The sequence below is a fragment of the Salinibacterium sp. NYA9b genome (genome assembly GCF_976973725.1).
In genome coordinates this window covers 512681-569747 of sequence record NZ_OZ333476.1, presented here as the reverse complement: position 1 = coordinate 569747, position 57067 = coordinate 512681, and the positions used below count along the sequence as shown (strand labels likewise).

56 protein-coding genes, 2 tRNA genes and 1 riboswitch (2 of these 59 cut by a window edge) are annotated in these 57067 nt (G+C 61.8%); of the genes, 27 read left to right on the top strand and 31 right to left on the bottom strand.

All coding sequences use genetic code 11. The features are described from left to right. The 3 genes from ACWFSR_RS02765 to ACWFSR_RS02755 form a co-directional block, all read right to left on the bottom strand. Positions 1-398 carry the start of an ABC transporter ATP-binding protein gene (locus tag ACWFSR_RS02765; protein ID WP_197107783.1) on the bottom strand. The gene continues 1117 nt to the left of window position 1, outside the view, so only the first 398 of its 1515 coding nucleotides appear in the window; the start codon lies at positions 396-398; the stop codon falls past the left edge of the window. Between the two features lie 123 nt (positions 399-521). After that, positions 522-1661 carry a BMP family lipoprotein gene (locus ACWFSR_RS02760; RefSeq protein WP_197107785.1) on the bottom strand — a complete coding sequence of 380 codons (1140 nt, stop codon included), beginning with the start codon at positions 1659-1661 and terminating at the stop codon, positions 522-524. An 88-nt stretch (positions 1662-1749) separates the two neighbouring features. Then, complete coding sequence (locus tag ACWFSR_RS02755) at positions 1750-2871, bottom strand: mannose-1-phosphate guanylyltransferase (RefSeq protein WP_197107787.1); 1122 nt, start codon at positions 2869-2871, stop codon at positions 1750-1752. A 90-nt stretch (positions 2872-2961) separates the two neighbouring features. On the opposite strand from ACWFSR_RS02755, the gene ACWFSR_RS02750 reads away from it, so the two are divergent. From ACWFSR_RS02750 to ACWFSR_RS02725, 6 genes are all read left to right on the top strand, one after another. After that, a complete protein-coding gene (locus ACWFSR_RS02750) occupies positions 2962-4092 on the top strand; it encodes a glycosyltransferase family 4 protein (protein WP_447523016.1) in 1131 nt (376 codons plus the stop codon). A 68-nt stretch (positions 4093-4160) separates the two neighbouring features. Further along, positions 4161-4595: a MerR family transcriptional regulator gene (locus ACWFSR_RS02745; protein ID WP_447523015.1), complete on the top strand. Its 435-nt coding sequence runs from the start codon at positions 4161-4163 to the stop codon at positions 4593-4595. Positions 4596-4810: 215 nt separating this feature from the next. Then, the gene (gene sdhC / locus ACWFSR_RS02740) at positions 4811-5221 is read left to right on the top strand and encodes a succinate dehydrogenase, cytochrome b556 subunit (RefSeq protein ID WP_374058855.1); all 411 of its coding nucleotides are present in this window, start codon (positions 4811-4813) and stop codon (positions 5219-5221) included. A gap of 2 nt (positions 5222-5223) precedes the next feature. Continuing rightward, a complete protein-coding gene (locus tag ACWFSR_RS02735) occupies positions 5224-5670 on the top strand; it encodes a succinate dehydrogenase hydrophobic membrane anchor subunit (protein WP_197107795.1) in 447 nt (148 codons plus the stop codon). Further along, positions 5671-7485: a succinate dehydrogenase flavoprotein subunit gene (gene sdhA / locus ACWFSR_RS02730; RefSeq protein WP_197107797.1), complete on the top strand. Its 1815-nt coding sequence runs from the start codon at positions 5671-5673 to the stop codon at positions 7483-7485. Continuing rightward, a complete protein-coding gene (locus ACWFSR_RS02725) occupies positions 7485-8243 on the top strand; it encodes a succinate dehydrogenase iron-sulfur subunit (protein WP_197107799.1) in 759 nt (252 codons plus the stop codon). Before sdhA ends, ACWFSR_RS02725 begins: the two co-directional genes overlap by 1 nt. A gap of 185 nt (positions 8244-8428) precedes the next feature. Here ACWFSR_RS02725 and ACWFSR_RS02720 read toward each other — a convergent pair whose 3' ends face one another. Together ACWFSR_RS02720 and ptsP are read right to left on the bottom strand one after the other, a co-directional pair. Continuing rightward, positions 8429-10042 carry a sigma-70 family RNA polymerase sigma factor gene (locus ACWFSR_RS02720; protein WP_447523014.1) on the bottom strand — a complete coding sequence of 538 codons (1614 nt, stop codon included), beginning with the start codon at positions 10040-10042 and terminating at the stop codon, positions 8429-8431. A 666-nt stretch (positions 10043-10708) separates the two neighbouring features. Further along, the gene (ptsP, locus tag ACWFSR_RS02715) at positions 10709-12355 is read right to left on the bottom strand and encodes a phosphoenolpyruvate--protein phosphotransferase (protein ID WP_447523013.1); all 1647 of its coding nucleotides are present in this window, start codon (positions 12353-12355) and stop codon (positions 10709-10711) included. Between the two features lie 54 nt (positions 12356-12409). On the opposite strand from ptsP, the gene ACWFSR_RS02710 reads away from it, so the two are divergent. The 15 genes from ACWFSR_RS02710 to ACWFSR_RS02640 all read left to right on the top strand — a co-directional run bounded on the left by ACWFSR_RS02710 (position 12410) and on the right by ACWFSR_RS02640 (position 25675). Further along, on the top strand, positions 12410-13522 hold the full coding sequence (locus ACWFSR_RS02710; RefSeq protein ID WP_197107805.1) for a YihY/virulence factor BrkB family protein: 1113 nt from the start codon (positions 12410-12412) through the stop codon (positions 13520-13522). Between the two features lie 44 nt (positions 13523-13566). Next, positions 13567-14427, top strand: coding sequence for an exodeoxyribonuclease III (locus tag ACWFSR_RS02705; protein ID WP_197107814.1), 861 nt, complete (start codon positions 13567-13569; stop codon positions 14425-14427). A 12-nt stretch (positions 14428-14439) separates the two neighbouring features. Next, positions 14440-15450 (top strand): tryptophan--tRNA ligase, encoded by a 1011-nt coding sequence (gene trpS, locus ACWFSR_RS02700; RefSeq protein ID WP_447523012.1) that lies wholly within the window; start codon positions 14440-14442, stop codon positions 15448-15450. Then, complete coding sequence (locus ACWFSR_RS02695) at positions 15450-16016, top strand: GNAT family N-acetyltransferase (protein WP_447523011.1); 567 nt, start codon at positions 15450-15452, stop codon at positions 16014-16016. Before trpS ends, ACWFSR_RS02695 begins: the two co-directional genes overlap by 1 nt. 19 nt (positions 16017-16035) lie before the next feature. After that, positions 16036-16791: an HAD family hydrolase gene (locus tag ACWFSR_RS02690; RefSeq protein ID WP_447523010.1), complete on the top strand. Its 756-nt coding sequence runs from the start codon at positions 16036-16038 to the stop codon at positions 16789-16791. A gap of 86 nt (positions 16792-16877) precedes the next feature. Further along, a riboswitch (FMN riboswitch) is annotated at positions 16878-17032 on the top strand. 100 nt (positions 17033-17132) lie between these two features. After that, positions 17133-18296, top strand: a complete 1164-nt coding sequence (gene ribD, locus ACWFSR_RS02685; RefSeq protein ID WP_447523009.1) for a bifunctional diaminohydroxyphosphoribosylaminopyrimidine deaminase/5-amino-6-(5-phosphoribosylamino)uracil reductase RibD — start codon at positions 17133-17135, stop codon at positions 18294-18296. Positions 18297-18298: 2 nt separating this feature from the next. Beyond that, positions 18299-18922 carry a riboflavin synthase gene (locus tag ACWFSR_RS02680; protein WP_447523008.1) on the top strand — a complete coding sequence of 208 codons (624 nt, stop codon included), beginning with the start codon at positions 18299-18301 and terminating at the stop codon, positions 18920-18922. Then, positions 18919-20211: a 3,4-dihydroxy-2-butanone-4-phosphate synthase gene (gene ribB, locus ACWFSR_RS02675; RefSeq protein ID WP_447523007.1), complete on the top strand. Its 1293-nt coding sequence runs from the start codon at positions 18919-18921 to the stop codon at positions 20209-20211. Before ACWFSR_RS02680 ends, ribB begins: the two co-directional genes overlap by 4 nt. After that, positions 20211-20684 (top strand): 6,7-dimethyl-8-ribityllumazine synthase, encoded by a 474-nt coding sequence (gene ribH, locus ACWFSR_RS02670; RefSeq protein ID WP_009774036.1) that lies wholly within the window; start codon positions 20211-20213, stop codon positions 20682-20684. Before ribB ends, ribH begins: the two co-directional genes overlap by 1 nt. Before the next feature lie 77 nt (positions 20685-20761). Next, on the top strand, positions 20762-21226 hold the full coding sequence (locus ACWFSR_RS02665; protein ID WP_447523006.1) for a hypothetical protein: 465 nt from the start codon (positions 20762-20764) through the stop codon (positions 21224-21226). Between the two features lie 145 nt (positions 21227-21371). Then, positions 21372-22361: a hypothetical protein gene (locus ACWFSR_RS02660; RefSeq protein ID WP_447523005.1), complete on the top strand. Its 990-nt coding sequence runs from the start codon at positions 21372-21374 to the stop codon at positions 22359-22361. A 102-nt stretch (positions 22362-22463) separates the two neighbouring features. Beyond that, positions 22464-22844, top strand: a complete 381-nt coding sequence (locus ACWFSR_RS02655; protein ID WP_197107834.1) for a YidH family protein — start codon at positions 22464-22466, stop codon at positions 22842-22844. Then, positions 22841-23206 carry a DUF202 domain-containing protein gene (locus ACWFSR_RS02650; RefSeq protein ID WP_447523004.1) on the top strand — a complete coding sequence of 122 codons (366 nt, stop codon included), beginning with the start codon at positions 22841-22843 and terminating at the stop codon, positions 23204-23206. The genes ACWFSR_RS02655 and ACWFSR_RS02650 overlap by 4 nt, the downstream gene beginning before the upstream one ends. Positions 23207-23228: 22 nt before the next feature. After that, complete coding sequence (locus ACWFSR_RS02645) at positions 23229-23588, top strand: hypothetical protein (protein ID WP_447523003.1); 360 nt, start codon at positions 23229-23231, stop codon at positions 23586-23588. Between the two features lie 215 nt (positions 23589-23803). Next, positions 23804-25675, top strand: coding sequence for an ABC transporter ATP-binding protein (locus ACWFSR_RS02640; protein WP_447523002.1), 1872 nt, complete (start codon positions 23804-23806; stop codon positions 25673-25675). Between the two features lie 129 nt (positions 25676-25804). Here the strand turns inward: ACWFSR_RS02640 and ACWFSR_RS02635 are convergent, their stop codons facing one another. The 18 genes from ACWFSR_RS02635 to ACWFSR_RS02550 all read right to left on the bottom strand — a co-directional run bounded on the left by ACWFSR_RS02635 (position 25805) and on the right by ACWFSR_RS02550 (position 43767). Then, complete coding sequence (locus ACWFSR_RS02635; RefSeq protein WP_197107847.1) at positions 25805-26605, bottom strand: TrmH family RNA methyltransferase; 801 nt, start codon at positions 26603-26605, stop codon at positions 25805-25807. Position 26606: 1 nt separating this feature from the next. Continuing rightward, complete coding sequence (locus tag ACWFSR_RS02630; RefSeq protein ID WP_447523001.1) at positions 26607-27155, bottom strand: hypothetical protein; 549 nt, start codon at positions 27153-27155, stop codon at positions 26607-26609. Positions 27156-27162: 7 nt separating this feature from the next. After that, complete coding sequence (locus ACWFSR_RS02625; RefSeq protein ID WP_197107850.1) at positions 27163-27747, bottom strand: isochorismatase family protein; 585 nt, start codon at positions 27745-27747, stop codon at positions 27163-27165. A gap of 47 nt (positions 27748-27794) precedes the next feature. Further along, positions 27795-29219 carry a D-alanyl-D-alanine carboxypeptidase gene (locus ACWFSR_RS02620; RefSeq protein ID WP_447523000.1) on the bottom strand — a complete coding sequence of 475 codons (1425 nt, stop codon included), beginning with the start codon at positions 29217-29219 and terminating at the stop codon, positions 27795-27797. A gap of 45 nt (positions 29220-29264) precedes the next feature. Continuing rightward, on the bottom strand, positions 29265-30119 hold the full coding sequence (locus tag ACWFSR_RS02615; protein ID WP_447522999.1) for a hypothetical protein: 855 nt from the start codon (positions 30117-30119) through the stop codon (positions 29265-29267). A gap of 215 nt (positions 30120-30334) precedes the next feature. Beyond that, the gene (locus ACWFSR_RS02610) at positions 30335-31108 is read right to left on the bottom strand and encodes a lysophospholipid acyltransferase family protein (RefSeq protein ID WP_447522998.1); all 774 of its coding nucleotides are present in this window, start codon (positions 31106-31108) and stop codon (positions 30335-30337) included. Positions 31109-31197: 89 nt separating this feature from the next. Then, a tRNA-Thr gene (locus ACWFSR_RS02605) sits at positions 31198-31270 on the bottom strand. 79 nt (positions 31271-31349) lie between these two features. After that, complete coding sequence (locus ACWFSR_RS02600; protein WP_447522997.1) at positions 31350-32918, bottom strand: alpha/beta hydrolase; 1569 nt, start codon at positions 32916-32918, stop codon at positions 31350-31352. Positions 32919-32934: 16 nt separating this feature from the next. Further along, positions 32935-34476, bottom strand: coding sequence for an alpha/beta hydrolase (locus ACWFSR_RS02595; protein WP_447522996.1), 1542 nt, complete (start codon positions 34474-34476; stop codon positions 32935-32937). Next, the gene (locus ACWFSR_RS02590) at positions 34473-35639 is read right to left on the bottom strand and encodes a DNA polymerase III subunit delta' (RefSeq protein WP_197107883.1); all 1167 of its coding nucleotides are present in this window, start codon (positions 35637-35639) and stop codon (positions 34473-34475) included. The genes ACWFSR_RS02595 and ACWFSR_RS02590 overlap by 4 nt, the downstream gene beginning before the upstream one ends. A gap of 9 nt (positions 35640-35648) precedes the next feature. Then, positions 35649-36278: a dTMP kinase gene (gene tmk / locus ACWFSR_RS02585; protein WP_197110407.1), complete on the bottom strand. Its 630-nt coding sequence runs from the start codon at positions 36276-36278 to the stop codon at positions 35649-35651. Between the two features lies 1 nt (position 36279). Then, positions 36280-39171 (bottom strand): type I DNA topoisomerase, encoded by a 2892-nt coding sequence (topA, locus tag ACWFSR_RS02580; RefSeq protein WP_447522995.1) that lies wholly within the window; start codon positions 39169-39171, stop codon positions 36280-36282. An 82-nt stretch (positions 39172-39253) separates the two neighbouring features. Further along, positions 39254-39655 carry an Rv3654c family TadE-like protein gene (locus tag ACWFSR_RS02575; protein WP_447522994.1) on the bottom strand — a complete coding sequence of 134 codons (402 nt, stop codon included), beginning with the start codon at positions 39653-39655 and terminating at the stop codon, positions 39254-39256. Beyond that, positions 39652-39987: a TadE family type IV pilus minor pilin gene (locus ACWFSR_RS02570; RefSeq protein ID WP_447522993.1), complete on the bottom strand. Its 336-nt coding sequence runs from the start codon at positions 39985-39987 to the stop codon at positions 39652-39654. Before ACWFSR_RS02570 ends, ACWFSR_RS02575 begins: the two co-directional genes overlap by 4 nt. Before the next feature lie 16 nt (positions 39988-40003). Then, positions 40004-40285: a DUF4244 domain-containing protein gene (locus ACWFSR_RS02565; RefSeq protein ID WP_447522992.1), complete on the bottom strand. Its 282-nt coding sequence runs from the start codon at positions 40283-40285 to the stop codon at positions 40004-40006. Between the two features lie 104 nt (positions 40286-40389). Then, the gene (locus ACWFSR_RS02560; RefSeq protein ID WP_447522991.1) at positions 40390-41307 is read right to left on the bottom strand and encodes a type II secretion system F family protein; all 918 of its coding nucleotides are present in this window, start codon (positions 41305-41307) and stop codon (positions 40390-40392) included. Continuing rightward, entirely contained in the window at positions 41304-42392 is a 1089-nt protein-coding gene (locus ACWFSR_RS02555) for a TadA family conjugal transfer-associated ATPase (RefSeq protein WP_447522990.1), read from the bottom strand. Before ACWFSR_RS02555 ends, ACWFSR_RS02560 begins: the two co-directional genes overlap by 4 nt. 106 nt (positions 42393-42498) lie before the next feature. After that, entirely contained in the window at positions 42499-43767 is a 1269-nt protein-coding gene (locus tag ACWFSR_RS02550) for a LuxR C-terminal-related transcriptional regulator (protein WP_447522989.1), read from the bottom strand. 93 nt (positions 43768-43860) lie between these two features. On the opposite strand from ACWFSR_RS02550, the gene hxlB reads away from it, so the two are divergent. After that, on the top strand, positions 43861-44442 hold the full coding sequence (gene hxlB / locus ACWFSR_RS02545; protein ID WP_447522988.1) for a 6-phospho-3-hexuloisomerase: 582 nt from the start codon (positions 43861-43863) through the stop codon (positions 44440-44442). Between the two features lie 115 nt (positions 44443-44557). Continuing rightward, a complete protein-coding gene (hxlA, locus tag ACWFSR_RS02540) occupies positions 44558-45181 on the top strand; it encodes a 3-hexulose-6-phosphate synthase (RefSeq protein ID WP_197107927.1) in 624 nt (207 codons plus the stop codon). Between the two features lie 98 nt (positions 45182-45279). Here the strand turns inward: hxlA and ACWFSR_RS02535 are convergent, their stop codons facing one another. Together ACWFSR_RS02535 and ACWFSR_RS02530 are read right to left on the bottom strand one after the other, a co-directional pair. Continuing rightward, positions 45280-45702, bottom strand: coding sequence for an organic hydroperoxide resistance protein (locus ACWFSR_RS02535; RefSeq protein ID WP_447522987.1), 423 nt, complete (start codon positions 45700-45702; stop codon positions 45280-45282). Continuing rightward, positions 45702-46193, bottom strand: a complete 492-nt coding sequence (locus tag ACWFSR_RS02530; RefSeq protein ID WP_197107931.1) for a MarR family winged helix-turn-helix transcriptional regulator — start codon at positions 46191-46193, stop codon at positions 45702-45704. Before ACWFSR_RS02530 ends, ACWFSR_RS02535 begins: the two co-directional genes overlap by 1 nt. A gap of 328 nt (positions 46194-46521) precedes the next feature. Here ACWFSR_RS02530 and acs point away from each other — a divergent pair, with 328 nt between their 5' ends. Continuing rightward, positions 46522-48486, top strand: coding sequence for an acetate--CoA ligase (acs, locus tag ACWFSR_RS02525; RefSeq protein WP_197110415.1), 1965 nt, complete (start codon positions 46522-46524; stop codon positions 48484-48486). 69 nt (positions 48487-48555) lie between these two features. Here acs and ACWFSR_RS02520 read toward each other — a convergent pair whose 3' ends face one another. Next, entirely contained in the window at positions 48556-50073 is a 1518-nt protein-coding gene (locus ACWFSR_RS02520) for a UDP-N-acetylmuramoyl-L-alanyl-D-glutamate--2,6-diaminopimelate ligase (protein ID WP_447522986.1), read from the bottom strand. Beyond that, a complete protein-coding gene (locus ACWFSR_RS02515; protein WP_197107937.1) occupies positions 50070-50531 on the bottom strand; it encodes a RidA family protein in 462 nt (153 codons plus the stop codon). Before ACWFSR_RS02515 ends, ACWFSR_RS02520 begins: the two co-directional genes overlap by 4 nt. Before the next feature lie 215 nt (positions 50532-50746). Between ACWFSR_RS02515 and ACWFSR_RS02510 the strand changes: the two genes are divergently transcribed. From ACWFSR_RS02510 to ACWFSR_RS02500, 3 genes are all read left to right on the top strand, one after another. After that, positions 50747-53299: a transglycosylase domain-containing protein gene (locus ACWFSR_RS02510; protein WP_447522985.1), complete on the top strand. Its 2553-nt coding sequence runs from the start codon at positions 50747-50749 to the stop codon at positions 53297-53299. Beyond that, a complete protein-coding gene (locus tag ACWFSR_RS02505; RefSeq protein WP_447522984.1) occupies positions 53296-54261 on the top strand; it encodes a metallophosphoesterase in 966 nt (321 codons plus the stop codon). The genes ACWFSR_RS02510 and ACWFSR_RS02505 overlap by 4 nt, the downstream gene beginning before the upstream one ends. 28 nt (positions 54262-54289) lie before the next feature. After that, a tRNA-Pro gene (locus tag ACWFSR_RS02500) sits at positions 54290-54363 on the top strand. Between the two features lie 92 nt (positions 54364-54455). On the opposite strand, the gene ACWFSR_RS02495 is transcribed toward ACWFSR_RS02500, so the two are convergent. The 4 genes from ACWFSR_RS02495 to ACWFSR_RS02480 all read right to left on the bottom strand — a co-directional run. Further along, entirely contained in the window at positions 54456-55121 is a 666-nt protein-coding gene (locus ACWFSR_RS02495) for a thymidine kinase (protein WP_197107950.1), read from the bottom strand. Further along, complete coding sequence (locus tag ACWFSR_RS02490; protein WP_197107952.1) at positions 55121-55804, bottom strand: response regulator transcription factor; 684 nt, start codon at positions 55802-55804, stop codon at positions 55121-55123. Before ACWFSR_RS02490 ends, ACWFSR_RS02495 begins: the two co-directional genes overlap by 1 nt. Beyond that, positions 55791-56876, bottom strand: coding sequence for a hypothetical protein (locus ACWFSR_RS02485; protein ID WP_307784149.1), 1086 nt, complete (start codon positions 56874-56876; stop codon positions 55791-55793). Before ACWFSR_RS02485 ends, ACWFSR_RS02490 begins: the two co-directional genes overlap by 14 nt. Positions 56877-56941: 65 nt before the next feature. After that, positions 56942-57067: the end of a sensor histidine kinase gene (locus ACWFSR_RS02480; RefSeq protein WP_197107957.1), read on the bottom strand. It continues 1095 nt past the right edge of the window; 126 of the gene's 1221 nt are visible here — the last part of the coding sequence; its start codon lies off the right edge, out of view — the gene reads right to left on this strand; it ends in the stop codon at positions 56942-56944.

The window sequence follows — 57067 nt, the reverse complement described above, 5'->3', positions numbered from 1 at the left end:
GGATCGATGTCGAAACCGAAGCGAGCGGAAATGTCACGCACGAGCGTGCGGGCGGCTTCGAGGTTGAGGAGCCCGGGACCGTAGACCTCTTCGTGGCCTAGAGCCACGTTTTCTGCGACGGTGAACACGGGGATCAGCATGAAGTGTTGGTGGACCATGCCGATACCGGAGCGCATCGCGTCTCCTGGTCCAGCGAAGTGGCGCACCTCGTCATCGATGAGAATTTCGCCCTCCTCAGCCTGATACAGGCCGTAGAGCACATTCATCAACGTTGACTTACCCGCGCCATTCTCGCCGAGGAGGCAGTGAATCTCGCCCTCTTCGACCGTGAGATCAATATGGTCATTCGCGATTAGGTCACCGAAGCGCTTGGTAATACCTCGCAGCTCAAGCTTCACAATCTCTCCTCAGTACTGTGACGGGCATCATCGCCGTCGTCGGGTTTCACAAGAATAGCCTCAGAGGACTAGTCCAAAACGAAGGGGGCTGACCCTCAGGCCAGCCCCCTCAGTTCTATCTAATTAGTTCAGGTACGACGTTACGGCGATGTCGCCGGAAATGATGCCGTCCTTGACGGTGACGAGCTCAGCTTCGAGCCCTCCGTCAACCATCGACTCGAAGTCGTGGAACGGCGAGATGCCAACTCCACCGTTTTCGAGGGTTCCGATGTACGGCGTGGTGTCGAGCGAACCGGTCGAAGCCTCGTTGACGACGTCTTCAACTGCAACGCCGATCTGCTTGAGGATCGAGGTGAGGAACAAGTCCGCAGCTGCGGTCTCGGTCTCGGTCAGGTCAGCGTCTACACCGATCATGGCGATGTCCTTGCCGGAGTCGCGGATTGCCTCAACCGCGCTCTGGAAGATGGGTCCACCAGCAGGAAGCAGAACGTCTGCACCCTGGTCGATCAGGTTCTGAGCTGCTGCACGCGAGTCGGTTCCCGGAGCGAAGGTACCGATGAAGGTTCCGTCCTGTGCTGCGATGTCCCAACCACGAACGGTGACGTCGGTGCCCTTTTCGGAGTTGTAGTACTCAACACCCTGAGCGGTTCCGTCGAGGAAGATCGAAACGGTGGGGAAGTTCATTCCGCCGTACATTCCGATAACACCGGTCTTGGAGTAGCTAGCGGCAGCGTAACCCGCGAGGAATGCAGCACCAGCGGTGTCGAAGAGGATCGGCTTGATGTTCGGAGCGTCGATGGTGCCATCGAAGTCGTTGTCTGCCGCGTCATCGACAATTGCGAAGTCGATGTCGGGGTTCGCGAGAGCGAACTCAACGGTGGCTGCGGAGAGGTTGAATCCGACGGTGACGATCAGGTCGCAACCCTCAGCTACGAGGCTTTCGATGTTGGGTGCGTAGTCTGCATCGCTGGTCGATTCGACAGCGTTGAATTCAACACCGAGTTCGTTGGCTGCCTTTTCGATACCTTCGTAACCGAGCTGGTTGAACGACTTGTCGTCGAATCCGCCAGAGTCAGAAACCATGCAGGGAAGGTAGTCAAGCGCTTCGCCCGATCCGGCGTCGGTCTCTTCGGGTGCTGATGCGCAACCGGCGAGTACGAGTGCGCTGGTGGCAACGAGCGCCATGCCGCTGAGTGCGCGGCCGTGAGTGCTGATTCTCAAGGTGTCCTCCAAGATGCTGTCCGACAGAAATTGTCGAAACATAGTGAACCTACGCTACCGAAGAATCAAGGAATGCATTGTGCGAATATGAGCGCCGAAGCCGAATGGTTACAAACGCGAAATACGGTTGTCACAACACATCATTACGTCCGGAGACTTTTAGAGCATCCACTACAGATTTTACTCTCTGAGCGTTCGCAGTTGTAGTAACCAGCAAAGCATCGGGGGTATCGACCACGACAATGTCGTTTACCCCAATTAGGGAAATAAGCCGGTCAGTCTGACTAATCACCACACCCGTGGACTTATCGGCTAGAACGCGAGCATTTTCGCCGAGGATCGCGAGGTCTGATTTGCGCCCACCCGAGTGCAACTTGGCGATCGAAGCGAAGTCGCCAACGTCATCCCAATCGAAGTCTCCGGGGATCACGACGAGGCGCCCTTCTTCGGCAGCAGGTTCGGCCACCGTGTAGTCAATGGCGATCTTGGCGAGGTGCGGCCAGACGGCGTCGACGACGGCGCCGCGTTCTGGGGTGTCCCACACTTCAGCGAGCTCGGTGAGGCCAGCCAATAGTTCGGGTTCGGCTTTGCCCAGTTGTTCGAGAAGCACGTCGGCACGCGAAATAAACATGCCGCCGTTCCAGAGGTAGTCGCCGCTGGCCACGTAGGCCTGGGCTGTCTCGAAATCAGGCTTTTCAACGAACGACTTCGCCATGACAGCGCTGGGAGCGTCGTCGATCTCAAGCGGATCGCCGCAGTGGATGTAGCCGAACCCAATAGCGGGCTCGGTGGGCGTGATTCCAATGGCAGCGATGTAGCCAGCATTGGCCACGGCGATCGACTCGCGCACGCTGCGCCTGAATCCGCGGATGTCGCGAATCACATGGTCAGCAGCAAACGATCCAATGATGACGTTGGGGTCGCGTTTGAGCAGGATCGCGGCCGCAAGCCCGATCGCTGCAGAGGAGTCTTTTGGCTCGCTCTCGAGCACAACGTTGGGGTCGCTGAGTTCGGGCAGCTGCTTTTCTACGGCGGCACGGTGCGCGCGCCCGGTCACGACCATAATGCGGTCGGTGCCAGAGATCGGCGCAAGGCGATCCCAGGTGTCCCGCAGCAAGGTCTGGCCTGATCCGGTGAGGTCGTGCAAGAACTTGGGGGCGTCGGCCCGCGACAGCGGCCATAGCCGTGACCCGATACCGCCGGCGGGGATCACGCTATAGAAGTTGTCGAACGGGGCCTGATGTTGGCTCATGCCTCCACCTTAGACTTCAGCACCCGTTAACTCGCCGGTTGTCTGCACCTTCTACTGTCAGGGTCACGACAACCGATTGAGGTGCTGATTGTGCGAGTCGCCATTGTGAGCGAAAGCTTCCTCCCCACTGTCAACGGCGTCACCAACAGCGTGCTGAAGGTGCTCGACTATTTGAGCGCCGAAGGCCACGAGGCGATTGTGATTTGTCCATCGGCTGGCGCCCCCAAGACCTACGCGGGATTCACAGTGCACGCGGTGCCCGCACTGGCTTATCGGCAGTTTCCTGTTGGCCTGCCCAACCCGCAAGTTCACAAGTTGATCGCCGACTTTCGCCCCGATGTGGTTCACGCCGCTGCTCCCTTTCTTCTCGGCGCTCAAGCCATTTCGTCGGCGAATCGCCTCGGCATCCCCGCAGTAGCGATTTTTCAGACGGATGTCGCAGGCTACGCTCGCCGTCACCACCTCGGTCAGGCGACCAAGCTGGCCTGGCGCATCGTGCGCTGGATCCACGATGGTGCTGAGCTCACGCTTGCCCCGTCGAGCACCGCAATGACGGATCTGCGGGCCATCGGCCTCACGAAGCTTGAACGCTGGGGTCGCGGCGTCGACCTCGCGATGTATCACCCCGCCAAGAAGCTCTCGCCGGCGACGGCGAAGCTGCGCAAGCGCCTCTCCCCCAATGGCGAAATCGTGGTCGGGTATGTGGGACGCATCGCTCCCGAGAAACAGGTGGAGCGGCTGCGAGCGCTTCGGGGCCTCACCGGGGTGCGCGTTGCGATCGTCGGAGACGGTTCATCGGTACCTCTGGTCAAGAAGGAGCTCGCCGGCATCCCCGTGACGTGGCTGGGCAAGTTGGGTGGCGAGGATTTGGCCGCGGCCTATGCCGCCTTCGATATTTTTGCGCACACGGGAACTGAAGAGACCTTTGGCCAAACTTTGCAGGAAGCACATTCGGCAGGTTTGCCTGTAGTGGCGCCCCGCGCTGGCGGCCCCATTGATTTGATTGACCACGGAATTGACGGCTTCCTCTTTGAAGCCGACAACGAAGATCAGTTGCGTGCCTATATAGAGGCGCTCGCCATTGATCCGGCGCTTCGAGCTCGCATGGGTGAGGCCGGGCGGCGCACTGTTCTCGGAAAGTCGTGGAGCGGAGTCTGCAGCGAACTTGTTCAGCACTACGAAGCGACGATTGCTGCTGCATCCGCACCGGTTCCTCGGTAGGTAGCTGCACACTGTGCCCACAGTGACTTGACTTAGAGTGCGCTCTAGGAACAAACATGGGTGGCACGATGACAACAACGAACGAACGAGTACTCACCATCGGCGAGGTCGCAGAGGCGACCGGCGTCACCGATCACACGCTTCGCTACTACGAGAAAGCAGGACTTCTTGTGGTTCCCCGCCTCGCGAACGGTCAGCGGCGTTACCGCGAAATGGATGTCAAGGCCGTCGAGTTCATCGGCCATCTTCGCCGCACCGGAATGCCCATCCGAACCATTCGGGAGTATGCCGATCTGGTGCGCAGCGGCAAAGACACCTCAGCGGAGCGGATGCGCTTGCTCGAGCAGCACCGCGAAAATGTCATTCGTGACCTAGCCGAACAACAGAAGCACCTCGACGGGATCACCCTGAAAATCGAATGGTACCGAGCGGCGATGGATCAGCGCGAAAATTCCGGGGCTCAGTTCTCAGAATCTTTGGCGTCAACGGCGATTGCGCCCTAGATTCAGCGCTTCGCTGGCAGCAAGGCTCGTTAACTTTCACAATATTCTCGAAAACATTCCGGATATCTCGCTATTTAGGGTCGACTGGGAAGCGAGGGCCTTCACGCGGGAATAGAATGAGAGAGTCCGCCTGTGCGGACACTCATCGGTCGCGGTGGACGCGACCCCACACCGCAAGGAGGGTCCTCGTGCCAGAGAAGTCGGCGAGTAACCTAGTGGCGGAGCCGCAGTCGCCGCCCAAGATTCGCTCACCCAAGAGACCTGCTGGCACCCTGTACCGGGGTAAAGAGGGCATGTGGTCGTGGGTGTTGCACCGTATTACCGGTGTTGCTATCTACTTCTTCCTCCTCGTGCACATTCTCGACACCGCCCTCGTGCGTGTGAGTCCTGAGGCCTACAACGCGGTGATCGACACCTACAAGACGCCCCTCATGGGACTTGGCGAGATAGCCCTCGTCGCGGCGATCGCATTCCACGCCTTCAACGGACTGCGCATCATCCTGATCGACTTTTGGGCGTTCGGTGCCAAGCACCAGCGCACCATGTTCTGGGTTGTCATTGGTCTCTGGGTGGTTCTGCTTGCCGCGTTCATCCCCCGCCAGCTAATGCACATCTTCGGAGGTTGAGCATGAGTCTCATCGAAGCCCCCCGCACCCCTACCCGTGGCCACCGCACCGGTGGAATCAACTGGGAAAAATGGGGATGGATCTACATGCGCGCTTCTGGCGTCGTGCTGATCGTTCTGATCTTCGGCCACCTCTTCGTCAACCTTGTTGCCGGCGAGGGTGTCAAAGCCATCGACTTCGCGTTCGTCGGCGGAAAGCTCGCTGACCCGTTCTGGATTGTGTGGGACGGCCTCATGCTGTGGCTCGCGCTCATCCACGGCGGCAACGGAATGCGCACGCTCGTGAACGACTATGCAACCAACCCCAAGGTGCGCAAGGTTCTCTTGATCGGAATTGCCGCATCCACGGTCATCCTGATCATTCTGGGAACGCTCGTGATCACTACCTTTGACCCCTGCCCAGCCGGAGCTGACCCAGCTCTGCTCCCCAGCTTCTGTGAGGCATCTTAATTGGCAACGATTAACACCGGCGACATCGCCGACGGAACCGTTATTGACGGAATCCATTACCACCAGTTCGACATCGTCATTGTGGGCGCCGGTGGCGCTGGCATGCGAGCCGCTATCGAAGCCGGCCCGCACGCCAAGACCGCTGTAATCTCCAAGCTCTACCCCACGCGTTCGCACACTGGTGCAGCGCAGGGTGGCATGGCTGCGGCCCTCGCCAACGTCGAAGAAGACAACTGGGAATGGCACACCTACGACACCGTCAAGGGTGGCGACTACCTTGTCGACCAAGACGCGGCAGAGATTCTCGCCAAAGAGGCCATCGACGCCGTTGTAGACCTCGAGAACATGGGTCTTCCGTTCAACCGCACCGAAGACGGCAAGATCGACCAGCGTCGCTTTGGTGGCCACACTCGCGAGCACGGCAAGGCTCCGGTTCGCCGCGCCTGCTACGCCGCTGACCGCACCGGTCACATGATCCTTCAGACGTTGTACCAAAACTGCGTCAAGCTCGGCATCAACTTCTTCAACGAGTTCTATGTTCTCGACCTGGTCATGACCGAGGTCGATGGCGTTGACGAACCGTCTGGCGTTGTTGCCTACGAGCTCGCTACCGGCGAGCTCCACGTGTTCCAGTCGAAGGCGATCATCTTCGCTACCGGTGGATTCGGCAAGATCTTCAAGACGACATCCAACGCTCACACCCTCACCGGTGATGGCGTCGGAATCATCTGGCGCAAGGGCCTTCCGTTGGAGGACATGGAGTTCTTCCAGTTCCACCCCACCGGGTTGGCTGGCCTCGGCATCCTCCTCTCCGAAGCTGCCCGTGGAGAGGGCGCGATTCTGCGCAACTCCGAGGGCGAGCGCTTCATGGAGCGCTACACGCCGACGCTCAAGGACCTCGCGCCGCGTGACATCGTTGCGCGCTCGATGGCCACTGAGATTCGTGAAGGCCGTGGAGCTGGTCCCGACAAGGACTACCTGTTCCTCGACATCACTCACCTCGAGCCGGCCGTCATTGACGAGAAGCTGCCTGACATCACCGAGTTCGCTCGCACCTACCTGGGCGTCGAGCCGTACACCGAGCCCGTTCCCGTGCTGCCGACCGCGCACTACGCGATGGGTGGTATTCCCACCAACGTTCAGGCCGAAGTGCTGCGCAACAACACGGATGTCGTCAAGGGGCTCTACGCCGCTGGCGAGTGTGCGTGCGTTTCCGTTCACGGTTCTAACCGTTTGGGAACCAACTCGCTGCTCGACATCAACGTCTTCGGAAAGCGTGCCGGAAAGGCAGCCGTCGAGTACGTCAAGACTGCTGAGTTCGTGCCGCTGCCCGAGAACCCTGCCGGGGGCGTCAAGAACATCCTCGACATGGTTCGTGCCGGCGATGGCACCGAGCGTATTGCCGTCATCCGCAAGGAACTGCAGGTCTCGATGGACCGCAACGCGCAGATCTTCCGCACCGATGAAAGCCTCGAAGAGGTAACCAAGCTCATCCAAACGTTGCGCGCTCGCTACAAGAACATTCGCCTCGACGACAAGGGCAAGCGGTTCAACACTGACCTGCTCGAAGCCGTAGAGCTTGGCTTCCTGCTCGACCTCGCTGAAGTACTCGTGTTCTCGGCTCGGTCTCGCAAGGAAAGCCGTGGCGGCCACATGCGTGAGGACTACCCCAACCGTGACGACGAGAACTTCCTCGTGCACACCATGGCGTACCTCACGGGCGACCCAGAATCAGAAGAGGCGGGTGACCACATCCGTCTCGACTGGAAGCCGGTAGTGATCACTAACTACCCGCCAATGGAAAGAAAGTACTAATGAGCACTGCCGTCGCTGATAACAAGCCTGCCGCAGCAGAGGTCGTTCCGACCTTCACTGCGACGCTCATGATTCGTCGTTTCGACCCCGAGGTGGATGAAGAACCGCGCTGGGAAGACTTCGACGTTGAGCTGTACGAGACCGACCGTATTCTCGATGCTCTTCACAAGATCAAGTGGGAGATGGATGGGTCGCTGACCTTCCGTCGCTCCTGCGCGCACGGTGTTTGTGGTTCGGATGCGATGCGCATCAACGGCCGCAATCGCCTGGCCTGCAAGACCCTGATCAAGGACCTCGACATTTCGAAGCCGATCTACGTGGAGGCCATCAAGGGGCTCCCCTTGGAGAAGGACTTGATCGTCGATATGGAGCCGTTCTTCGACTCGTTCAAAGAGGTCAACCCGTTCCTCATGGCTGGCCCCGTCAAGGGCGGCAAGGAGCGCAAGCAAAGCCCTGTGGAGCGCGCCCGCTTCGACGACACCACCAAGTGCATCCTGTGCGCTGCGTGCACGTCGAGCTGCCCCGTGTTCTGGACTGACGGACAGTACTTCGGTCCTGCCGCCATCGTGAACGCGCACCGCTTCATCTTTGACTCGCGCGATGAGGGTGCTGGCGTTCGCCTCGACATCCTCAACGACAAAGAGGGCGTGTGGCGTTGCCGCACCACCTTCAACTGCACCGACGCGTGCCCCCGTGGCATCCAGGTCACTCAGGCAATCGCTGAAGTGAAGCAGGCCATCATCAAGGGCAAGCCGTAACCACGCTTTCGCTTAACACAAGATCGCCCCTGGCGCTACCGAGGTAGCGCCAGGGGCGATTTGTTTGTGTGCGTCCGTCACCCACGGCGAACGCCCACTGTAGGCATTCGGGTTGCCTAATGAAAGAGACTGGTCTTCGCTCACATTATGACGAGAAGATTCGGCAAACACCCCCGAACTGGGGTTTAGCTCAGGAGGCGAACGTTGATGCCTTGGTTGTTTCCCGACGACAGCTGAAGCGGCTTGATGAGATCGTTGATGAGGCCATCGACCGTGCCGAGCAGGCCCCCGAGCAGACCGCCAGTGCCAACGAGGCCACCCAAATACCCGCGGTCAACGGTCTGAACCAAGTCAAGAGATGACAGCCCGCCGGGGATACCCGTGACGTTGAGCGCAAAGGTACCGTCGCTTGACACGGTAGTCGTCGCGTAAACGAGCCCAGCCGCCTGCAACGACAGATGCGCGCCGGGAGTGGCAGTACCGACGAGATTGAGGTTGACATCCGCCCCCACAACGCCGCCAGCGGCCGTGTGGCCTTCGGGGGCTGCTCCTCCCGTAACGGTGCCGACGACCGAGTCGACGAGTCCTCCGACAGCGTCACCAACAGAACCGACGAGACCACCAGTGCCGCTGGCGATGCCGTCGGTGTCGGTGGCAGCGTCAATAGACGGGACTGTAGGAATCGTGATGTCGCTGGGATCAGTGCGGGAGCCACCGAGATTGTCACTCACTCCCGAGTTTGTGACGTCGGCGTTGTTCTGGCCAGGGGAGGTGTCACTCGTCGTCGCGCCTTCTGCACTTGTCGAGTCTGGCGCCGTCGGGCCGAGCACAACAAGCGAACCCGTCAGAGCCACCGCCGCAGCAAGCGTGCCAGCGACCGCGACAGGAAGCGCACCCGCGCTAGCACCACCCACAGCGACCGCACTGCCGGCACCCGCAAGATGAGTGCTGGCAACGACGGCTGCTGGCATGGCCGGCGCTGCAGCTGCGGTGAGCGACGCTGCACCGCCCTGCCCGAAGGCGCTGAGGAAACCGCCACCGGCAACGCCGCCCAGCAGCATCGGGATCATCACGAGTGCTAGGCGTGAACCAACCTCATCGACCTCTTCGCACACGATCGCGCAACGAGTGCACGAGGCAAGGTGCGCTTCGATACGCGTAGTGTCTCTGCCGCTGAGGCTTTTGCGAGCATGCTCGCCAAACTTTGACATCGCCCACTGGCATTCGCCGGATGCCGTTGCATCGTTGATATGAGCCTGCAACCAGGCTTTGCGCAGGCCTTCACGCGCGCGGTACGACAGCGCAGCGACGCCGTTAGGGCTCATCCCGAGTAGTGGCGCCACCTCATGAGGGTCCATGCCTTCAACTTCGGTGTACCAGAGCACTGACTGCCAGCGTTCCGGAAGTTCACGGAAGGCTTTGGCCGTGAGGGAGTGGTCGAGTGCGACCGCAATAGGGTCGTCGAGAGTCTTGGGGTCTTCAAAGTCGGCGATCTCATCCACTTGCACTTCGCGGGAGGCTGCGCCCCACGTCGACGCGAGGTTGCGGATGGTCGTGTAGAGGTAGGGGCGGAAAGCGCCCTGTGGGCCGCCCCCCGCCAGCACACGCTGGTAAATACGCGCGAACGACTCAGACACGAGATCGTCCGCGTCTATCGACGTGTACTGACGGGCGACACATATTCCCGAGCGGTAGTGGCGACTCCAGAGCTCGGCAAAGGCGTTTTGTACCCCCGTACGCGCCTGTGCCAGTAGCTGCTCGTCCGAAGTGGTTAGCTTCGGTGCCACGATTCCGCTCATCCCCCTGATCCATTTCCCGGGCCTCTCTTTGTCCCTTGTGGGCGAAGATTTTAGAAACAAAACCTTCTTACCCAAAGAGACTGATGAACCCGTTCTCTATGACGCAGACTATCGAAAGTTCTCAGAAATTTGTGCCCCCCTTAGGGGGGAACAGCTCATTCTGTCCCGAATGATCAAGCGTTATAGCCAGTTTCAGAGTAGCGCTGACGAGTTCACCAACACCGCCGCTAGTAGACCACCTGCACTGGATGGAAGCACTCTCTCGGGCGCACGACAGTCAACGGAGAATTCGTCCCGATTGGGAGCTCCCCCGCAACCGCGCGAACCACTTTTGCTGGTCAGGCTGGCAAATCACTCGCGCTGGCAGCGCTAACCGTGGGAGAGTTTTGTACCCCGATTATTCGAGACGAGGTTTTTGAGAAGAGTTCAGCTCTAAACGTGCACGCTCCCAGTTCATGCAAGATAGACGTTTTAGCTGGACCACTTTCATGCTCGTGGAGATGCCGAAAGCCACAGGGGGCACCCCCACCGCAGTTACGTCCAGCTCGGCACATTGTCGAAAAAGTTTGTGCACACCGCACACCGAGACCTGCGACTGCCGGTTAACGACGTAGCGCCACGATTCCCGAAGGAATCGTGGCGCTACGAACGAGTTATTCGAGCGAGCTAGGCAGCGTTCGCCGCAGCTTCACGAGCGGTGGGTCCGGTGGTCGCGTTGATGGCGGCCGCGGCGCGAGCCTTGGCCTGTTCGAGCGTGACCGTCAGGAGCTCGGCGCGCACGTCGGCGAGCGCCGCGGGCGTCATCGAGAGGCTTGTTACTCCCAGACCGACAAGGACGATGGCCAGTTGCGGATCTGCGGCCGCTTCACCACAGACTCCGACAGGCTTGCCCGCTGCGGCTCCCGCGTCTCCGAGCATTTTCACCATGCGGAGCACGGCAGGGTGCCACGGGTCTTGGAACTTAGCGAGGGTGCCGAGCATCCGGTCCGCAGCCAGCGTGTACTGCGTGAGGTCGTTGGAGCCGATCGAGACGAAGTCGCTGCGTTCTGCGACCTGGTCGGCGAGCACGGCGAGCGAGGGAACCTCGGCCATGACACCGACGGTGTTAAGACCAAGCTCGCGACCAAGGGAGACGAAGTAGTCGGTCTCTTCGGCATCCGACACCATCGGCGCCATCACCCAGAGGTCGGCGTCGGTCGCGTTCTGAGCGTTGACGAGTGCGGTCAGCTGGTCACGAAGGATGTTCTCGTTGACACGAAGCGAACGAAGCCCGCGCTGGCCGAGGGCGGGATTTACTTCTTCGCCCATGTCCATAAAGCTCAGGGGCTTGTCGGCACCAGCATCGAGCGCGCGAACGACCACCTTCTTGCCCGGGAAATGCTGCAACATCTCGGTGTATTCCTTGGTTTGCTCTTCAACCGTGGGGGCCGAAGTGGCATCGAGGAACATGAGCTCGGTGCGGAAGAGACCGACACCTTCAGCGCCGAGTTCGACAGCCTGCGCGGCCTCAGACGGAGTGCCGAGGTTGGCGAGCAAAGGAACGAGAGTCCCGTCAGCGAGAGCTCCATCAGTGATGGGAGCGTTTGCTGCGGCAGCGAGCTCGGCGATGCGGGCTTCTGCTGCGGAGACTTGCTCAGCGGTGGGCTCCGTCGTGATGACGCCAGCACCGGCATCCACAATCACCAGAGTGTCGTCGGCAAGGTCGAGTGCTTCTGCGACGCCCATAATCGCGGGGATAGCCTTCGAGCGAGCAAGGATCGCGGTGTGGCTGGTGGGACCGCCCTGGCGGGTGACGAGAGCGAGAACCTTGTCGAGTTCGAGCAGAGCGGTGTCTGCCGGAGCAAGGTCGTCAGCTACGAGCACGAACGGCTCATCGCGCTGCGGTACGCCCGGGGCTTCAACACCGCGAAGACGAGCAACGACGCGCTGGCTGACATCACTGAGGTCGGTTGCGCGTTCGGCCATCATTCCACCGAGCGAGATCAACATCTCGCGGAACGAAGCGAAGGCCTCGAATACTGCGCGTTCGGCAGCTTTGCCGCCGTCGATCAGCTCGTTGACGCTATCGAGAATCGAGGGGTCTTCAGCCATGAGGGCTGTAGCGGTGAGAACCTCGTTGGCTTCGGCATCCGCCTTCTCGGCGCGTGCACGCAGGTCAGCAGCCACAAAAGTGAGTGCGGATGCTGCCGCTTCTTTCTCTGCTGCAGCATCGCCGGAATGGCGAGCATCTTTCGGTTCCGGAAGGGGGTCGGGCATTCGCACGACTTTTCCGACAGCAACCGATCGTCCGACTCCAACACCCTGAAGTTCCATGTGATCTGACCTCTCCTCTGAGTTACGCACAGACAGCCTAGCTATTCTTAATGGATGAAGCTTGCGCAACGACTGAAACCGGCCATTGAGTGGGTACTACAGCTACGCCCCGTGCGTGTGTTTATGCACTACACCGACAAGCTAGGGCCGCTTCTTGCTTTCGGCCTCTCCTATCAGGCGATCTTTGCTGTCTTCGCCGCGATCTGGGTTGGCTTCGCGGTGGCGGGATTCATCGTGCAGGGCGATCCCGTGTTGCTCGATGCGGTCTACAACTTCATTTCCACGAACATCCCTGGCCTCATCGGTGACGGGAGCGGCAACGGCGCCATTAGCCGGGAAACCCTCGCCGACACCAGCATCCTGGGCATCACCGGTGTGATTGCTGCCTTTGGTTTGGCGTTTACCGCTCTGGGCTGGATCGCCTCCGGCCGCAGTGCCGTTCGTTCCATGTTTGGCCTCGAGAGTTCAGAGACGAACTTTCTTATTTTGAAGCTGAAGGATGTCGGGCTGGCGATTGGCTTCGGCCTTGCCGTTCTGCTGTCGGCTGCGATGTCTGTCGTGAGCTCTGCCGCCCTGAACTGGGTTCTCGGCCTCGTGTCGATCGATGAAGACTCCGATGTCGCGATCATTGCCACTCGCGGCGTCGCCCTTGTGATTGTGCTGATTCTCGACACCGCCACTCTCGCCGTGTTCTATCGCATAGTTTCCGGCATCAAGATCCCCTTCCGTGTGCTCGCTCAGGGAACGATCATTGCGGCCGTAGCGCTTGGTGCGCTGAAGTTTGGTGGTGGGTTCCTGCTGGAAGGTGCCACTCGCAACCCGCTGTTGGCATCCTTCGCCGTGATTATCGGTTTGCTGATCTGGTTCAACTTGATCTGCCAAATCATTCTCATCGGTTCGGCGTGGATTGCCGTCTCCGCCGATGACGCTGACCTCGACATCAGCGGCGAGAAGCGTGACGCCGAGGCGCCGCGGGCCGTGGCAGCGACGAAGGCCGCCGATGACGCGAAAGCGAACAAGGCCGTCAAAGCCGAGCACAAGGCACAGCGTCAGGCCAGTCGCACACCGCAGGCAACTCCCGAAGAGCAGAGCGAACTCGACAAGGCCAACGAAGTGAAGTTCAAGCGCACCTTCAAACGGATGATGAAGCGCAACAGCAAGAGGTAGCTGACGGTCACCACAGGGTCAGTGGCGCTCGGTAGTCTTGAGGCATGGCAACACGTCTTCGCATCGCATCCGTCAACGTCAATGGTGTTCGCGCCGCTTACCGCAAGGGCATGGGCGATTGGCTGGATGCTCGGGAGATCGACATTCTGGCGCTGCAAGAGGTTCGCGCCGCCGACGCCGACATCGAAGGGCTGCTCGGCGATGGCTGGAACATTCTGCACGACGCTGCGACAGCTAAGGGCCGCGCGGGAGTCGCGCTGGCCTCACGCAAGGGTTCGGCGGCATCCGCCCCTCTTGCTCATCGCGTTGCACTGGGCGCCGACGATTTCGATAGCGCCGGGCGTTGGCTCGAAGCCGACTTTGACGTCAACGGCACGACCGTCACCGTCGTCAGCACCTACGTTCACTCGGGCGTTGTTGATACCCCGAAGCAAGTAGAGAAGTACAAGTTCTTAGAGGCCATGCTCGTGCGCCTGCCCGAGCTTGCCGCCCACAGCAACCACGCCCTTATCGTCGGCGACCTCAACGTCGGTCACCGCGAACTCGACATCAAGAACTGGCGCGGCAACCGCAAAAAGGCCGGCTTCCTGCTCGAAGAGCGCGCCTACTTCGACCGCTTCTTCGGCGCGTCCGGCGAGACCATCGAATGCGTTGATGGCACGACCGCGCCCGGCCTCGGTTGGGTGGATGTCGGCCGCCAGTTCGCCGGTGAAGTTGACGGCCCGTACACCTGGTGGTCGCAGCGCGGTCAAGCTTTCGACACCGACACTGGTTGGCGTATCGACTACCACGTCGCCACCCCCGCGCTTGCAGCCACCGTTGCGGATTACCGCATCGACAAGGCCGGCGCCTGGGATGAGCGTTGGAGCGACCACGCTCCCGTCGTTGTTGACTATTCGATCTGAAAGAATTAGCCCATGAGCACCACACCTCGCCTGTTTTCAGGCATGCAGCCGTCTGCCGATTCGCTCCACGTAGGCAACTACATAGGCGCGCTCCTGCAGTGGCGCGAGATGCAGCAGAACTACGACGCTGTCTTCTGCGTTGTTGACATGCACGCCATCACCGTTCCGCAAGAGCCCGAGCTGCTGCGCGCTCAGACCCGTCGCACCGCCGCGCAGTACATTGCCGGCGGTATCGACCCCGAGCACTCGGTGCTCTTCGTTCAGTCGCAGGTTCCGGCGCATGCCCAGCTTGCTTGGGTGCTGAATACCATCACCGGTTTTGGTGAGGCTTCGCGCATGACGCAGTTCAAAGACAAGTCAGCTAAGCAGGGGTCGGATGCCGCCTCCGTTGGCCTCTTCACCTACCCGGTGCTGATGGCCGCCGACATCCTGCTCTACGACACCGCCATTGTGCCAGTGGGCGAAGATCAGCGTCAGCACATCGAGCTCACCCGTGACCTTGCCACCCGCTTCAACTCGCGATTCGGCGACACCTTTGTGATGCCCGAACCGCAGATCCAGAAGGCCACGGCCAAGATTTACGACCTGCAAAACCCCGAGTCGAAGATGAGCAAGTCAGCGACGACGGATGCTGGCGTGCTGTGGTTGCTCGACGAGCCCACCAAGACGGCCAAGAAGATCAAATCGGCGGTGACGGATGCTGACCGCGAGATTCGTTTCGACCGCGGGGCAAAGCCGGGCGTCTCGAATCTGCTCACTTTGCACTCCACGTTTAGTGGAACATCCATCGCCGACCTCGAAGCGCAGTTCGAAGGCAAGGGTTATGGCGATCTCAAGAAAGAGGTTGCCGAGGTTGTGGTGTCGGAGTTCGCGCCCGTGCGCGAGCGCACGCTTGAACTGCTTGCCGACCCGGCCGAGCTTGACCGCATGCTCAGCAAAAATGCAGAACGTGCCAACGAGATGGCCCAAAAGACGCTTGACCGCGTCTACGACCGAATCGGCTTCCTGCCGCGGGTGCGCTAATGCAAACTTTTACTCTCACGAGCGAACGTCTCACTCTCGACGCCCTCACCGGTGACGATGCTGAGCTGATGACCGCGTACTGCCAAGACCCGATCTTTGAGCACACGCTCACTATCCCCTGGCCGTACGTGAAGTCGGATGCCGAATTCTTCATCAACAACCTGGTGGCACAGTGGTGGGAAGATGACGACGAATACACCTGGGCGATCCGCGAAACGGGCAAGTCGGAATTGCTCGGCGTCATCAGCTTTCGCCTCTACAACGACACCATCGGCTACTGGATGGGCGAACCCCACCGCGGCAAAGGCTTCATGAAAGAAGCCGTCGCGGAGGTCTGCCGCTGGGTCTTCTCTACTGGTCGCCCCGAAGTGCGGTGGGAAGCCCTCGTCGGCAACAAAGCCTCCGCCGCCATTGCGAAGAGCCTCGGCTTCATCTACACCGGCATCGAGCCCGCCTCGAGCGAATATCGCGGCGGCACGCATCCGCCATCGTGGTGGGCAACGCTCACCGCACCGGACGAGAACCCCACGTATGAGGTCGAATCCGGCCAGCCGTGGCCGGTCTAGCGCTGGCTTCGGTCGCTTTATGAGCATCACCGTCGCCCTCTTTGACCTTGACGACACCCTGTTTGCCCACCGGGCATCCGTCGATCTCGGCATTCGTAACCACCGTCGCTCACTCGGCGCTGCGTTCGCTGCGGGGCCGACCAGCGACGGCAGCACCGTGTGGCCCGACGACGCGGCTGAGAGTGTGCGCTGGACCGCGCTCGAAGAACACCACTACCACCGCTACCTCGGCGGCGAACTGACCTTCGAAGGGCAACGGCAAGCTCGCGCCCGCGGCTTCGTCGAGCCCTACGGCGTGACCCTCACCGATGCCGAGTCCAGCGTCTGGTTCGATACTTACTTCGAGGCCTACCGTGTCGCGTGGCATCTGCACGACGACGCCCTCGCCTGCCTCGACGCGCTGGAGGGCCGCTCCCCCGCCACCCGCCTTGGCATCATCACCAACGGCGAACTCGACTTTCAAACCCGCAAGGTTGAGACCGTGGGGCTCACCCACCGCGTCGAACACCTCGTCGCCAGCGGCGAATTCGGACACACCAAACCCGACCCGCGAATCTTTCACCACACCTGCGAACTCTTCGGCGTCGAACCCACCAACGCCGTCTACATCGGCGACCGACTAGCGACGGATGCGCTGGGAGCCGCGAACGCCGGCCTCACGGGAGTGTGGCTCGACCGCGAGCGCAGCGCAACCATCGACCAACTCGACGAAGCTCGGGCGGCCGGCATCAGCGTCATCCACTCGCTTGATGAATTGGCCGGGCTGCTCGACTAGAGCATCTTCATAGCTCCGTAACAAACTGAGAGGTTGGGGCGGGAATAGTCTGCGGCGAAACGCGTTGAGTAGACTAAGCAAAGCAAAACGTGCTCCGGGGCTCGGTGAGAATCCGAACCGGCGGTTATAGTCCGCGACCCGCGCCGAAGTGACAACTTCGAAACGGTTGACCTGGTGAAACTCCGGGACCGACGGTAATGAAGTCGCACGACTTCTCAGTCCGGATAAGAGGAAGCACGAGCTGAACCATCTAGCGTGCCCATATTCTGGGCGAACTCGATAGTTCAGTGGGTTTTTGGAACCCATTTTCCCGGAGCGCGTCCCATGAGACGAGAGCCCGGATGACCACACCAGAACAGCAGGCACAGCTGGAGAAGCTGATGCGCCATGCGCTGTCGTTGGCGAGCCACGGGCCCATCACCGGCGGCAACCCTCAAGTGGGTTGCGTGCTCGTGGATGCCACCGGCGAGATTGTTGCCGAAGGTTGGCACCATGGCGCTGGCACTCCGCACGCTGAAGTAGATGCTCTCGCCAAGCTTGGTTCCGGCGAACTTGGCACCGGCGAACTGGGCGGCAACGCTACGGGAATGGGCGCGGATGGGATTGCCGCGGGCCTCACCGCCGTCGTCACCCTCGAGCCCTGCAACCACCACGGCCGCACCGGCCCCTGCGCTCAAGCCCTGCTCGATGCTGGCGTGAGCCGCGTTGTGTACGCGGTGCCTGATCCCGGGCCGAACTCCGGCGGCGGCGCCGAACGCCTTCGCGCCGGTGGCGTCGAAGTGATCGCCGGCATCGCTCAGGCCGAGGCCGAAGAGTTTTTGCACTCGTGGCTGACCGCAGCTCGACTGCAGCGTCCCCACGTCACGGTGAAGTGGGCATCCACGCTCGACGGTCGCGCCGCGGCCGCCGATGGCACGAGCCAGTGGATCACCGGCACCGCCGCCCGCCAGCACGTGCACGAGCAGCGAGCGCGCGCCGATGCGATCGTCGTGGGCACGGGCACAGTGCTCGCCGATGACCCGAGCCTGACCGCGCGGGGCGACGCCGGCGAACTGCTTGAGTCGCAACCGCAGCCGGTGGTGCTCGGTCGGCGCGAGATTCCGGCGGATGCGCAACTGCGCCAGCACCCCGAAAAACTGCGTCAAATTGACGGCAGCGACCTCAACGCCGCACTGAGCGAACTGTTTAAGGCGGGCATCCGTCGCGTCTTCGTTGAAGGTGGACCGACTATCGCGAGCGCCTTTATCGCTGCCGGGCTTGCGGATGAACTGCTCATCTACCTGGCTCCGAAACTGTTGGGCGGCCCCAAGGTCGCGCTCGGCGAGCTCGGGGTATCGACCATGGCTGAGGCGAAAGACCTCAGCATCACTGAACTTCGCCCACTGGGCAACGACGTGCTGATTGTCGCCCGTCCGGCGGCCAGCACGAACGCAGCCGCCCAACCGGCACCACAGCACACGGCAGCAGAGCCAACGGTCGCCCCGGCGACAGAGACGGACGCGTAACCATGTTTACCGGAATCATTGAAGAGCTCGGCGACGTCGTCGAACTGGCCGCGACCGATGATGGCGCTCGCCTCACGGTTCGCGCTCCGAATGCGGTGTCGGATGCCGGCCACGGTGACTCGATTAGCGTCAGTGGCGTGTGCCTCACCGTCGTCGATCAGGGCGCCGATTGGTTCACGGCTGACGTCATGGGCGTCACCCTCGACATGAGCACGCTTGGCTCGCTCGCTGCCGGCGCCCGCGTGAATATCGAACGCGCCATGCAGGTCGGCGATCGCCTCGGCGGCCATATCGTGCAGGGTCACATCGACGGCACGAGCACGGTACTGAGCGTCACCGATGAGGGCAGCTGGAGCATCCTGCGCTTCAGCCTCACCGAAGAGCTGGCCCCGCTCGTCGCCCGCAAGGGTTCGATCGCGGTGCACGGCGTCTCGCTCACGGTGAGCACTGTGGGCCGCGACTGGTTTGAGGTCTCGCTGATTCCCGAGACCCTCACCGCAACAACGTTGGGAGCGCTCGCTGTGGGCGACTCCGTCAATATCGAAACCGACATTCTGGCACGCCATGTGGCCCGGATGGCCGAGTTCACCGACGCACCTTCGCGTCACGAAAGGACCGAGTCATGAGTCTCGCCACAATCCCCGATGCCATCGAGGCGATCCGCGCCGGGCGCCCCGTCATCGTTGCTGACGATGAGGGCCGCGAGAACGAGGGCGATGTCATCATTTCCGCCGAGCTTGCTAGCCAAGAGTGGATCGCGTGGATGGTTCGCCACTCCTCTGGCTTCATCTGCGCCCCGATGACCAACGAGATCGCCGACGCTTTGGCACTTCCGCCGATGGTTGCCGTGAACGAAGACCCTCGCGGCACGGCCTACACCGTGTCGGTGGATGCCGCTGCGCGTCTCAGCACCGGCATCAGCGCCTCTGACCGCGCCCACACTCTGCGCGTGCTGGCTGATCCGCTCTCGATGCCGTCGAGCCTGCACCGCCCCGGCCACATCATGCCGTTGCGTGCTGTCGATGGTGGCGTTCGCGAGCGCGATGGTCACACCGAAGCATCCGTCGATCTGATGAAGCTCGCGGGCCTTCGACCGGTCGCGGCAATCTCTGAAATCGTGCTCGACTCCGGCGAGATGATGCGACTGCCCGAACTGATCGAGTTTGGCGCCCGTGAAAATGTGCTCGTCATCACTATCTTGGACCTCATGCGTTGGCTCGAAGAGAACCGCTGCGACACCATTCCGGCCCCGATCGAGCCCATCCCTGAGATGAGTCGGGTGAACTTCGAGGTCGAAACCACGATCCCGACCGCTCACGGCTCGTTCACGGTTCGTGCCTACCGCGACAACTCGACCGGTGCCGATCACGTCGCTTTCATCGCGCCGGGAACCCTCGATCACACGGGCGACGGCCCCACGCTGGTGCGCGTGCACTCGGAGTGCCTCACAGGTGAAGCCTTCGGTTCGCTCAAGTGCGAGTGCGGCCCTCAGCTCGATGCTGCGCTGGAGACCATCCAGCGTGACGGCGGCGCTGTGATTTACCTGCGCGGCCACGAAGGGCGCGGCATTGGGCTCATCAACAAACTGCGCGCCTACCGCCTGCAAGAAGATGGGCTCGACACCCTCGACGCGAACCTGGCCCTCGGCCTGCCTGCTGACTCCCGCGACTATGGGGCCGCTGTCGGCATCCTCAAGGATCTCGGCATTTCGACGGTCAGCCTGCTCAGCAACAACCCCGAGAAGAAGCGTCAACTTGAAGAGCGCGGCGTGATTGTCGGCGATCTCGTGCCGCTCGTTGTTGGCGTTGGCGCCAGCAACGAGGGTTACCTCGAAACCAAGCGTGACCGCATGGGTCACCAACTCCCCTCTACCGCCGTGCTTGATGAAGCACGACTTACCGCGAAAGGCCTCTGATGAGTGGCGCAGGATCCCCCGAAATTGTTACCGATGCAACCGGCCTCAAGGTCACGATCATCGCCGGTCAATGGCATGAAGTCATCACCAACGGGCTGCTCGCCGGCGCGCACCGCGCCCTCGCCGCAGCGAATGCTGAGGTGACCGAGGTGCGGGTTCCCGGCAGCTTCGAGTTGCCCGTCGCGAGCAAAGCAGCCTTGGATGCTGGGGCGGATGCCGTTGTTGCTCTCGGCGTCATCATCCGTGGCGGAACACCCCACTTTGAATACGTCTCGGATGCTGCCACCAGCGGCCTCACGCAGGTCTCGATCTTGACCGGCAAACCGGTGGGCTTTGGCGTTCTCACGCTCGACGACGAACAGCAGGGCCTCGATCGTGCCGGGCTAGAAGGCTCAAAAGAGGACAAGGGCGAAGAAGCCGCCAACGCGGCCATTGCGACCGCGGTGTTGTTGCGTCAGCTGCGCGGGGAATAACTTCTGAACGGATGGCTAGGGTGAAACTTTTTCAGCAACCCTAGCCAGCCAGCGGAAACCCCTCCTAGGCTGGAGGCATGCGAAACTCACAGCGAATGACGCACTCTGCTCGATCCCTCGGGGCGCTAGTGATTCTCGGCCTCGCGCTTGCGGTCTCCGGATGCACGCCCGGAAGCCCCACGGACGCAGATTCCACCGCAACGCCGACGCCCTCCGCCGTCACCTCAAGCGAGCCGATCGAAAGCACGGACCCCGGCAGCGAAGTTGCCTTTCAGATGCACGACAAGTACACGAAGTACGAAGACGGCCCCGGCGTAGTCATCATCGTTGGCCAAGCGGTAACGGGAGTGTTTCGCCCGGGTGATGGACTAGAGCTACTGGGTGGCGGCCCCGATACCGGCACCGTGATTCTCGAAATAAGGCAGGGCGCGCCTAGCGTGGCCGTCGACTCCCTTCCTGCAGGCGAATTCGGCGAATTCCTCGTTACCGGCTCCCTCGACGACTTCGACTTCATCGAGGAGTTCGTGAGGCCGACGGAGTAGTTCGGGTGGCGGCCCCTCGGCGTCTCCCCCGCCCCTCACGCTTGCTACCCACTGAATTTGATGAAAGCTTTAGTACTCGAGAGCGAGGCAGACCGGGCGCACCTCCCGGATGTCTAGTTCTGCGGCATCCAACTAAGGGGATTTTTTGAAGAAGAGTGAGGCGTGGGGAATTTGTGGAATCGTAACCGGCGCGGTGTTCGTATTGGTCGCCGGCGTCCTCACGATTCAAGCGTCGGGACTTGCGGCCGGCGCGCAGTATGACCTCAACAATTCTCTTGCTTCGATCATTACTCCACGCGTTCCGTACCTCATGATGGGTGCCCTCGCGGTGCTGAGTGCCGCGGTTGTCTTTGCCCTTACCGTGGCCATGCGAAACCGTTCCGCTGTCTCGCGGATGGCATTCACGAGCGGTTTTAGCGCCGCGACACTGCTCCTCATCATTGCGTCTTTCGCCTTCGCTGCCACCGGCATGACGCCGGAAACCCCCATGATTGGCGTAGCGCCGGGATGGCAAGGCTGGCTGAATCGGGGAGGGAGCAGCTCCGCCGTTCATCTAGTACTTCTTCTGTCAGTTGGCTTGCTATGGCTGCACTCAAAAAGCCCCAAGCCCACACATCGTGACGCAACAGCGTCAATGCCGAGGCCCATTAACATCCCGCTGAGAAGTGCAGCCTGGGGCATCTACGGGATGTTGCTCGGAGTGGTGTTCGTCTTCGTCATCGGCATGCTGAGCGCTCAGGTTGTAGCCCGAAAGCTGGGCGGAATTCTCGATCTCAACAACATGGTGACGGCAGTTTCCTCAGCCACCGTGCCATTCCTGCCGATGATTGCGATCGCTGTGCTGAGCACCATTGTGACGTTCTTACTGACCGTGGCGGCGAAAAACAGGCTCAGACGATTCCGGGTGGCATTAGTGGTGGGGTTCAGCTCCGCGACAATCCTGCTGCTTTCTGCTTCGTTCCTACTTGGTCCGTTGAGGGGACCGAAGGTTGGCGCGTCGATAGGGATCGAACCAGGGTGGGTCGGCTGGTTGGCTGAGGGCAGCATTAATTCCGCTGTGCCCGTGGTCTTGCTTATCGCGGTTGGATCGCTGTGGTGGTACTCGAACTCCGCGAAGACCACTCCCAACCACTAGCCGCTTCACAGGTCTAAGTCTGACCCGCACGTCCTCCGAAAGCGTCGCAACCGGGGATGACCCGGAAGCCAGACGCTAGGATCGACGCATGAAGGATCGCTCGTGACCGAACCAGTACAGCCGCCTCCTCGCCGCTTTCCGCGCCGCGTCTACGGCGTCGGCACTGAGCCGGATGCCCGCTTCAGCCTGGCAAACGAGCGCACGTTCTTGGCGTGGATTCGCACCGCCCTCGCGCTTATCGCTGCGGGTGTCGCGCTGGAGGCATTCGTATTGCCGATCGCTCCCGGGTTCCGGCTCGGGGCATCCGTGCTGCTGATTCTGTTGGGCGTACTCGCCCCGATGCAGGCGTGGTTCGGCTGGATGAAGGCCGAGCAGTCGCTGCGACTCGGACGCCCACTGCCCTCCCCTAACCTCGCTGGCCCCATCGGCGGCGGCGTTGTCGTGGCCGGGCTGCTGCTCGCGATCGGTATCCTCCTCCAGTGACGCGCGCCTTCGACCGCCCCTTCGATGCCGGCCTGCAAGCGGAACGCACCGCCCTCGCCTGGCAACGCACCGTGCTGTCGTTTGCCATTGCCGCACTCGTCTCCGCGCGCCTCCTGCTCAACACCGTCAGCATCGGCAGCTACGCCGTTGCCGCTCTCGGCCTCATCATGACCGCTGTGCTGTTCTGGGTCGGCCACCGCAGATACCGCGCCGTGCATACAACGTTGGTTCAAGCATCCACCGACCGCGTTCGCCTCACGAGTGCTGCGCCGCTGTTCTTGTGGGCGCTTGCCGTATTTGTGCTCGCCGTCGTCGGTGCGGTCTTCGCCGCGCTCGGTATAGTCGCCACGCTGCGGTCGTGATGAGAGCTTCGGAGGACTCCGAATGAGCAGGAACTCACTTCGCATCGAGAACGGAGTTCTCACCGTCTCCCCGCGAGGCCTCGACCGCGTCTGGTGCTTCAGAAAAAGCATCGTCGTCGAACTAGCGGACATCAGTGATGCCGGGATCGAACGTCACGCCAGCAGAATCCCAACCGGATGGCGTGGCCCCGGTCTCGATTTCGGCGGCAGGCTGTGCGGAACTTTCCACACCGCCGGCGAGCGACACTTCTGGAACTACTCGGGTTCGGGAGACGTGCTTCGGATCACGATCGCGGGAAACCAGCACTTTCAGCAGTTGCACCTTTCGGTCGACGATGCGGCGAGCTCGCTGAAGATGCTTCGAAACGCCATCGCCTCCTGACTGCTCTGGCGCGCTGCTGCACAGCCGATCGGCACCCGTCGCCGCTTGCGTGCCTTCACCACCCAACGGCGTAGCAACATCCGCACAGATACACCGGATGTTGTACGCAGCGCCCAGACAGAAGGCTTAGTGTTTTAGAGGCTGATTGCTGATGCCGATGTCGCTGAACACTCGCGGCACCTCCGCCCTACATTTTTGGGACAACGAGAAACTTCATGAGCTCGACTTCACACACCTCTGCACCTCGCCGCGGACGTTCTGGATCACGCGACAATCCCGACGACGGCCCCCGCGCCAAGTTCAGCGAACTGTTCCCGTACCTGCTGGAGCACCGCAAGGTTCTGATCTTCGTGATCATCCTCAGCATCCTCGGCGCCGGCGCTTCGCTTGCCCAACCACTGCTCGTCAGCCAGGTCATCACGAGCGTCGAGGCTGACGAATCGCTCGGCACTCTCGTGTGGCTGCTCATCGGCCTCGTCGTCATCTCCGGCCTCATCAGCGGCTACCAGCACTACCTCCTCCAGCGCACCGGCGAGGGCGTCGTGCTCTCGAGCCGTCGTCGTCTGGTGAGCCGGATGCTCAACCTCCCCATCTCAGAATTTGACCGTCGCCGCACCGGTGACCTCGTCTCCCGTGTCGGCAGCGACACGACTCTGCTGCGCGCGGTGCTGACACAGGGACTCGTCGAAGCCATCGGTGGCTCGATCACCTTCATCGGCGCGCTCATCGCGATGCTCATCATCGACCCCGTGCTGCTCGGCCTCACCGTGCTCGTGATCGCCATCGCCGTGGTCACCGTCACGACGCTCTCGAAGCGCATCCGTGTCGCCAGCCAGCGCGCTCAGCGCAAGGTCGGCGACCTGGCCGCAGCCGTGGAGCGCGCGATCTCCGCCGTGCGCACGCTGCGAGCATCCAACGCCACCGAACGTGAAATCGAGGCCGTGAACGAAGACGCTCTCGGCGCCTGGAAGATGGGCATCAGCGTCGCCAAAATCTCGGCACTCGTTGTTCCGATTGCCGGAATTGCCCTGCAGGTCTCATTCCTCGTCGTGCTCGGCGTGGGCGGCTACCGCGTGGCCAGCGGCGCCATTGAGATCGCCGACCTCGTCGCGTTCATCCTGTTCCTGTTCCTCATGATCATGCCGCTTGGGCAAGCCTTCGGCGCCGTCACCGCGGTCAACCAGGCGCTCGGTGCGCTCGGCCGCATCCAAGAAATCATCAAACTGCCCAGCGAGCTCGAATCTGACGCTGACGTGGTTGCTGTCGCCAGCATCGAATCGGATGCCGCCATCACGTTCGACAACGTCGAATTCTCGTACCCCCGCGACTCGGTACTCGTGCAAGCCGAAACGGAACTGGCCTCACTCAAGCACGGAGGCACCGAAGCTGCCGCCGACGAGATCGACCTCACGGTTCTGCGCGGAGTCAGCTTCGCCGTGAAGCGCGGCGAACGCACCGCTATCGTCGGCCCCTCGGGCGCCGGCAAGAGCACCATCCTCGCCCTCGTCGAGCGCTTCTATGATCCAACGGGCGGTGTTGTGCGTCTCGGTGGCGACGACCTCCGCGCCCTCAACCGTGAAGAGTTGCGCGCGCAAATTGGCTACGTCGAACAAGATGCGCCCGTGCTCGCCGGCACCATCCGCCAAAACCTTCTCATCGGTGCGCCCAACGCGACCGACGAAGAATGCGTCAACGTCATCGCTGCGGTGAACCTCACCGGTGTGCTCGACCGCAACCCTGCTGGTTTGGATGCCGCTGTCGGCGAAGACGGAGTGATGCTTTCCGGTGGTGAGCGTCAGCGTCTCGCTATCGCCCGCACCTTGCTCGCGGCTCCCCCGATTCTGCTTCTCGACGAATCGACCTCCAGCTTGGACGGCCTCAACGAGCAAATGCTCCGCGAAGCCATCGACGCTGTCGCCGAGAACCGCACCCTCATCGTGATCGCGCACCGCCTCTCGACAGTCGTCGACTCGGATCAGATCGTCGTGCTCGACAAGGGCAAGGTTGTGGGCGTCGGAACGCACTCCGAGCTCGTCAAGTCGACCCCGCTCTACAAGGACCTCGCTAAGCACCAGTTGCTCGTCTAGCGGCTCGCGGGTGCGCTGCTTCGGCTGTGCGCCCGCCCGCTAGCGCGCGGCCCGCTCAGCTGTGGAGGCACGCGGGTGCTGCTGCTGCGCTGCTGTTGCGGCGCTGCTGTTGCGGCGCTACTGCAGCGGCTACTCGACCGCGAGCGCGAACATCGCGACCGCGGCGGTCGCCGCAACGTTGAGCGAGTCGATGCCGTGACGCATCGGAATCTGCACGATCGTATCGGCGGCATCGATGGCCTCGCGAGTGAGGCCGTGGCCCTCGGTGCCCAGCACGAGCGCGACCTTCTCGGGAGCATCCGCCGCATAGTCACGCAGCGACACCGCACCGTCCTCGAGGGCTAGCGCCGCGATCTGAAAGCCGGATGCCGTGAGCAGCGCACGGGTATCTGTCCAGTTGCCGATACGGGTCCACGGCACCTGCAGCACGGTCCCCATCGAGACGCGGATCGCGCGCCGGTAGAACGGGTCGGAGCACTGCTCGGTGACGAGTACGGCATCCGCCCCGATGCCGGCGACCGAGCGGAAGATCGCGCCGACGTTGGTGGGATCAACGACGTTTTCGAGAATGACGATGCGGCGAGCATCCGCCAGCAAAGCTTCGGGCGTCGGCAGCGGCGGGCGGTGCATCGACGCGATGACGCCGCGGTGCAGCACGTAGCCGGTCAGCTCGGCGAGCAGCGAGCCGTCGCCAGTGAAAATGGGAACGTCGTCGCCCACGAGCTCGACGATCTCGTCAACCGAGGTGCCGAGCGCAAGCACCGAGCGCACCCGGTGACCCGAGCGCAACGCGCGCTGCAACACGAGGGTGGACTCGGCAAGGTAGAGACCGTGTTCGGTGCCCTGTGCTTTGCGCAGCGCCACATCGGTCTGATGCGAGTAGTCAGCGAGCCGCGGATCGCTGAGCTCGGTGACGGGGATCACGGGCACACTAAAGCTCCCGACTCACTCGAATGAGAATCACGGTTCGCCCATCGGCACGCTGCCCGCTCGCGGCCTCGAAGCCGGGGCCAGTGACCGACTCGACACCTTGGTAGAGCAGGAGGTTATCGAGCCCAAGCGCATCCGCTTCGGCTGCCCACGACAGCGTCGGTGCGACCCGGTAATCGCCGGACCGCAGCGGGTCGGTAGCACCCTCCGGCAAGACGACAGTGGCGTAGAGCAACCCGTAAGAGCCTTCAACGGTGGCATATTGCACGCTCTCGACCTCGGCTTCTGCCGGAAGGTCGATCTGGGAGAACTCGGCGATCTGGTCAAGAGACACATCGCTGCAGGTGCCATCAGAGGCATCGCACAGCGTTGCGGTCGTGGGCCAGATGGCGGTAAACAGTGCGGCACCACCAGCCACGGCGATCCCGAGGACGAGTCCCAGCCCCACAAGCAACGCCAGCAACCGCCAGCCCAAACCTTTGCTGGGCGGGAGAACTTCAGACTCGGCGATGAAGCCGGGAAGCTGAAGCTCTTCGGGAGAATCCGTCATTCGCGCATCACGCTTCGTGAGAGACGAGCGTGATGCCCGTCTCTGCCATCGTGGCCAGAGCGGCCGTGCTCGACTCGGGGGCGACACCAGCGACTAGCCCGGTCAGCACCGATACCTCGCGGCCGCTACCCGCGGCATCCAGAGCAGAAGCAAGAACGCAGTAGTCGGTTGCGAGCCCGGCGACGTCAATAGTGTCTACGCCAAGGCGCTGCAGCAACGCCGGCAGCGTTTCATCATCGTCAGTCGTGCCCTCAAAGATCGAGTACGCCGGAACTCCCTGTCCCTTGCGCACGTGCACGTTCACGAGCGAAGTATCGAGGGCGGAGTGGTACTCCGCACCGGGGGTGCCCGCCACGCAGTGAACCGGCCACGTGTCGACGAAGTTGGGTTCGGCATCCGTCGCAAAGTGGCCACCGTTGCTGTTGTCAGCATCGTGCCAATCGCGGGAGGCGATCACGACGTCGTAGCGATCAGGATTGGCCCGCAGATAGTCGGTGATTCCGGCCGCCACAGCGGCACCGCCGTCGACGCCTAATGCGCCACCCTCGGTGAAATCGTTCTGGACATCAATGATGAAGAGTGCAGCAACCACGCTGCCAGTCTAAGTCGCGCAGGCCGCACCTGGCCGCGCAGAGCGCCCTAGTAGTTGGAGAGATTGCTTCCGCAGGTATAGACGCCGGCAACGAGGTTGTCGAGCGCGGTGCGTGCGTCGGTGGAGATGCCCTCGCCGATCGAGTAGAACGCGAAAGCCAGCTGAGTGCCGTCCTCGGCAAATAGCACGCCACCGAGGGAGTGCTCTTGGTTGGTCCACCCCGACTTAGCAGCCACGTGACCGGATGCCGCAGCGGCATCACCCTCAAAACGGTTGTAGAGGTCACCGCTTTCGCCTCCGACCGGAAGCATCGATAGCGCAGTCGCGATTGCGCCACTGCCCGATGTCCCTGCCGCCATGAACTGCGCGACAAACAGCGGCGGGACTTGGTTCTTGGGGCTCAAACCGGAGCCATCAGTGATGGTGATGCTTCCGGCATCATCGAGTCCGGCATCCGACAGCACGCTTTGGATGGCCTGGTTCAGAGTGCTTGCAGCGCCGCTGAGACCCTGCTGCTTAGAGACGAGGCGGGCAAGCGACTCAGCCAAGGAGTCATCGCCACTGATCAGCATCTGCTCGACGAGCACACTGATGGGCTGCGACTTTACTTCAGCCAGCACGGTGGAACCGACCGCGGCGCCGTTCGAGAACGTGACGGCGGGCAAACCGGCGGCTTGAGCGAATGCTTGGCCAGCAGACTGCACGGGATCGGTGCCGCGCGGGCTGATCGCAATAGTGGGGTCAGCGCGATCCCCATTCACCATGAGCGCGGTGACATACGAGTGGTACCCGCCGGTGCGTTCACGCTCGGGCCAATTGGAATCCCAGGCATCACTCGTGTTCCACAGCGTGGAGTCCAGCACGATCTCGGTGATCGGAACACCGGGATGAAGCTCTTCGTACCGTGTCATTGCCTGCGAGGCGAGATCTGAAATCTGGGGAGCGTCACGATAGTACGACGCATTGGTCGTCGCGAGGGTCGGGTCACCACCACCCACCAGCACGATCACGCCAGCTGATGAACCGTCGACAACTTTGGTACTGATACGGGTGTCAGCGCCAAGAGCCTGAAGCGCTGCAGCCGCCGTCATCGCCGTCACGATGTGCGCGGGGCTGGCCGCTTTGTCGGCAGAACGGCCCCACAGCACGTCGCCCGTAGCGGCATCCGTCACTACGCCGACAAGCGAGGGGAAGGTCGCGACCGTAGCAAGTGGGTCAACAGAACACGTGCGCACCGCGATCGCCCCGGGGGTAACATCCGGTTGGCTCCGCTGCTCTGCAGTGACTTCGTCTGGGGTGACATCAACTGCCGAGTTAGCGGAGCCAACCGAAATTCCGGCGAATACTGCTACTACTGCGAGTAGTACGAATACAACCGCCGCAACCGTCACCGTGGATGCGGTGGGGTGCTGAGTTATAAACGCGCGTATTCCTCCCGGCGCTTTTGGCTCACTACTGGCTGAATCAGTCACCCGGTTATAGTACCCGGATGTTCCAACCCAGCGCTTCGAGTGGGCCTAGCAGTACGTCCATCGTGCTGCAGCGCGGGTAAAGCTATAGGGCTCATCGATTCCGCCATGGGTCATGGCAAAGGCGATGCAGGCACCACCGGTGCTGACACCGGGGCGGTAAAGCGATGCGCGGTGAGAATATGATTCCCACCACTTGGATGCGACAGTGGCGCCGCTGTTTCCCGAACCGCCAGCAAGGTTTCCATCGCAACCACGAGCGGCAACACCGTCGGAGCGCGTGGTGCCGTTGTGGCCCCAGCCGTCGAGCGGGTTCGAGCTTGGCGATTCTGCCATCCAGAAGAGGCGCTCTTCCATGCAGGAGTCGTAGCGGAAGTTCGACAGCGCGATGGGCTGCAAGCAGTTAGCAACGCGGATCGAATTGTAGGCATAGGCGAAGGATGCAAGGTCGCCCGAAGTCGTGCCGGCGACACCCTGTGATGAGCTACGGCTTGGCGCGCCAGAGACGCCGCCACCAACATTGCCCGGGCAGGACTGGCCTGCGGAAGCGTACGCTGCACGGATCTGCTCAACGGATGCGGTCCCCGTCGATGCGACAACGATCGGCTTCGGCTTCGGCACGGCCTTCTGAGCGAGGTGCTCGGAGTCAGTGGTCAGCGACTTAGCTTCAGCCTTGATTGCTGCAGCCAGTGACTCTTCGGTGACGCGTTCGATACTGGCAATCGCGACGACATCGACCGACTCTTCGAGCGGCGCTGTGGCGGTAGATGCAAACAGCGGCGACCGTGCGGCGGCGCTAGCGGTTGCACTGTCAGTAAGACCAGGTCCGCCTCCCCCGACGAACGGTACTACTCCAACAATTACGACGGTAACTAAGGCCGTTAAGAACGGAACTCTCCCCATGAAAAATCGCCCCCCAGACGAATAGATAGGATGCAGACCCCTCTGCTTCCTGCTGCCAAAGCTAGGCGCGAACGCAGCGTTCCACAAGGGAAAAACCCCGGAAACATGGGGAAATACCCGTTAATGGGGGGTCTGGGTGACGGGTCTATCCTCTGTTTGGGGGACACCCTCGTGGCCCGAGACTGCCACTATCGGCGCTGGGGACAATGGGTGCCTTATTTGTGTTTACGTGCCGCTTCTGCGCGTCGCAGATCACGTTCGGCATCGGCCACTGCCGCCTCGTCTGGCGTCGGCGCAGTTCCGCCGAGGTGCCGCGGCTGCCACCACTGACCTGTGCCGTCGAGGGGGTAGGCCTTCTGTGCCGTTTCGAGCAGCCCCTCCATTGTTCTCTTGAGCCGCGCGGTTGCCGTAGTCGCGTCATCCGTCGTCGCAACCATCATCGGGTCCCCGACGACCATCACGATCGGGATGCCCACGCGTTCACGCAACGTGATCTTGCGGTTCTTCGTCATGAGGCGCTGCCCACCCCACAGCGCGATGGGGATCACAGGAACCCCTGCCTCTGCCGCCAAACGCACAGCACCAGTTTTGAAATCGCGGATGGTGAAGGATGCACTCACTCCGGCTTCGGGAAACACCCCAATGAGTTCCCCGGTGCGCAGCGCTGTAACCGCGGAGGCGTAGGCGTTAGCGCCAGCCTTCATATCGACGGGGATGTGCTTCATGTTCCGCATGAACGAACCGACCACGCGTTTTTCGAACACGCTCTTCTTCGCCATGAATCGAATGCGACGGTGATTGTGCAGCCATAACGCCCACTCGACGAGCGCGAATTCGAGGTAACCGAAGTGGGTCATCGCGAATACGGCCCCACCCTCGGCGGGCAAATTCTGCGATCCGATGACGGTGCGCCGCACGCGAAGCGCGCCGAACATGGCGCGGCCAGCGCCGATGGCTGCTGTGTAGATGGGTTCGTTGCGGTACTTCATACCCCCAGCTTAAGACTCCGGTATGAGAGTTTGCCGCCACCACAACGCACAACGAGGGCCAGATTTCTCTGACCCTCGTGAGTGAACGGAGCCGCCTGTCAGAATCGAACTGACGACCTTCTCATTACGAGTGAGATGCTCTACCAACTGAGCTAAGGCGGCCGGCCACATTTTCATGAGGCACAGCAAGATAGCTTAGCCGAAGTTTTCGGGCCCGAAAGCCCACAACGCCAACTGGCCGTTATGCGTCACAATTTGGATCGTCGTTAGGCACGACGCCGTTGATGAAATAGGCGTCGACAGCCCCGTCGATGCAGCCGACACCACCGTTGTAGGCAGTGTGTCCTTCACCGTTGTAGGTGATGAGTTGGGCGCTCTGCAGCTGCTCACTGAGGGCAACTCCCCACTCGTAGGGCGTCGCCGGGTCGCCCGTGGTGGAGATGATCAGTACGGGCGGTGCCCCTTCACCGGTCAGCTCGGTGATCTCGGGCCCGATGTATTTGTACGGCCAGTTCAGGCAGGTCAGATCCCCCGTTGGTGGAAACTCGCGGTACGTCGTTGGCGAGGCCTCGCGCATGAGTTCCTGCTGCTTCACGAGCACCGCCGGGTCAGTCTCCACGGGGTAATCAACGCAGTAGATCGCGATGAACGCTTCGAGTGAGTTGTCGGTGTAGCTGCCGTCAATGTCGCGGCTGTAATAGAAGTCGGCAAGGAAGAAAGCGGTATCCGTTTCGCCCCGTGCCGCCTCCGAAAAAAGATCGTTCAGGAACGGCCAGGAATCCTGAGAGTAAAGAGCTGTACTCATGGCGATATCGAGCACTCCGGCATCCATCATGCGTCCATCAGGGGCAGCAATCGGATTCGCGTCATAGCGGTCGTAGAGTTCGCGGATCGTCGCTAAGGCAGCATCCACTCCGCCGGTGAACGCGCAGTCATCGAATGACGTCGGGCAGGCCGCCAAATAGTTTTCGAGCGCGCGCTGAAAACCGGTCGTCTGAACGCGCCCGACCTCGAACACCGAAATCGACGAATCGGTGGCGCCGTCAAGCACAATGCGGCCGACATTCTGGGGGAAATTCTCGATGTAATACGAACCAATATCGCTGCCATACGAGTAACCCAAGTACTGCAGCTTCTCGTCGCCCACAATCGCGCGCAACATATCGAGGTCGTGCACTGTGCTCTGAGTGTCAATGAATTGGAGGATCTCGCCCGTGTTCTCGAGGCACGCCTGGCCGAAATCGATGGCCGCTTGCTCGCTCTCGGCAAGCCACTCGTCACTGCCAACCGCTGAATCCGGAATACCGAAAATGAAGTCATCGAGACCCGCGTCGTCGAGGCACGTCACGGGAGTCGAACGGCCAACCCCGCGAGGGTCCCAGCCGATCACATCGTAGTTCTCGCGCAGGTTCGCACTCACCGCAAAATCGACATCGTCGTGGATGAGATCAAAACCTGATGCGCCCGGCCCACCCGGGTTCACGAACAGCGAGCCCATGCTTTGCCCGGTCGCCTGATGGCGGGCCATGGCGATCTCGATATCAGTTTCCGGAGAAGGGTTTGCCCAATCCATCGGAGCAATTGCCGTCGCACACTGAGCGCCGTTATCGCAATCAACCCACGTGAGAACCTGCTCGTAGTAGGGAGCGAGTTCCTCCGACACGGTCTCCCCCGTCGGCTCCGACGTCTGCGGGAAAAGCCCCGAGAAAAGGTTCGCGCACCCGCTCAGAACGAGGGTGAGTGCGAGAGCCGGCACCACAAGGGCAAACCTGCGAGCGCGAGAGGCTGGGGCGGCGGCGATGAAGTTCACCGCATGAGCCTAGCGGTTAGCAGTTCGGATCGGCGCTCGGAACTTCACCCCTGAGGAGAAAGTCTTCTACCGCCGCGTTGACGCACTCATTCGACTTGTTATACGCCGTGTGACCTTCACCGTTGTAGGTGATTAGGTGACCCGAATCGAGGTTGTCGGCAACAGTTTGCGCCCAGATGTAGGGCGTCGCCGGGTCATTCGTCGTGCCGATCACCAACATGTCGGCCGCACCAGGGGCAGCAATGGCCACGCGGTCCCGCTTCGCCTCAACAGGCCAGTTCGCGCAACCGGGGTCACCGTACGACATCTGCGGACCAAAGACCGGCGCCGCGACGGCAAGCTCAGCCGCCCGCGCACGCATGCTGTCGTTATCGGCCGGCTCACGGGCATCCAAACAATTGATCGCTATGAACGCTTCTGTTTGATTTTCGGCATATGTGCCGTCAGCGCTGCGGCCGTTGTAGTTGTCGGCCAAATCGAAGGCGATGCTGGCGTCGCCCCTCATTACCGAGTCGAAAAGTTGGCGAAGATACGCCCAGTTATCTTGACTGTACAGCGGCAAAATGATCGCCGTGAACATGGTTGCACTGCCCAATTTGCGGCCGTCAGCATTCGTGAGCGGGCTCGCGTCGAGGCGGTCGAGCAGCGTGCGAATTGTTGTGCGCGACTGCTCCACCGAACCGGTGAACGGGCAATCGCTCGCACCAGCGCAGTCAGCCAAGAACGCGTCAAGCGCACCCTCGAAGCCTTCCGCTTGCGCCTTAGTGGCCTCGAATTCGGATGCCTCGGGGTCGACAGCACCGTCAAGCACAAGTCGCCCGGTCTTCTCCGGGAACAACTCGGCATAGACCTGGCCGAGCAACGTTCCGTAGGAGTAGCCCAAATAGTTGAGCGTCTCATCGCCCAGGGCAGCGCGCAGCATGTCGAGGTCGCGAGCAGCACTGGGGGTATCGACGAAGCCCAACAGCTCCCCCGTCTCTTCGCTACAGCGCTGAGCAAACTGAGCGGAGGCATCGGTCGCCGCGGCAATCCATTCGTCGCTGCCCTTCTCGCCCGGGGTGATCCCATAAATGTACTCATCGAGCTCAGCCGGGTCAGAATAACACGACACCGGCGTCGAACGATTCACACCCCGAGGGTCAAAACCGACCACATCGAACTGGGACTGAAGCGCCTCGCTGGTGGCGTAATCCACACTGTCGGCAACGAAATCGAAGCCGGAACCGCCCGGACCGCCGGGGTTCACCAGCAGCGACCCAATGCGGTCGTTGCCGCGTGCGGTCTGACGCACAAGGGCTAACTCGATCGTGTCTCCCTCGGGGCTTTCCCAATCCACCGGCGCGATAGCGGTAGCGCACTGCAGATCGTCTCCGCAGCTCGCCCACTCGAGCACCTGGTGGTAGAACTTCGTCAGGTTCGGCGCGACAGCCTCTTCCGTCGGCGTCGACGTTGTGCCGGATGCCGGTGGCATGAACCAAGAAACACAGCCGCTCAAGACGAGCGATACAGCCAGCGCGACCGCAGTCACCCCGAAGACCCGGGAGGTGCGACCGGTCATGCGCCGCGCCCCGATACAGCAACCTTCACGAGCATCGCCTCAAGGGCGAGCGCCGGAGCAACGTTGCTTTCGATACGACGGCGCGCTTCAGCAATGCCATCCATGATGGCGAGCGTCGCTGGCGCTGTCGTGCGGTTCGCTACGGCCGTGATGTTGTTGATGATGCTGAGGTTAATGAGTTCTCCCGGGGCACCGATTTGGGTCAACAGAATGTCGCGATAGAGCGACAGCAGGTCAACCATGATGCGGTCAATGCCGTCACGGAGGCTCCGAGTCGCCCGGCGCTTCTGGTCTTCTTCGAGATTCTTGAGCTGCACCCGCAGCGCCGGCGGGATAGTGCCGCCGGGGGCAACACCGAGCGAGCGAAGCGCTGACTCGCGTTCGTGGGCGTCCTTTTCCTCGGTGAGGGCCGTGGCATCCGCCTTCGACAGCTCCAGCAAGAGGGCGGCGGCGATCACAGCGTCTGAGACGGTGCGGATGTTGAGCACCGTTGTCAGCGCCTGTTCGCGTCGTTCGCGGGCCTCTGAATTGGTTGCGAGACGGTGGGCCATGCCAATGTGGCTTTGGGCTTCCCGCGCCGCGCGAAGGGCGATGTCGGGTGCGACGCCATCGCGGTCTTGCAGCAGCTGGGCGACGTCTTCGATCGCGGGGGTGCGGAGGCGAACGCTGCGCACGCGCGAACGGATGGTGGGGATGAGGTCTGCTTCGCTGGGCGCGCACAGAATCCACACGGTGCGCGGTGGCGGCTCTTCGAGTGCTTTGAGCAGAACGTTGGAGGTGCGCTCGACCATGCGGTCGGCATCCTCAATAATCATGACGCGGTAGTGACCGACCGACGGCGAAAACTGTGATGACGCGACAAGTTTGCGCACTTCATCAATCGAGATGATGACGCGTTCAGTGCTGAGCACACCGAGGTCAGGATGCGTGCGCGCGACAACCTGCTTGTAGACCGACTCTTCGGTTTCATCACCGCGTGTGCCAAGCAGCGCAGCAGCGAAGGCATAGGCAATATTGGAGCGGCCAGATCCGGGCGGCCCCGTGATCAACCAGGAGTGCGTCATCGACGACTGACCTGCACTGCCTAACGCCGATGATGAGGCAGCGGCCTCAAGAACGGCGATCGCTTCAGCTTGGCCCGTCAGGCCTTCCCACAACGACATGCGCTCAGTCTAGGCGGGTTGCGGGAGGTGGTTCTGAATGCGCTCACGGATCGTCGTGGCGATGTCGTCCACGCTGCGGGCGGCATCCACCACAAGAATGCGGTCAGGCTCTTTCGCGGCACGCTCGAGGAACGCTTCGCGCACCCGGGTGTGAAATTCTTGCTTCTCTGCTTCGAGGCGGTCATAGCGAGTGCGAGCGCTGTCAAGGCGTTTGCGGCTATCGGCAGAATCAAGATCGAGCAGCACTGTCACGTCGGGAAGCAAGTTCTGCGTAGCCCACAGCGAGAGGTCACGCACTTCGTCAGAACCGAGAACTCGACCCGCACCCTGGTAGGCCTCAGAGGAGTCGATGTAGCGATCCTGAACGACAATCTCGCCACGTTCGAGTGCTGGCCGCACGAGCGTCGCGATGTGGTGAGCGCGGTCAGCGGCATAGATGAGCGCTTCGGCGCGCGGATCCATGTCGCCACGGCGGTGCAGCACGATTTCGCGCAGCTCAAGTCCAAGATCAGTGCCACCGGGTTCGCGGGTCACGATAACGGTGTGACCGGCTTCTTCAAGCCACTTCACGAGAAGCTGCGATTGCGTCGTCTTACCGACGCCATCGCCGCCCTCGAGAGTGATAAACAATCCGGGCACGCTACTCCGCTTCAGTAGCGGCGGCGGCCTTGGGCGCAGCAGGCTTTTTCGCTGCAGGCTTCTTGGCGGCAGCGGTTTTAGCGGCCGTCGTCTTCGCTGCAGTTGTTTTAGCCGCAGTTGTCTTCGCTGCTGGTTTCTTCGCTGCCGGCTTTTTGGCGGCTGGCTTCTTGGCGGCTGGCTTCTTGGCCGCTGGCTTCTTCGCGGCAGGCTTCTTCGCAGCCGGCTTCTTCGCAGCCGTCTTGCGCTTGACCGGCCCCTTCGCGCGCTTGTCGGCGAGCAGCTGAACGGCACGCTCGAAGTCGACGTCTTCGACGGTTTCGCCGCGCGGGATAGTGGCGTTGGTGGTTCCGTCGGTTACATACGCACCAAAACGGCCATCCTTGATCTTGATCGGCTTCTCGCTGACCGGGTCAGCATCGAACTCTTTGAGAGCACTGGATGCTGCGCGGTTGCCGTACTTGGGCTGGGCGTAGAGCTCTACGGCACCGGCAACGTCGATGTCGAAGATGAGGTCTTCGCTCGTGAGCGATCGGGTTTCGACACCCTTCTTGAGATAAGGGCCGTAGCGTCCATTTTGCGCGGTGATTTCGACGCCTGTTTCAGGGTCGAGGCCGACGACGCGAGGCAGGCTGAGCAACTTGAGCGCGGTGTCGAGGTCGATCGCGTCGAGCTCCATGGTCTTGAAAATGGATGCCGTGCGCGGCTTCACAACAGCAGCCTTTTTAGGCTTCTTGGCCTTCTTCACTTCGCCGGTCTTGGGATCGATCTCTTCGACGGGCTCGGGAACAGGTTCGGGCTCTGGCTCGAGCTCGGTGACGTAGGGGCCGAACCGGCCATCTTTCGCCACGATCTCTTTGCCGTTCTCCGGGTTGACACCGATAACACGGTCGCCGACGACGGGAGCTTCGATCAGTTCGATCGCCTTGGCAAGGGTGAGCTCGTCGGGCGCGAGCGCTTCGGGGATGTTGACCCGACGCGGCTTCTCCGGGTCGTCGCTGGGGGTCTCCAGGTAGGGGCCGTACTTTCCGATGCGCAGCGTCACGTCATCCGAGAGCTTCATCGAGTTGATTTCCTTGGCATCGATTTCGCCAAGGTTGTCGATGACAGTGCGAAGGCCACGGTACTTCTCGTCACCGAAGTAGAACGACTGCAACCATTCAACGCGGTTCTGAGTTCCGCCAGCGATGCGGTCGAGGTCGTCTTCCATGCCCGCAGTGAAGTCGTACTGCACGAGGTCGCCGAAGTACTCTTCGAGCAAACGGATCACGGAGAACGCAATCCAGTTGGGCACGAGTGCCTGGCCGCGCGGCGTGATGTAGCCGCGGTCGATGATCGTGGAGATGATCGACGCGTAGGTCGACGGGCGACCGATGCCGAGTTCTTCAAGCTTCTTGACGAGGCTTGCTTCGGTGTAACGCGGGGGCGGGCTGGTCTCGTGACCCTTCGCTTCGATGTCGAGAAGCGTGAGGGTCTGGCCTTCCTTGAGCGGAGGCAGTTTCGCTTCCTTGGGCTCAGCGGTGGCGTTGCGCTCTTCGTCTTGGCCTTCTTCGTAGGCCTGCATGAAGCCGCGGAAGGTGATGATGGTTCCGCTGGCCGAGAATTCGGCAACGGGAGCTTCGCCGGCAGCGATCGTGATGGATGCCGTTGAACCCTTGGCGTCAGCCATCTGCGAGGCGACGGTGCGCTTCCAGATCAGTTCGTAGAGCTTGAAGTCGTTTCCGCGCAGCGTCGACTGAAGTTCGCTTGGCGTGCGGAAGGTATCTCCCGAGGGGCGAATAGCTTCGTGGGCCTCTTGAGCGTTCTTGCTCTTGCTGGCGTAGACGCGGGGCTTGTCGGGCACAGCGTCTGCACCGTAGAGCGCAACGGCTTGGGTACGGGCTGCGGTGATGGCCTGCTGCGAGAGCGACGAGGAGTCGGTTCGCATATAGGTGATGTAACCGTTTTCGTACAGCGACTGGGCAACGCTCATGGTCTGGCGGGCGGAGTAGCGCAGCTTGCGGCCGGCCTCCTGCTGCAGCGTTGAGGTGGTGAAGGGCGCTGCAGGGCGACGCGTATACGGCTTAGTCTCGACCGTTTTTACGGTGATGGTGGTGCTCGGCATCCGCAGTGCGTCTGCGAGAGTTTGGGCAGCCTTCTCGTCGAGCGCTACTGCTTCGCCCTTGAGGTTTCCGCGGTCATCGAAGTCCCGGCCGGCAGCAACGCGCTTGCCGTCGAGGCGCACGAGCTTGGATTCGAAGCCGTTGGTTTCGCTGTCGGGCGAGAGCTGGGCGATGAGATCCCAGTAGTTGGCGGTGATGAAGGCGAGGCGTTCGCGTTCACGCTCGACAACAAGGCGGGTCGCGGCGGACTGCACGCGGCCAGCGGAAAGGCCGGGGCCGACTTTGCGCCAGAGCACAGGCGAGATTTCGTAGCCGTAGAGGCGGTCGAGGATGCGGCGGGTTTCTTGAGCGTCAACGAGGGCGGTGTCGACGTCGCGGGTGTTGTTAATGGCCGCTTCGATGGCGTCTTCGGTGATTTCGTGGAACACCATGCGCTTCACAGGAACTTTGGGCTTCAGCACCTGCAGGAGGTGCCACGCGATGGCCTCACCCTCGCGGTCCTCATCAGTTGCGAGGAAGAGTTCGTTCGCTCCGCTGAGCGCCTTCTTGAGTTCGGCGACGGTTTTCTTCTTGGCGTCGGAGACCACGTAGTAGGGCTCGAAGCCGTTGTCGACGTCGACAGAGAACTTGCCGAGGGAGCCCTTTTTGAGTTCGGGTGGCAGGTTGCGGGGTTCGACAAGGTCACGAATGTGACCGACGGACGAGAGCACGTCATAGTCGTCACCGAGATACTTGGCTATCGTCTTGGCCTTGGTGGGCGACTCGACAATGACAAGCTTTTTGGTGCCAGACACGGGACTCCTTGGGTGATGACGCACTTGACCGGTGGCAGCGCCACTATCAGCGACACAATACACACACCGACCGCTCAGTTGCCTAATCCGCCCTGGTTGGGGGTGGCCCTGCTGTGGCGCTCGTTGTGACCAGTATGCCGAGGATGCGGCGACTAGCGGTAACTGTCACGATACGCCCATCAACCACACAGTCCTCTATAAGGGAGTCATTAGCACTCGCGAGCCGCGTCGCATTGTCGCAGGGGTAGCCAGCGATGAGCCCGCTCGCGGTGTCGGCTGCGGCGAGCGCGGCAGCGTCGGTCGCCCCGGCAAGCGCGTGCCTCACACTGAGCGCCCAATAGAGAGGGATGACGAGGGCAGTGACGGCGATAACGGTGGCGATGAGACCGACCATGAGGATGGTGCCCGAACCGTGTTCGTCGTTCAGCCGGCGACGCGCAGCGCACACCGTCGCCCCAGCGCCTGCCTGCAATGTGGCCATCATTGGCCTCCCGCGAGAGCGCAGCTGGTGGCACTGAGCGTGATCGGAAGCAGCCCGAGCAGTGCGTTGCGCGCGGGGGCGCTCACCGTGGCGCACACGAGGCCGTCGCGCTGATGGGAACTGAGCCGTGCTGACGTGACCAGAGCGGATGCGGTAGCCGCGACAGTGCCGGAGCTTTCGTCGCGAGCGAGGCTGCGTGCTGACACAGCTGCCGCATCCTGCAACCGGATTTGCAGCCCGGCGAGTTGCACCCCGCTGAGACAGCACACGAGGACGAGGGCGACAGCGGGCAACGCCAACGCAAACTCTGCGGTGACGCTGCCACGCTCGTTCATCGCTGCTCGTGCTCGATCACGCCGGGATCGAGAGCGCATTGCGCACAAGGTCAGTGAGCATGCCGCGCACCTCTCCGGAACGGAGAATCACGACGAGCAGTCCGGCGAAACCGACGGCGGCCAGAGTGGTGATGGCGTACTCGGCGGTTGCTGCGCCGCGCTCGGAGCGCAGGCGGGTGCGCACGCGGGCACGGAACTGGCGCGCACGTTGCGACATCCCCGCGTCGCCACCGAACCGGTGGCGGCGGGCACGGCCCGGTTCGAGAGTGGGCAAGGGAACAAGGTGCGGATCATTCATGAGGTACTCCTTCGTGCGCTGTCGCGCAGTCTGCGGCCGAGTGATTCCAGCCTGCCGAGCGTGGGAGTCTCGCGACCCAGCGCGGCCCGATGTGTGGAACATCGCTAGAATCCGGCAACGGTGGATGAGATGACCGCAACCATGAGCGGCAGCACTCCGAGCACCATGAAGGCCGGGAGCACGCACAGCCCGAGCGGGAGCATGAGCCGCACCGAGAGCGCTGCGGCACCAGCACGAGCATCCGCGTCGGCCGTCAGCCGCACCTCATCGGCTTCGGCCCGCAAGAGTTCAGCGGCAGGCACCCCGGCCTCCTGAGAGAGTTGCAGCACCTCGTCGAGGTGGGCGCCGTCCCCGGGCAACCCGAAGCGTTCCAGGGCCTGCGTCACAACAACTCGCGCCTGCACGAGTGAGCCACCACCTGAGACCGCAACGGCCATCAGTTCGCACTCGAGACCGGGCGCTGCGTGTGTGGGCGTCGCCGACCGCACGAGCCTGTTGTTCCACCTCACAGCGATCACGATGAGCCCACCGCCGACCGCTAGGCACCCCCACCCGATCGGTGTCGTGAAGAGCACTCCCAGGGTGTCGAAACCCAGTAGCGCTCCAAAGATGAGCCCGACGGCGGGCAACGCCAAGACCATGCGCGCTGTGGCGACGGGGGCAGCGAGGGCCGTGGCTACTTCGCGCTGGATGTGCACGAGCATCCGCAACGCCCGCGCGTGGGTTCGGAGCGCACCGGCCAGCGGGGCCCCGACTTGACCGGCGACAAACCAGGCGGCGGCAAGCGAGTTCCACGCTTGCCGATCCAACGCTGGCAGACCAGCGGATGCCCGGGAAATACGTTCTGGCGCCCCTCCCGGATCGCTGCCTTCCACCGCTACCGCCGCCGCCACGCTTGACGCGGCGCGGCCGCGCGCGACGTGCTGCCACGCCGAAGTGGGAGTCAGCCCGGCGTGCAGCAGTACGGCCAGCCGTTGGGTGATGCTGGCGACGTCGGGCAGTTGCGATGGCGGGCGTTTCATTCGATTTCGGCGATCGCGAGGCGGTCGTTGTCGTCGAGCACGAGCCGGCCAAGGTGGGTGAGGCGTCGACGGCCATTGATGCGATCGACGTGCAGCACCGCACCGATGGCGCTGACGGCTTGGCGGGCGATGGCGGTCGCGTCTAATCCGGCGAGCGCCCCTAACGCTTCGAGCCTGCTTGGTACGTCTTTCAGTGAGTTGGCGTGCAGCGTGCCGGCACCGCCATCGTGGCCGGTGTTGAGCGCGCTCAGGAGTTCGCGGATTTCAGCGCCCCGACATTCGCCGACGACGAGCCGATCGGGGCGCATTCGCAGAGCTTCGCGCACCAGCGCGGGCAGCCCGTAGCCGCCGGCGCCTTCGAGGTTGGCTTGACGCGCCTCGAGCGATACAAAGTGTGGGTGTTCGACGCGCAGCTCCGCGACATCTTCGATAGCGACGATGCGCTCGGTGTCGGATGCCGCCGCCAACAGTGCGCCAAGAAACGTGGTTTTTCCGGCTCCCGATGCGCCCGAGATGAGCACATTCTCCCTCCCGTCGATGAGGGCTTTCACTCGCTGCAGCGGCACCTCGTTAAAGAAGCCTGCGAAGTCGAGTTCTGCTAGCCCCAACGGTTCTCGGCTGGGCACACGGATTGAGAGCAGGGTGCCGGTGGCGGAGATGGGAGGGAGAACAGCGTGTACGCGCACGCCACCGGCGAGCCGAACATCCACACACGGAGTCGCTTCGTCGACGTGGCGCCCACCGAGATTAATGAGGCGGATGGCGAGCGCACGGAGATCTGCTTCGGTCATGCCGACATCGCCGACGAGCTCGAGCCCGCCGCCACGGTCGATCCAGACATTCTGGGCGCCGTTGACGAACACGTCGGTGGTGTTCGGGCGCCCAACGTAGGGGGCTAATGGGCCGAACTCGTGGAGTGCCCGCGTCATTGCATCCCCGGTTGCCACCCCAGAGCCGAGGCCAGCGCCGCCACCCGCTCCAGAAACGCCCCGCGCCTGTGCACTGGCTGTAGGGGTGGCCTCAGCCGTAAACCGTCGCCGAGCAACGAAAGGAACAATGTCGGGGTGCGAAGGAGTCGTAGTCACAGGGCAACGCTAAGGAGACTCCGACTGCAGTTTCAGCGGCACAACCGCACTCGTGTCGAACGGCGACTCCCTGACTTTGTTGGGGAGAAGTGCGCAGGAAAACGAGTCAGCGATAGGCCGAAACGAGCTCAGCCCGGTTCGAGACCCCCGCCTTGCGCAGCAGGTTCGCCACATGAAACTTCACCGTGTTCTCGCTGATGGATAGCGAGAGCGCGATGGCTTTATTACGGGCACCCGAGGCAACCAGCTCCAGCACCTCGGCTTCCCGTTGAGTGATCTGCCACTGCACGCTGGGCGAGCGATCGAGTCCTTCAGCGCTCAAGGGCAAAACCACCGAAATTTCGGAGCCCCATCCTGCAGTGCCGTTCACACTCAGCCGACCACGAAGAGCATCCGCCCTTTCAACAAGTTGCCGCACCGCGGGGTCTTCCACTGCCAGCTCGCCAGGCCCGTCATCGCGAATCCCAATCAGCAGATTCTCACCGTCGCAATCCCACTCCACTCGCAACCGAGCGACTCCCGGTTGGTCGACGAGCGCAAGCACAGCGCCCCGAACGATCGCTCGGCCAGCGTGGGCGACTTCGCCCGGCAATGCGCGACCGTTGGCGGGTGGTTCCACAAATTGCACGTCAAGGCCTCCGAACCGGGCCAAGGGCCGCAAGTCTGCTTTGAGGCGTTCGAAAGCGCGCGCAACCGGCTCCTCAGCCAAACTGCGATCCCGATCAGACACCGCCCGCAGATTGACCATCGCCGTAGCGGCCAGCTCGGTAGCTTCCTGGCGCGCCGTCTCATCCGACGCACTACGAGAGCGCAACGTCGCAAGAATTTGTTCCAGAGTCGTGGAGTGCGCATCGGTGAGATCGGCAATGACCTGGGCACGGTCCTGCGATGCCATCCGCGAATCCCGAAGATAGTCGGGGCTTGCAACGGCAACCTGCTGCTGGATGCTCACCGCCACCAATCGCCACAGAGACGCGATCGTCGCCAACGCCTGTTCCTGCGATTGCCCACCAGACACGAGCACAGGATCGGTGAGGACGAGCAGCGAACCGGTCGGCGCAATCCACACCGCTGCGGGGCGCTCGTGGCGGGCAACTACCGCCGTGATTCCCCACACCGGATGCCCGACGCTCGACACTGTCTCACGCACGGCGTCGAGTTCGGCGATGCTCACGTGATTGGTGATCGAAGGATCACCCGCTTTCTTCTGGGGGCGCCCGGTGCAGTCTTCCGTGAATATCAATAGAGAGCTGTGCCCCACCATGGGCGCGAGCACAGCAGAAAATGCGCTCGCAATCTGAAGTAGCGAACGTGACACCACCGAATGGGCGGCATCGAGGAGGTCAAGGGAACTGGCGGTACTGAGAGCAGTCACTCCCCCATCTTAGGCATGACCTACCCGTTCGGATAGGGAATACCGGCCAAAAGGTGGGCTGTCTGCTGCCCAAACGGGTGGCACAGTGAAGTAATGGCCAGCAACGACACCACTACGGTTTCCTCCGCAATCGAACTTGTTCTCGCGGAAAATACCCGCACCAGCACCGCAATCGCCCGCGACGACTCCGAGGCAGTGCGATCAACAATCGACCTCCTCAGCGCCGCATCCCGAGTGTTCGTGCTCGGCTCTGGCCGCTCCGGACTGGCCCTGCGGATGCTCGCGATGCGCCTCATGCATGGGGGCCTCACCGTGCACGTCGTTGGCGAGGTAACGACTCCCGCGATTGCTGCTGGGGATGTGCTTCTCGCAGCAAGCGGCTCGGGAACGACCGCCGGCATCATCCGCTCAGCAACGACTGCGAAGGAGGTTGGCGCTCAGGTCATCGCCATCACCACGGCAGCGGACTCGCCTCTGGCGCAGCTCGCACAGGTCGCCGTGATTATCCCCGCCGCACAAAAACAAGATCACGGGCACACTCGTTCGGCTCAATACTCCGGCGGATTGTTCGAGCAGTCGTTGCTGCTGCTTGGCGACGCACTTTTCCACGTGCTGTGGCAAGAGTCCGGCGCGACCGCCGAAGAGCTGTGGCCGCGGCACGCCAACCTCGAGTAGCAGCAGCAGCGGCTGCACCCCTTTACCGACTTCCCCGTCGGCCGATTCCCCTCGTCCGATTCCCCCCGTCGGCCGATTCCCCTCGACCAACTCCCCCATAAAGAAAGAGAACTCAATGAAGCTTCAAGTAGCAATGGATGTACTCACCACAGAAGCCGCCCTCACTCTGGCCGGCCAGGTTGCTGAGTATGTCGACATCATCGAATTGGGCACACCGCTCATCAAGCACGAGGGTCTCAGTGCCGTGCGCGCCATCAAGGATGCGCACCCCGACAAGATGGTCTTCGCCGACCTGAAGACGATGGATGCCGGAGAGCTCGAAGCCGACATCGCATTTTCTGCAGGCGCCGACTACGTCACCGTCTTGGGCACCGCCGGAGATAGCACCATCATCGGTGCCGTGAAGGCGGCGAAAGCCCACAAGAAGGGCATCGTTGTTGACCTCATCGGCGTAGCTGACAAGGTCACTCGCGCGAAGGAGGTCACCGCTCTTGGTGCCGTTTTCGTCGAGATGCATGCAGGGCTCGATGAGCAGGCGGAACCCGGATTCACCTTCGAGACGCTGCTCAACGACGGTGAGACCGCGAAGGTTCCGTTCTCGGTCGCTGGAGGCATCAACGCCTCCACGATCGCAGCAGTGCAGCGTGCCGGCGCGACCGTTGCCGTTGCCGGGAGCTCGATCTATAGCGCAGCTGACCCAGCGGCAGCAGCCGCCGCACTGAAGGCCGCAATCCTTTAGTAAGCACACTATGTAGAGAGCAGAAACGAGGGGGCGCCTACCGGCACCCCCTCGTTGTGGTTAAGCGCACGAACGCGTTACGACGCGCCCGCTGACGATTAGTCCTGAGTAACGGTGACAGTTACCTCGATGTTGCCGCGAGTGGCGTTGGAGTAAGGGCAAATCTGGTGGGCGGCATCCGCAAGCGCTTGCGCTTTCTCGTGCTCGAGTTCGGGGATAACCACCTCGAGGTCAACAGCGAGTTTGAATCCACCGCCGTCGATCGGGAGAAGGTGCACAGCACTACCCACGGAGGAGTGCTCGATGGCGACTTTCTCGTTGCGCGCCACCAACTGCAGCGCGGAGTGGAAGCACGCGGCGTAACCGGCGGCAAAGAGTTCTTCGGGGTTGCCACCGTCGCCAGATCCACCCATCGATTTCGGCACAGCCAAGTCGAGGTCAACGGAGCCGGATGTCGTAGCAACGTGGCCGTTGCGCCCGGCGCCAGTCGCGAGAGCTTGAGCGGTGTAGAGAGCTTCCATTAGTTCTGCCTTTCAATGACATGAGCTCCAGCAGCAGGTGCTGTGGAGAGGTTGGTGGTGACCTGATGAAGCGTCGACAGTGTTGACGTGAATTCGGGGAGCGTAATGCCGGTGGCCTCGGCGATGCAGCCGGGAATGTGAGCGAGTTCCTCGCGCAACGCACGACCAGCAGCAGTCAGCGACACTATGACGCGACGTTCGTCAGATTCTGATCGCTCGCGCGTGACGAAGCCGCGGTCTTCTAACCGCCGGATCAGCGGCGAGGTGGTGCCGAGGTCGAGCATGAGGCTTTCCGCGAGGCCGCTCACCGTCGACGACCGACGTTCCCACAGGAGAATCAGGACCAAATATTGCGGGTAGGTCAGCCCCCACGGCGCCAAAAGCGCGGTGTAGCGACGATTCGTCGCCCGAGCAGCGGCATAAAGACCGAAGCACAGCATGGTGTCGAGGGCGGATGAAGCCGATTCTGTCTCGTTCTGTTCGTCATCCATTGAAGAAGCTTTGCACACAAATTAATCGTGTACAAAGCACTACAAGGAACTGCCAGCATGGGCCGGGCTCCAGCCTGCAACGTGCCTGCGAAACGTGCCAACACAACTGGCCGCTAAAGAGAGAGGGGCGGCGCCCATTGGGGGGAAAGGGCGCCGCCACAGCGGCCGACGATTGGGGGGAATCGTATTGGCCACTTGCTGAACTTACGCTCAGCGACTTTCAGTGTAACGCAACGGTATGGGGGTGCAACGGAGGTTCTAGAATCGGTGGAATACTTTCAGAAAGCACGTGGTCGAGAAATGCAATCACACGATCGAAGAGGATCAAATGCCTAGTAATTCCATTGACAGTCTTCTGCACGAATCACGCCGTTTTGCCCCGTCAGAGGCCTTTTCTGCGGCTTCCGAGGCAAGCGCTGATCTCTACACTTCAGCTAAAGAAGACCGGGTTGAGTTCTGGGCCGATAAAGCGCGTGAATATGTGCACTGGCACAAGCCGTTCACAGAAACACTCGATTGGTCTACCCCACCCTTCGCCAAGTGGTTCGCCGACGGCGAGCTCAACGTCGCCTACAACTGTCTCGACCGTCACGTGCTCGCCGGCAACGGTGACCGCGTCGCCATCCACTGGGAGGGTGAGCCCGGCGATAGCCGCAGCATCACCTACGCCGAACTGACCGCAGAGGTCAAGCGCGCGGCCAACGCCATGGCTGCCCTCGGCGTGGGCCAGGGCGACGTTGTCGCCATCTATATGCCCCTCGTTCCCGAGGCCGTTATCGCGATGCTCGCGACGGTTCGCCTCGGCGCAGCGCACTCTGTCGTTTTCGGTGGCTTCAGCGCCGAGAGCCTGCGCAGCCGCATCGACGACGCGAGCGCCACACTTGTTGTCACTGCCGATGGCGGCTGGCGCAAAGGTAAGGTCTTTCCCCTCAAAGCGGCAGTGGATGCCGCACTCGCCAACGGGGAATCCAGCGTCACCAATGTGTTGGTCGTCAAGCGCGGCGACAACGAGGTGGAGTGGACCGAGGGTCGCGACCTGTGGTGGCACGATCAGATTGAGGCAGCGGAGCCCGAGCACGAGGCGCAGGGGTTCCCTGCCGAGAACCCTCTCTTTGTGCTCTACACCTCAGGCACAACAGGTAAGCCGAAGGGCATCCTGCACACGAGTGGGGGGTACCTCACGCAGGCTGCGTTCACCCACAAGAATGTCTTCGACCTGAAGCCAGAGACCGATGTCTATTGGTGCACGGCTGACGTCGGTTGGATCACCGGCCACACGTACGTCACCTACGGTCCGCTCGCGAACGGTGCGACTCAGGTGCTCTACGAGGGAACCCCTGACGCCCCCAACCCGGGCCGCTGGTGGGAGATCATTCAGAAGTTTGGGGTGAGCATTTTCTACACGGCGCCCACCGCCATCCGTTCGTTCATGAAGGCCGGGCGTCAGATCCCCGAGCAGTTCGACCTGAGCTCGATTCGCGTGCTTGGTTCGGTGGGCGAGCCCATCAACCCTGAAGCCTGGATTTGGTACCGCGACGTGATCGGTGCGGGCACCGCCCCCATCGTTGACACCTGGTGGCAGACCGAAACCGGCGCCATCATGATCGCCGCTCTGCCGGGGCTCACGACGTTGAAGCCGGGTTCAGCCCAGGTGCCCATTCCGGGCATCAAAATCGACATTCTGGGTGAAGATGGCACTCGCGTCGATCCGCCCAACGGTGGGTTGCTCGTAGTTTCCGAACCGTGGCCCGCCATGCTGCGCGGCATCTGGGGTGACCCTGAGCGTTTCAAGGAAACCTACTGGTCGAAGTTCGCGCAGCTCGAAGGCGAACAGTACTTCGCCGGCGATGGCGCCCACGTCGACGAAGATGGCGACATTTGGCTGCTCGGCCGCGTGGATGACGTCATGAACGTCTCCGGCCACCGTCTGTCGACGACCGAAATCGAGTCCGCTCTCGTCTCGAACCCGATCGTGGCAGAAGCCGCTGTCGTCGGCGCCGCTGACGAAGCGACCGGTCAGGCAGTCGTCGCGTTCGTAATTCTCAAGTCGAATCAGGAGCACGCACAGACCGCCGCCGAGGCGAGCGCCCTCTTGCGTCAGCACGTTGCGAAGGAGATTGGGGCGATTGCTCGCCCCCGCGAAATCTTCATCGTCGCCGAGCTGCCCAAGACCCGCTCGGGCAAGATCATGCGCCGCCTGCTGCAGGATGTCGCGGAGGGCCGTGAGATCGGCGACACCACCACCCTCGCCGACACCACCGTGATGCAGATCATCTCCGACAAGCTCAACTAGCTCTCGAAGCAACAACAAAGGCCGGGCCCCACGGGACCCGGCCTGCGTTGCGTTACAACTGAATTCTCGCTACTTCGCGCGCTCCTTGAGCAAGCGAATAGCGGTGTCGATGTCGCTGAACGGTACGCGCTCATTGCCGACAATTTGGTACGGTTCGTGACCCTTGCCCTGCAAGAGCACCACGTCATCCGGATTCGCTGCATCAATCGCGTAGGCGATAGCGGTCGCCCGGTCGCGAATTTCCACTACGCGCTCTGGGTGTTCGAATCCGGCGCGAATGTGATCCACAATCTGGTCGCCATCTTCGTTGTGCACATCGTCGTCGGTGACCACGATTACGTCAGAGGCCTCTTCAACGATGCGAGCCATCACCGGGCGCTTGCCCGGATCACGGTCGCCTGTGGCACCAAAGACGGTCACGATGCGGGTGTGGCCCGAGTCACGCAGAGCCGTGACTGCCTGACGCACCGCATCGGGGGTGTGGCCGGCATCCACTACAACCAACGGCAGTTGGTCGTTTTCGCGGATGCGGGTCATGCGCCCCAGCACCGGCTCGAGCGGCGCCAATACCTCAGCGATCGCTCGCGGCTCGATGCCTTGGGCCCACAACACCGTCGCGCAGGTAAGCAAGTTGTCCACGTTGAAGCGCCCGATGAGGCCGCTAGAGACGTGGTGGCTTTCGCCCTCGATCACGAGATCGAACTCGAGACCCTCGGTGGTGAGCTGCACGCCGTCGGCACACACGCTCGCTTCGGCATGGCCGTGCGACGTCATGCCAATGGCCCGCACTCCCGCCGGAACGGAGTGGTGAAAATGGTTCTCGGCGGCCGCGTCATCAAGATTCAGCAGAGCCGTCTGGATGCCGGGCAGCGTGAAGATCTTCGCCTTCTGCGCCGCGTACTCCTCCATCGACCCGTGATAGTCGAGGTGATCGCGAGTGAAGTTCGTGAACGCCACAATGTCGAACGCGACACCGTCTACTCGGCGTTGCTCAAGCGCGTGAGAACTGACCTCCATGGCGACGTTCGTGACGCCGGCACGGTGGAAGTCATCCAAGAAATGGTGCACCGCCGTCACTTGCGGGGTCGTCATCCCCATGTTGATGCGGCGTTCGCCCGTGATGCCAGCGCCCAACGTTCCGATGGTCGCCGACGTCATCCCGAGCCGCTGCCAGGCTTGCGTGAGCAAGTGAGCGGTAGACGTTTTACCGTTCGTGCCCGTAATGCCAACCATCGCCATCGAAGCGGATGGATGCTGCACAAACGCATCTGCCATCGTGCCGATCACGTCGCGCAGGTTCGCAATCGCGAACACCCGCTCGTCGAGGTCAACGCCCTCGGCCGCCTGCGCGTCCACGAGCACCGCAACAGCGCCCTGGGCCAGAGCAGCATCGATGTACGGCAGGGCCGACGACGCACTCGTGCCGATGGCCACAAACACATCGTCCGCGCCAACCTCTCGGCTGTCTTGCACGAGTCGACGCGCCTGCAACACAACGCCGGCATGCGTCGGATCCCACGCACTCAGATCTAGCGAACGAAGCGGCGCATTCTCTCCGGCTTGGCCGGACTGCCAGACTTCGATCACGCGAACTCGAACACGAACTCGACCTCAACAGGAGAATCGAGCGGCAACACGGCGACGCCGACAGCACTGCGAGCGTGCGTGCCGATCTCGCCAAAAATCTCAACCAAGAGCTCAGACGCTCCGTTGATCACACCGGGCTGGCCGGTAAAGCTGGGGTCGGATGCGACAAAACCGACAACCTTGACCACGCGCGTGATGCGGTCGAGAGAGCCGATCGCACCCCTCGCGGCAGCAAGGCCGTTCAGTACACAAGTCTTGGCGTACTCCTGTGCAGCAGCAGCATCCACCTCGGCACCGACCTTGCCTGTCGCAGGAAGAGCACCGTCGACCATGGGAAGTTGGCCCGACGTGTACACCAGGTTTCCAGAAACCATTGCTGGCAGATAGGAGGCAAGTGGCTTTGAACTTTCTGGAACCGTGAGGCCCAGCTCTGCGAGCCGCTGATCAAGCTGTGACATTACTTATTCTCTTCCTTGATACGTTTGAAATAAGCGACCGGGCCCCCTTCAGGGCCGGTACCGACCTGCACAAGCTCCCACCCCTCAGATCCCCAGTTATTGAGGATTGCGGTGGAATTGTGCACCATCAGTGGTGTTGTCAAGTACTCCCATTTAGGCATATTTGCGGCTCCCGTTCAGCATGGCGTTATCAATGATCCCCTACTCTTGATCATATGTCTGCCCAAAAAACTCCGCGTCGCGGCATCTTCTCGGCTGTAGCCGGATTGATCAGCTTCAGTGTCCTCTCTGGCGTGCTTGTCACAGCCATGGTTGCTCCCGCGCTCGCCGTCACTGGCATCACCGCCACAAGCACCATCGGCATCTTCGATGGGCTTCCCGATTACCTCGAACTCGACCAGCAGCCTGAACGCAACACGATCTACGCCCAGTACACGGGCAAGGGCAATGTTGACGGTTACCTGCCTATCGCAACCATCTATGACCAGAACCGCCAAGAGGTCAGCTACGACGAGATTTCTGAGTTTGCCGTAGAGGCAGTTGTCGCCGGTGAAGACCGTCGTTTCTTCGATCACGGCGGAGTCGACCTCACGTCGCTCGTGCGTGCGGCTGTTGGCAACTTCGTTTCTTCGGGAATCGAGAGTGGTGCATCCACCCTCACGATGCAGCTCGTCAAGAACACCTACATTTCGGAAGCAGAATCCCTGCCAACCGAAGATGAGCGCTCGGCCGCGTATCTCGCCGCCACGAGTCAGTCTTTCGACCGCAAGCTCAAGGAAATGAAGCTGGCAATCGGTCTTGAGAAGCGGTACACGAAGAAGGAAATCCTGACCGCGTACCTCAACATCGCCAACTTCGGCAACGCGACGTACGGAATTCAGGCTGCGGCGCAGCGCTACTACAGCGTTGACGCGAAGGACCTCACTCTTGAGCAGTCCGCAAGCCTCATCGCCATTGTGCAAGAGCCCAGTATTCGGAACCTGTCGGATCCTGAGTACTACGCGGCCAACCAAGACCGTCGCGATGTCATCTTGCGGGCGATGTTCGATGTCGGCTCGATCGACCGCGAACAGTACGACGAAGCTCGTGCCATTCAGGTCGACGAAGAATCTGTCGACCTCTCGGCCCCGAACAACGGTTGCACCTCGGCCTACAAGTACGCCAAGTGGTTCTGCGACTATGTCGTCAAGAGCGTTCCCGACTTTGAGTTCCTCGGCGACACCGTCGACGAGCGCAATGAGAGCTGGAAGCAGGGCGGTTACAAGCTGTACACCACTCTCGACCTCGATGCTCAGATTCCTTCACAGAAGGCAACCTGGACCTACGCGCCCAACAACGAGACCGCCTTCAGCCTCGGAAGCGCCACCTCCACGGTTGAGTCCGGCACCGGACGAGTGCTCGTCATGGCCGAGAACAAGCTCTTCAACGACACCCTCGACGGTGGCGGCATTGAGAGCACAGCCGTGAACTACAACACCAGCTATGAGTACGGTGGATCGAGCGGCTTCCAGCCTGGATCGACCTACAAGGTCTTCACCCTGATCGAGTGGCTGAATCAGGGCAAGGGCATTAACGAGCGCCTCGAAGGTACCGCTCGCGACATCCCTGGCTCTCAGTTCCTCGACAGTTGTAATGGCCCGTACGGCGGCACCGTCGAATTCGGCAACAACGCGAACGAAGCCGGAATCTATACGGTGGCCGAAGGTACTGCCGAGTCGATTAACGGTATTTTCTTCTCGATGGCGACCCAACTCGACCTCTGCAACATCCGTAACGTCGCCGCCAGCATGGGTGTCGAGCGAGCCGATGGCGCCGAACTGGAGAGCTTCCCGTCGTCGATCATCGGTACTAACGATGTGACCCCGCTCAGCATGGCTTCCGCCTACGCCGCAATTGGCGCTGGCGGGCTCTGGTGCGAGCCGATCATCATCGACAAGGCCATCAGCGCGAGCAACGCCGACCTTGGTGGTCAGGAGCAGAACTGCCGCCAGGCAATCTCACCTGAGGTCGCTGCAACCACGGCCTACGTGCTCACTGAGGTGCTGAACCGCGGTAACGCTGCGTACTCCGACCCCAACGACGGCATCCCGATCTTCGGTAAGACGGGAACCACCGACGGCGCTGTACACACGTGGATGGCCAGCGGAACAACCCGCTACGGCACGGCAACCTGGGTCGGAAATATTTCCGGATTCCAAGACATCAGCCAGGTCTACTACGCCGATGTTCAGGGCTACCGCCTGCGCCACTACATCACGCGTGCCACCGACGGCGCCCTCAACATCAAGTACCCGGGCGGCGCGCTGCCCGAGCCTGACTCCAAGCTGCTGACCGGCTCGGGAACTGAAGTTCCTGACCTCACTCTGCAGTCGCTGGAACAGGCCAAGTCAGTGCTCGAAAGCCTCGGCTTCTCATTCAGAGATGGCGGCGAAGTCGACTCCGAGTTGCCCGCCGGACAGGTCGTCAGGACGAGCCCCGGTGCCGGCACCCAGTCCGCAGCCGGCGCCACCGTCACGGTCTACACCAGCAAGGGCAACAAGGTGAAGATTCCGGATGCGGTAGGAGACGGTGAATCGAACGACTTCGCGACCGCGCAGGGCATCCTCAGCAGCTCTGGATTCTCGAACGTGAGCCAGTCCTGTGAGGAAGTATCGCCAGGCGATCCGAGCGACGGAAAGGTCACAGCCTCTAGCCCGTCGGCGGGCACCTTCGCCAAGACGAGTACGACGATCACACTGACCGTCGCGCAAATTCTGCCCTGTCCATGAGTCGACGTCTCTCCCCCACAGCTACCGCACTCGGTGCGGTAGCTGTGGCAGGGGCCGCCGCGTTCGCGTGGGGCTCGCTAGTGGAACGCAATGCGTTCACCGTTCGACACGAGATCCTTCCGATTCTCGACCCGAGCGCGCGTGACATCACGGTGCTGCACATCTCCGATTTGCACATGGCTCCGTGGCAAACCCGCAAGCAGGACTGGGTTCGCGAGTTAGCGCTGTATGAGCCCGACCTTGTCATCAATACTGGCGACAACTTGGGCCACCGCAACGGCATCGCGGGAATCAAGCGCGCCTTTGAACCTTTCGCGGGCGTTCCCGGGGTCTTTGTGCACGGCTCGAACGACTATTACGGCCCCCAATTCAAGAACCCGTTCACCTATTTCACCGGGCCGTCCTCCGGACATCGCCCCGTCGAACACCTCGACACGGATGCCTTGAATGAGTACTTCGAAGACCAACTCGGTTGGCTCTCGCTCAATAACCACGCGCGGGCGATCGAGATGCGCGGGTCACGGCTCGAACTGTTCGGCACGGCAGATGCGCATCGCGGCTGGGAGCGCCTTGACCGACTTCCCGCCAATGTCGAAGAGATGCGCGAGAACGTGGGCTGGGCGGATGACCCGCACGGGCCCGAAACGGTCGCAATCGGTGTGACCCACGCGCCCTACCGTCGCGTGCTTGACGCTCTCGTCACTAACGGAGCTGACGCCATCTTCGCCGGGCACACCCACGGAGGCCAAGTTCGGGTCCCTGGCATGCCTGCCCTCGTGACCAATTGCGACATCCCTCGCGAGCAAGCGAGCGGCCTCAGCATCTGGCACCACTTGCGTCGTGCTGCGTTCCTCAACGTCAGCGCAGGCCTCGGAACATCGATTTATGCGCCCGTTCGCTTCGCTTGCAAACCAGAAGCGGTGATAGTGACTCTCACCGCCGGAGATATCGGCTATTCTTGATCTATCGGTCGCGCAAGTGACCGATGATCGGGGTGTGGCGCAGCTTGGTAGCGCGCTTCGTTCGGGACGAAGAGGTCGTGGGTTCAAATCCCGCTACCCCGACAAACTGCAGTATGTACAACGAAACGCCCTCCTTCGGGAGGGCGTTTCGTCGTTAACAACTTCACGGCACGGCGGCTGTGCCGTCGCCAGCCTTACGAGAAGTCGGCGTCAGGCGCGCTTCCGTAGCTGAACTCAATCTTGGGGCGCCAGCCGCTATTGAGAACGCCGCCGCTCTCTTCGAGGTAGCAGGCTCCGCACAGCGACTGGTAGCCGACATCCACCCCATCGATCGCGACTTGGTCGCCATCGAAGATGAACTGATCCCCGACCGTGCGGGCGTTGAAGACTGCTTTGCGACCGCAGCGGCAAATGGTCTTGAGTTCCTCGAGGGAGTGCGCGATTTCGAGCAAACGACGGCTGCCAGGGAACGCCACCGTCTGGAAGTCTGTGCGGATGCCGTAGGCCAGCACCGGAACCTTTTCTACGATGGCGATGCGGAGCAAATCATCGACCTGAGCCTCGGTAAAGAACTGAGCCTCGTCGACGAGCAAGCAGCTCACCGGCAGCCCAGTCTTCTCGAAGACACGGGCGCGTTCGCGGGCAAACACTTCGTACACGTCATCGGTGGGTGAAATGGTGAAGTCGACCTGACGAGTCACCCCCAAACGCGAAATGATCGCGTTGTCGCCCTTGGTGTCGATGTGCGGCTTCGCCAGCAACACTTGCTGATCGCGCTCTTCGTAGTTGAAGGCGGCCTGCAGCAACGCGGTGCTCTTGCCACTGTTCATAGCTCCGTAGCGGAAATACAGTTTGCTCATCAGCGTAGAAATCCATCCTCAGCAGCCCGACGAATCAGGTCAGCCTTTTTACTTGCCGGCCGGTTGGCCTTTGCGTACTTTTCGCGCACCCTCCGAAGATAGGTCTTTGCCGTTTCGTATTGCACATTCATACGCTCGGCGACCTGCGGTGTGCTTAGTCCAGAAGCGTACAGGGTGAGGGCGTCAGCCTCGCCAGCGCTGAGCTTCGGCTTCGACTGGTCCGCCGAGCCTGAGGGCAGCGGGCGCCAGTCGTGCTGCTGCGAACCTTCGCCCTCGACGCCCATGATCTGGCGGGCGGCATCCATCACTTCATGCATCGGCAACGACTTCGAGAGGAAAGTGGCCGCACCGGCCGCCAGAGCCCGATCACGGGCTTCACGACTATCGAGGCTGGAGAGCACAATCACTTTAGCTCCCGCCGCGCGACACGTGCGTACACGGGCTTCGATCGAGACGGGCTCTTTCAACTGGAAGTCGAGAAAGACCAGCTCGGTGGGAAAGCGATCGCTGTGCACGAGTTCAAGCCACGTGCTCGCGGTGAGTACCACATCAAAGTCTGGTGCGTTGTTCGTGATCCAGCTATTGAGGCTGTCGAGCAGCACCTCGTGATCGTCGAGGATTGCAAGGCGAATGGGCGGCCTGTCGCCGAGGTGAGCGCTGAGGTGGGTCTCAGGGGGTGTCATAAGTGAACCTTACGGTTAGTGAGGGCGATCGATAGGAAATACGAAGTCCGGTGAAGACGACGCGCAATACTGCGAGATAGGGCGCCAGTGATGAGCGCCACGACGATTCGGAGGAGGTAATGACGCCCGTTACGGTGATCGCCGCCCCGACTTTGGTCTTTTCGATGGAGAGACGCACGCTCTGCCGATCGATTTCACCACCGGTCGCGACGGCCAGCACAGCAGCACGCAGCGCTGTGCGCTGATGGGGCGTCATCGCTCCCGCTAGGCGATGAGGGTCGTACACGCGATTGCCGTCGTCGAGAGAACCGAAAGAGCTGGCGACCACGGATTCGAGCCAACTACGGTTAACTTCAGCAACCATGAGCTCGCGAATGGATTCCGAATACTCGGCCGCCCGGGCACGGTCCTCGGGCGAGATAATTCCGCGCTGAGCGAGTTCGGCAAAAAGCGGCACAATGTCGCGGTTCAGAATGGTCACTCTGTCCTGCTGCACCGAACGGGCAACGCCCTCGTGTTGCCGTCTCAACTGACGCGTTGTTGCTCGTTGAGCGCGAGACACCCAACGCTCATGAGTTCGGATGAGCGACCGCACAAACGCGGCGCCACCCAAGGACATCGTGAGCACGGGGGTGACGGAATAGAGAATCACGATCATCGCTGGTGCATGGACATCTGACACTGACGATTGCACGAGCGCAATGAAGCCCGTAAAGATGGAAGCCACTACCCCCATCGTCACCAGCTCAGCGATGGGCCGATACGGCGCGAGCGCCATGCAGGCAACTCCGATGAGGAGCGGCCCCCAGAAATCAGTCACCACTTCAGCTGAGCTTCCCAGCGATGCCGAGCTGAGCGCGAAAGCAATAACCAGAAACCCAATCACTGCGGCGTGCAGTCCTCCGCTGAAGGGGGCACGGAGCGGGCTAGTACCGACGATGAGGCTCAGCGACGACAGCGCTATGAAGACTAACGCCAGGTTGGCGAAGAGGGGCTGCGCGACAGTTGACGCGCTAGCCCAGGTCATCACAGATCCGAAGGCGAGAAGACCGACCCCGGCAACTATGCTCACTGGGCGCCCGTCGAGGGTTCCGAGGGGATCGAGTTGCTGGATCGATTCCGTGTCCGCTAGCGCCGTCACTGGATTGCACTCGCGGTGAGGGCCGGCGCGTCTTCGCCGACAGGCACGCGAATCATCACGGAGGTGCCGAGCTCCGGAGTCGACCAGACGTGAACAGTCCCGGAGACAATTTCAATGCGGCG

Bases quoted from the DNA above. Each gene is read 5' to 3' on its own strand.
- ACWFSR_RS02760 (WP_197107785.1), bottom strand. From the start codon at position 1,661: ATGTTTCGACAATTTCTGTCGGACAGCATCTTGGAGGACACCTTGAGA.
- ACWFSR_RS02645 (WP_447523003.1), top strand. From the start codon at position 23,229: ATGAGCAGGAACTCACTTCGCATCGAGAACGGAGTTCTCACCGTCTCC.
- ACWFSR_RS02590 (WP_197107883.1), bottom strand. From the start codon at position 35,639: ATGTCGTTGTGGGAAGGCCTGACGGGCCAAGCTGAAGCGATCGCCGTT.
- ACWFSR_RS02695 (WP_447523011.1), top strand. From the start codon at position 15,450: ATGCAAACTTTTACTCTCACGAGCGAACGTCTCACTCTCGACGCCCTC.
- ACWFSR_RS02720 (WP_447523014.1), bottom strand. From the start codon at position 10,042: ATGAGCGGAATCGTGGCACCGAAGCTAACCACTTCGGACGAGCAGCTA.
- ACWFSR_RS02570 (WP_447522993.1), bottom strand. From the start codon at position 39,987: ATGAACGAGCGTGGCAGCGTCACCGCAGAGTTTGCGTTGGCGTTGCCC.
- ribH (WP_009774036.1), top strand. From the start codon at position 20,211: ATGAGTGGCGCAGGATCCCCCGAAATTGTTACCGATGCAACCGGCCTC.
- ACWFSR_RS02690 (WP_447523010.1), top strand. From the start codon at position 16,036: ATGAGCATCACCGTCGCCCTCTTTGACCTTGACGACACCCTGTTTGCC.
- ACWFSR_RS02680 (WP_447523008.1), top strand. From the start codon at position 18,299: ATGTTTACCGGAATCATTGAAGAGCTCGGCGACGTCGTCGAACTGGCC.
- ACWFSR_RS02515 (WP_197107937.1), bottom strand. From the start codon at position 50,531: ATGTCACAGCTTGATCAGCGGCTCGCAGAGCTGGGCCTCACGGTTCCA.
- ACWFSR_RS02530 (WP_197107931.1), bottom strand. From the start codon at position 46,193: ATGGATGACGAACAGAACGAGACAGAATCGGCTTCATCCGCCCTCGAC.
- ribD (WP_447523009.1), top strand. From the start codon at position 17,133: ATGACCACACCAGAACAGCAGGCACAGCTGGAGAAGCTGATGCGCCAT.
- ACWFSR_RS02595 (WP_447522996.1), bottom strand. From the start codon at position 34,476: ATGACCGGTCGCACCTCCCGGGTCTTCGGGGTGACTGCGGTCGCGCTG.
- ACWFSR_RS02495 (WP_197107950.1), bottom strand. From the start codon at position 55,121: ATGAGCAAACTGTATTTCCGCTACGGAGCTATGAACAGTGGCAAGAGC.
- trpS (WP_447523012.1), top strand. From the start codon at position 14,440: ATGAGCACCACACCTCGCCTGTTTTCAGGCATGCAGCCGTCTGCCGAT.
- ACWFSR_RS02745 (WP_447523015.1), top strand. From the start codon at position 4,161: ATGACAACAACGAACGAACGAGTACTCACCATCGGCGAGGTCGCAGAG.
- hxlA (WP_197107927.1), top strand. From the start codon at position 44,558: ATGAAGCTTCAAGTAGCAATGGATGTACTCACCACAGAAGCCGCCCTC.
- ACWFSR_RS02735 (WP_197107795.1), top strand. From the start codon at position 5,224: ATGAGTCTCATCGAAGCCCCCCGCACCCCTACCCGTGGCCACCGCACC.
- ACWFSR_RS02755 (WP_197107787.1), bottom strand. From the start codon at position 2,871: ATGAGCCAACATCAGGCCCCGTTCGACAACTTCTATAGCGTGATCCCC.
- hxlB (WP_447522988.1), top strand. From the start codon at position 43,861: ATGGCCAGCAACGACACCACTACGGTTTCCTCCGCAATCGAACTTGTT.
- ACWFSR_RS02575 (WP_447522994.1), bottom strand. From the start codon at position 39,655: ATGATGGCCACATTGCAGGCAGGCGCTGGGGCGACGGTGTGCGCTGCG.
- ribB (WP_447523007.1), top strand. From the start codon at position 18,919: ATGAGTCTCGCCACAATCCCCGATGCCATCGAGGCGATCCGCGCCGGG.
- acs (WP_197110415.1), top strand. From the start codon at position 46,522: ATGCCTAGTAATTCCATTGACAGTCTTCTGCACGAATCACGCCGTTTT.
- ACWFSR_RS02725 (WP_197107799.1), top strand. From the start codon at position 7,485: ATGAGCACTGCCGTCGCTGATAACAAGCCTGCCGCAGCAGAGGTCGTT.
- ACWFSR_RS02610 (WP_447522998.1), bottom strand. From the start codon at position 31,108: ATGAAGTACCGCAACGAACCCATCTACACAGCAGCCATCGGCGCTGGC.
- ACWFSR_RS02565 (WP_447522992.1), bottom strand. From the start codon at position 40,285: ATGAATGATCCGCACCTTGTTCCCTTGCCCACTCTCGAACCGGGCCGT.
- ACWFSR_RS02665 (WP_447523006.1), top strand. From the start codon at position 20,762: ATGCGAAACTCACAGCGAATGACGCACTCTGCTCGATCCCTCGGGGCG.
- ACWFSR_RS02630 (WP_447523001.1), bottom strand. From the start codon at position 27,155: ATGACGGATTCTCCCGAAGAGCTTCAGCTTCCCGGCTTCATCGCCGAG.
- ACWFSR_RS02510 (WP_447522985.1), top strand. From the start codon at position 50,747: ATGTCTGCCCAAAAAACTCCGCGTCGCGGCATCTTCTCGGCTGTAGCC.
- ACWFSR_RS02505 (WP_447522984.1), top strand. From the start codon at position 53,296: ATGAGTCGACGTCTCTCCCCCACAGCTACCGCACTCGGTGCGGTAGCT.
- ptsP (WP_447523013.1), bottom strand. From the start codon at position 12,355: ATGGAACTTCAGGGTGTTGGAGTCGGACGATCGGTTGCTGTCGGAAAA.
- ACWFSR_RS02535 (WP_447522987.1), bottom strand. From the start codon at position 45,702: ATGGAAGCTCTCTACACCGCTCAAGCTCTCGCGACTGGCGCCGGGCGC.
- ACWFSR_RS02705 (WP_197107814.1), top strand. From the start codon at position 13,567: ATGGCAACACGTCTTCGCATCGCATCCGTCAACGTCAATGGTGTTCGC.
- ACWFSR_RS02615 (WP_447522999.1), bottom strand. From the start codon at position 30,119: ATGGGGAGAGTTCCGTTCTTAACGGCCTTAGTTACCGTCGTAATTGTT.
- ACWFSR_RS02640 (WP_447523002.1), top strand. From the start codon at position 23,804: ATGAGCTCGACTTCACACACCTCTGCACCTCGCCGCGGACGTTCTGGA.
- ACWFSR_RS02490 (WP_197107952.1), bottom strand. From the start codon at position 55,804: ATGACACCCCCTGAGACCCACCTCAGCGCTCACCTCGGCGACAGGCCG.
- ACWFSR_RS02710 (WP_197107805.1), top strand. From the start codon at position 12,410: ATGAAGCTTGCGCAACGACTGAAACCGGCCATTGAGTGGGTACTACAG.
- ACWFSR_RS02560 (WP_447522991.1), bottom strand. From the start codon at position 41,307: ATGAAACGCCCGCCATCGCAACTGCCCGACGTCGCCAGCATCACCCAA.